Source organism: Streptomyces sp. GESEQ-4, assembly GCF_017948455.1.
Lineage (GTDB): Bacteria > Actinomycetota > Actinomycetes > Streptomycetales > Streptomycetaceae > Streptomyces.
This window is the reverse complement of the sequence record NZ_JAFFSU010000013.1, coordinates 171914-229584: the sequence shown is the minus strand read 5'-3', so window position 1 is coordinate 229584 and position 57671 is coordinate 171914. Positions and strand designations below refer to the sequence as shown.

Below are 57671 nucleotides of genomic sequence, written 5' to 3'. Positions count from 1 at the left end.
CGTCCACCCCGAACCGCTTCCGCGCCGCCTCCGCGTCCCGGCACACCAGCGCCACCGCACGCGAACCCATGTGCTTCTCCTCGCACACGACCCGCGCGACGCCGTCCTCCCGGTACTGCGCGAAGGCCTCCGCCGGGTGCTCCAGGTAGCCCTCGACGTGCGAGGTGGCCGTCGGTGCCATGGTCGGCGGCAGGTACGGCAGCAGCCGCGGGTCGACGGCGAAGCGGCTCATGACCTCCAGAGCCGCGGCCGCGTTCTCCTCGCGGACCGCGACACGGCCCTGGTGCCGGGTCTCGACCACCCTGCGCCCCTGCACGTCGGCAAGGTCGAGCGGCCGTCCGTCGTGTCCGCCGGGCGCCTCGGTCCGCAGCGGCTTGGCCGGCTCGTACCAGACCCGCTCGGCCGGTACGTCGACCAGCTCCCGCTCCGGCCAGCGCAGCGCGGTCAGCTTGCCGCCGAACACGGCGCCGGTGTCGAGGCAGATGGTGTTGTTGAGCCACGTGGCCTCGGGCACGGGAGTGTGGCCGTAGACCACCGCCGCCCGGCCCCGGTAGTCCTCGGCCCACGGGTAGCGCACCGGCAGCCCGAACTCGTCCGTCTCGCCGGTGGTGTCGCCATACAGCGCGTGCGAGCGCACCCGCCCGGAGGTGCGGCCGTGGTACTTCTCCGGCAGTCCGGCGTGGCAGACGACGAGCCGGCCGCCGTCGAGGACGTAGTGGCTGACGAGGCCGTCGATGAACTCCCTTACCTGGGCGAGGAATTCGTCCGACTGGTCCGCCATCTGCTCGATGGTCTCCGCCAGGCCGTGAGTGTGCTGGACCTTGCGGCCCTTGAGGTAGCGGCCGAACTTGTTCTCGTGGTTGCCCGGGACGCACAGCGCGTTCCCGGAGCCGACCATCGACATCACGCGGCGCAGCACTCCCGGGCTGTCCGGGCCGCGGTCGACGAGGTCGCCGACGAAGACGGCTGTGCGGCCGTCGGCGTGGACACCGTCGACATAGCCCAACTTGCCGAGCAGGGACTCCAGTTCGGCGGCGCAGCCGTGGATGTCGCCGATGATGTCGAAGGGGCCGGTGAGGTGGGTCAGGTCGTTGAACCGCTTCTCGGTGACGATCGACGCGGTCTCGACTTCCTCGGCGCCCCGGAGGATGTGCACCTTGCGGAAGCCCTCGCGCTCCAAGTGCCGTAGCGAGCGGCGGAGTTCGCGGGTGTGGCGCTGGATGACCCGGCGGGGCATGTCGGCGCGGTCGCTGCGGGTGGCGTTGCGCTCGGCGCACACGTCCTCGGGCACGTCGAGCACGATGGCTATGGGCAGCACGTCGTACTGCCGGGCCAGCTCGATCAGCTGGCGCCGGGAGTCCGACTGCACGCTGGTCGCGTCGACGACCGTACGGCGGCCCGCGGCGAGGCGCTTGCCCGCGATGTAGTGCAGGACGTCGAAGGCGTCGCGGGTGGCGGACTGGTCGTTCTCGTCGTCGGAGACCAGGCCGCGGCAGAAGTCGGAGGAGATGACCTCGGTGGGCTTGAAGTTCCTGCGGGCGAAGGTGGACTTGCCGGAGCCGGAGGCGCCGATGAGCACCACGAGGGAGAGGTCAGTGACGGGCAGGGTGCGTCCCGTGCGGGTCTCGGTCATGCGGCCTTCGCCTCCTTCTCGGTCACAGTCATGGTGAATACGGCCATCTGCGTGGGCGGTCCCACCTCGGGGTCGTCCGGCCCCACGGGCACGAACTCCACGCCGTACCCATGTCGTTCGGCGACGGCGTCGGCCCAGGTCCGGAACTCCTCGCGCGTCCACTCGAAGCGGTGGTCGCCGTGCCGGACGTGGCCGGCCGGGAGGGACTCCCAGCGGACGTTGTACTCGACGTTCGGCGTGGTCACGAGAACCGTCCGGGGACGGGCGGAGCCGAACACCGCGTACTCCAGGGCGGGCAGCCGGGGCAGGTCGAGGTGCTCGATGACCTCGCTGAGCACGGCGGCGTCGTAGCCCTTGAGGCGGTTGTCGGTGTAGGCGAGCGAGCCCTGGAAGAGCTTGACGCGGGAGGCCTGGCGCTCGCCCATGCGGTCCAGCTTGAGGCGGCGGGAGGCGATGGTGAGCGCCCGCATCGACACGTCGACGCCGACGATCTCGGTGAACCGCGGGTCCTTGAGCAGCGCCTGCACCAACTGGCCCTGCCCGCAGCCGAGATCGAGCACGCGAGCGGCGCCGGACGTGCCGAGCGCCGTGATGATGGCATCCCGGCGCTGCTCGGCGAGCGGGGTCGGCCGCTCCTCCGACTCGGTCTCCGCCTCCACCGCGTTGTCGATCTCCTCGACCTCGGTGTCGTCCGCCTCGGCCAACCGCACCAGCTCCAGCCGCTCCATCGCCTGTCGGGTCAGCGACCAGCGCCGCGACAGATACCGGCTGGTGATCAGCTTCTGCTCCGGGTGCGCGGGCAGCCAGCCCTCACCCGCCCGCAGCAGCTTGTCGACCTCGTCGGGGGAGACCCAGTAGTGCTTGGCGTCGTCGAGCACGGGCAGCAGGACGTACAGGTGGCGCAGGGCCTCGGCGAGGGTGAGGGCCGAGGACTCCAGCACGAGACGGACGTACCGCGAGTCGCCCCACTCGGGGAACTCCACGTCCAGCGCCACGGGTTCGACGGTGACCGTCCACCCGAGCGGCTCGAAGAGACCTCGTACAAGACCGGGGCCGCCGCGGGCGGGCAGCGCGGGCACCTCGATGCGCAACGGGCGGGCCTGCTGCGGGAGTTCGGGTCGTGCGGTGCAGGTGCCCTTCATCGCGCTGGAGAACACACCGCTCAGGGCCACCGCGAGCAGTGAGGAGGCCGCGTACGGGCGGTCGTTCACGTACTGCGCGAGCGCCGCGTCGGGCGCGCCGCCCCGTCCCTTGCCCTTGCCGCGCCGGACCAGCGCCACCGCGTCGACCTCCAGCAGCAGCGCCGCCGTGCAGCGCTCGGCGTCCGCCTCGGGGTAGAGGACGTGCGCCGTGCCGTAGGAGGTGGAGAACGCCTGCGCCTTCTCGGGATGCTTGTGCAGCAGGAAGCCGAGGTCGGTGGCGGGGCGTTCGTCGGTGCCGGTGGTGGTGATCGTCAGGAACACAGGGGCTCAGCCTTGGAATAGTGGTCTGAACTGCGGATACGCCCACCGTACAGAGGGGGCGTCGGCAGCACCCGGGGTTTTTCGCTAACCTCCCAGTCGCCCGGGCGTTCGAGTGGGGGACGACCGATCGCCCACCAGGTCCACAAGCGGAGGCATCACGTGACAGACGCCGGATTACGCGCGACCCCCATCGACACGAGCAAACCCCACTCGGCCCGCATGTACGACTACTTCCTCGGCGGGAAGGACAACTACCCCGTCGACGCGGAGGCGGGCGAACAGGTGATCTCCCTGTTCCCCGCCGTGCGGGAGATGGCGCGGACCAACCGCCGGTTCATGCACCGCGCGTCGCGGCTGCTGGCCGAGCGGGGTGTCCGCCAGTTCCTCGACATCGGGACCGGCATCCCGACCGAGCCGAACCTCCACCAGATCGTGCAGGGGATCGTTCCGGCCGCCCGTGTGGTGTACGCGGACAATGACCCGATCGTCCTGCGGCACGCCGAGGCGCTGCTGCACAGCACACCCGAGGGCAGGACCGCCTACGTCCACGGCGACGTACGGGAACCGGGAAGGATCCTCGCGGCGGCGCGCGAGACCCTCGACTTCACGGAGCCGATCGCGCTGTCCCTCGTGGCGCTGCTGCACCTGGTGGTGGACGAGGACGAACCCGGCCGGATCGTGCGCGAGTTGCTCGAACCGCTCGCGCCCGGAAGCTACTTGACGCTGTCGCACGCCACGGGGGACTTCGACCCGGAGACCTGGCAGCGTGTCGTCGAGGTCTACCGCAAGGGCGGCACTCCCGCGCAGGTGCGCTCACGCGACGAATTCGCCGCCTTCTTCACGGGCCTCGACCTGCCGGCCCCCGGCCTGACGCTCGCCGCGCACTGGCACCCCGAACTCGGCGAGGAACGCGGAGGCGAGGACATACCCCTGTACGTGGGGGTGGCCCGCAAGCCATGAGGCCTCGTCCGGCGGATCGCTCGCCACACGCTCTCCGATCCGCCGGACGACCGTCGCCCGGGACGTCCTACGACAGCTGCGCCTGGACCTCGGAGGAGATCAGGTCCAGGTGGTCCAGGTCGTTGAGGTCGAGGATCTGGAAGTAGAAGCGCCGGGCGCCGGTCTCGGCGTAGCGGCCGATCTTGTCGACGACCTCGGCGGGGGAACCGGCCAGGCCGTTCGTCTTCAGCTCGTCGACCTCGCGGCCGATCGCGGCGGCACGGCGGGCGACCTCCTGGTCGTCCTTGCCGACACAGGCGACGAGGACATTGGAGTAGATGATCTCGTCGGCCTTGCGCCCTGCCTGCTCGGCGGCGGCACGGACCCGGCCGAACTGGCGCTCGCTGTCCTCGACGGAGGCGAACGGAATGTTGAACTCATCGGCGTACCGCGCGGCGAGGCGGGGCGTGCGGGTGGCGCCGTGGCCGCCGATGAGCACGGGGATCTTCGGCTGGGCGGGCTTGGGGAGGGCGGGCGAGTCGGTGAGGTCGTAGTACTTCCCGTGGAAGTCGAAGGTCCGGCCCACCTCCGTGGCCCACAGCCCGGTGACGATCTCCAGCTGCTCTTCGAGGCGGCCGAACTTCTCCTTCGGGAACGGGATGCCGTACGCCTTGTGCTCCTCCTCGGCCCAGCCCGCACCCAGGCCCAGCTCGACCCGTCCACCCGACATCTGATCGACCTGCGCGACCTGGATCGCGAGAACACCGGGCAGCCGGAACGTGGCGGCGGTCATCAGCGTGCCGAGCCGGATTCGCCGTGTCTCCCGGGCCAGACCGGCGAGCGTGATCCAGGCGTCCGTGGGACCCGGGAGGCCATCCCCGGAGCCCATCTTGAGGTAATGGTCGGAACGGAAGAAGGCATCGAACCCAAGATCCTCCGTGGCCTTGGCAACGGCAAGGAGGGTGTCATAGGTGGCGCCCTGCTGGGGCTCGGTAAAAATACGCAGATCCATACACCCATCCTGCACGCTCCGACCCCGGTCAGCCTCAGCGCCCCGAAAGGGGCGCGGGGAACTGCGCGACCAGCCACAACGAACCCGCAGAGGACCGACGGCCGTAACAACACGTCCGCGGAGCTACCCCGCCTCCCTCTCCGGTAACGCCTGCTCCGTCTCCCTGTCCGCCAGTCTGCGGAGCATCTCCCGCACCCGGTCACGAGATTCGTCCGCCGCGTCGATCGCCTCCATGCACTGCCAGTACGTCGCTTCGTCGCCCGCCGAGGACGCGATGCCGACCAGCGCGATACCCACCTCGCCGAGCAGCCCGCCCAGATACATCAACGCCTGCCGGGCATCGCCCAGTTCGGTGAGCTGGGCGGCGCGCAGGTCGGTGTCGGGGACATCCGGGCGGTCCAGGACACCGCAGCCTCTGCCCGCGAGTTCGGTCAACCCCAGTGCCTCGCCCCGTAGTTCGGGTGGACCGGCGACCGCGAGGCGGCTGCCTATCGCCTGCGCGAGGGCCTGTGCCTGCCACGCTTCCGCCATGGTCTGTGGCGCCTCGCCGCTCCCCGCGAGCGCGCGCCTGCTCGTCACGATGAGCCGCACCGCGTCCATGCGCTGCCCCAGTCTGTCCCGACGCGCTCGTCGCGCGTTCGTCCGAACTCCGCTGTCCACTACCCAGAGTGAGGTCCAATGGGACAAAAAGCCAGAGGAAGACGGAAATCTTCGGACAACAAATCGGATTCGGGAGGGTTTTTAACTACGGAGAGTGAACATGGAGCCGCCAACTCCCCTCGCCTCTCCTACTCGTCCCGCTCCCCCGCCGCCGGAAACCTCCGCTCGTTCCGGTCGATCTTCGCGTCCAGCGCGGCCAGCGGGTCGATGCCGAGGACCTCGCAGAGCTGCAGCAGATAGGCGAGCACATCGGCGACCTCGTCGGTGACCCGGTGCGCTGTGCCGGGGTCGTCCATGACGCGGGACGACTCCTCGGGCGTCAACCACTGGAAGATCTCGACGAGTTCGGAGGCCTCCACGCTGAGCGCGGCGACGAGGTTCTTGGGGGTGTGGTACGGCTGCCAGTTCCGCGCCGCGGCGAACTCGGCCAGCCTGCGCTGCAGTTTCGCCAGGTCCAGGTCGTCAGTCACGCGTCAAGGTGTACCACCGTGACGCCGTCCGTCCCCGCGGCCCAGGACGCGTCGCTCACCGCGCCGACGAGGCGGATGTGCCCGCGCTCGCACATCCGCGTCGCCAGCCGCAGCAGTCCGTCGCGCTGCCGAGGGTCCAGGGAGCGGTCGAGCCCGTCGGCGAGGACGGTGAGCGTCTGCAGGGCGGCGGGCACCTCCCCGGCCGGGTCGACCTCGAGGACACCGGGCCCGGTGAGCAGGACCAGTGTCAGCGCGAAGTGCCTCAACTCGCCGTCGCCGAGCCGTTCGAGGGCGGTGCGCGGGCCGTCGCCCCGGTCGAGTACGGCGCGGACCGTGCCGTCGCCGAGAGGTTCGGCGAGGACGTCCGCGACGGGCCCGGCGCATCCGGCGCGCACCGCCGCGACGAGCTGCGCGTGCCGCCGGCCGCACTCGGTGCGGGTGCGCCACAGGACGTCGGCGAGGTTGTCGCAGCCGCCGAGGAGCCGGCCGGAGCCGAGCGGCACAGGCCCGCGCATACGGTCGGGCCGTGGGTCGCAGGCGAAGACGGAGCGCAGGGCGACGACCATCTGTTCGGCGGCGGCGAGGACGCGCCGCTGCCCGTCCGTCTTGCCGGCCACCCGCAGCGGCAGCAGCGCGGTCCCGAGCCGGTCGTCCGGCAGCGGGGCGCGGGTGACGGGCGCCGATCCGGCGGTGTGCCAGGCGGCCTGCACGGCACGGCGCCCGGGGTCGCGCAGGGCGGTCTCCAGGAGGACGAGTCCCTCGGCGCTCAACCGCTCGCCCACGATGCGCAGTTCGGGCTCGGCCTGGACGGCGACGTCGAGTCGGACCGGACCCTCGGGCCCGTCGGCGGTGCAGCCGATCCGGAAGCCGCGGCGGCGCTGCGCGTCGGGCCGGGCCCGCTCGGGAACGCAGGCGACCGGATCCGGGAACACTTCACCGAGCTCGGCCCCTCCACCGAGCCGCGCCAGCGCCTCGTACGCCCTGAGCGCACTGCTCTTCCCGCAGCCGCTCCGGCCGGCGAACAGGGTGAGCGGCCCGAGGGGAAACCCGGCCCGCCGATGCCCGGCGAACGCCGACAGCCGCAACTCGGTGACACAGGGCCGGTCGGGTCGGTTCCCGATGGAGGACATAGAGGACGCGGAGGACGCCGAAGACCTGGGAGTCCCCGGCGACGCGGATGACGCGGGCATATCCGGACCGTAGGGCTCCGTCCGTCAGCCGAACCGTTCCGCCCCGTCCTGCTTCCTACGATCGGGGGACCGGCGCGGCCTCAGGGGCCGGCCACGCCTTCCATCAGGCCGCTCACCTCGGTGCCCGGCGGCGTCAGCAGGAACACATTGCGGTCGACGCGATGCATCCCGCTCGCCAGGCCGAAGACGACGCCGGTGCTGAAGTCCAGGACGCGCTTGGCGACTTCGGTCTCCGCTCCGGTCAGGTCGAGCAGCACGGGGATGCCCGCCATCAGCGTCTCGGCGACCTCGCGGGCGTCGCCGAAGACACTCACCCTCAGGACGACGAACCGGCGCCGCGGTTCGGTGTCCGCGTCCGGAAGCGCACGGTGGTCCACCGCGGACGGCCAGGCATCGCGACCACGCAGCGGTACGACCTGGGCGAGCCCTTCCCACTGTTCGTCGGTGACGTCATGACCGTTCACCGGTTCCCCCCGAAGTGACTCGCCTTCAATGCCTGCACCAGCCAATTCTTACGCCACACCACCCGTTCGGCCCAACTGCGACACGGTCCCGACCCGGCACATGACAAGTGTCACTGTGGCTGACTGCGGGGGTGACCGCGCCGGCGTCGGAGTTCGCCGGCGCGGGAATGCCGCCGCGGATGCAGGTGACCTCGGTGCGGCGCTCCGCGGGCCGTCAGGCCGCCGTGCGGACGAAGCGGAGGGTGGCGGCGACCGTCGTGAGGCCGCGGATCATGCCGAGCTGGTTCCAGCCCATGCCGAACTGGCCGCGGTCCACGGAGAGTTCCGCGTCCAGGGTGAGCGAGTCGGCGTCCGAGCCGATCAGGCGGGCGGTGAAGGACTGGGGGCGGCTGATGCCGCGCACGGTCAGCTGACCGACGACGTGGACCTGGTCGCCGTCGCGGAGCTCGGCGCTGCGGACCGCGAAGGTGATCTCGGGGTGGTGGTCGGTGTCGAAGAAGTCGGCGGACCGCAGGTGCGTGTCGCGCTTGGCGTTGCCGGTGTCCAGGGTGGTGGCGTCCAGGGTCACGGTGCCGATGGCCGACCCGTCGGACCGCACCTCGCCCTGGCCGGTGACGGCGCCGAAGGTGCCCTTCACCGTGACCATGCCCCACATCGTCTTGTGCCGGAGGGCGACGGTGGAGGCGGTGGTGTCGAGCTGCCACAGTCCGGTTTCCACGGCGACGGTCATGATCGTTCCCTGCTTTCCTGATACCCGTTGGATGCTTCAAATTTGGATGACCTCACGCTAGTCGACTATCCAAATCTGAACAACCCCTCGTCCAAAAATGGACAACAGGTACACTCGAATCCATGGCCGACTCCGACGCACACCCCGCCGACCTGCCCGAATGCCCCTCCGCGCAGGGTGGCGGACTGCTGCCCTCGGAGCTGCGTGCCTGGATGGTGCTGCTGGCCGCGACGGGCGCCGTCGAGCAGCGGCTGCGGGCCGTGGTCAAGGAGCGGCTGGACGTCTCGCACGACGAGTTCCTGGTCCTGTGCCTGCTGGCCGAGCAGCCCGAGACGGGTCTGCGTATGACCCGGATCGCCGAACTCCTGGGCCGCCCCAAGACCCGGCTCACCTACCAGATCGCCTGCCTCCAGCACGCGGGGCTGGTCTCCCGCCGATCGGTCTGCGGCGACAAGCGCGGCATCGAGGTGACCCTCACGGAGAAGGCCCGCCGTCTGCTGTCGGAGGCCTCCGGCGGCCTCGCCGACACGGTCAAGGAGGCCCTCGCCCAGTTCATGGGGACCGACCAGCGGGAGGCCATGTGTGGTCTGGTGCCCGACCTCGTCGAGGAGCCGGAGGGGCGCTGACGCCCCGGTTGTCCCGAGGAGCCCGGGGTACCCGGCTGCCGACCGCAGCCGAAGGAGCGCTCCATGGCCGTGTCCGACCTGCCCGCACCCGTCACCCGCCGAGGCACCGCGCCGCCGGTCGACGGCGGTGGCCTGGAGGTGGCGCTGCGCGCACGCGTCGACGGGGAGGTGCGGTTCGACGCCGGGAGCCGGGCAGCGTACTCGACCGACGCCTCCAACTTCCGGCAGACCCCGATCGGCGTGGTCGTCCCCCGTACCCCCGAAGCGGCCGTGGAAGCGGTCGCCGTCGCGCGCGAGTACGACGCACCCGTGCTGTCCCGGGGCGGCGGGACGAGCCTCGCCGGGCAGTGCACCAACACGGCCGTAGTCATCGACTGGTCGAAGTACTGCAACCGCCTGGAGTCCGTGGACACCGACGCCCGCACCTGCGTCGTCCAGCCCGGCATCGTGCTCGACGACCTCAACCGGCAACTCGCGGACACCGGGCTGCGCTTCGGACCCGAACCCGCCACCCACATGAACTGCACGATCGGCGGCATGATCGGCAACAACTCCTGCGGCGCCACCGCCCAGGCCACCGGCAAGGTGGTCGACAACGTCGCTCGCCTGGAGGTGCTCCTCTACGACGGCACCCGCTTCTGGTGCGGCCCGACCGGCGACGAGGAGTACGCCGAGATCGAGCGGCACGGTGACCTCCGCTCGGCGGTCTACCGGCGGTTGCGCGCCCTGCGCGACACCTACGCCGACGAGATCCGTCACCGCTTCCCCGACATCCCGCGCCGCGTCTCCGGCTACAACCTCGACTCACTGCTGCCGGAGCACGGTTTCGACGTCGCCGGACTGCTGGTCGGCAGCGAGTCCACGCTCGTCACCGTGGTGCGGGCGGAACTGAAGCTGGTGCCCGTGGTGAAGGAACGGACGCTGGTCGTGCTCGGCTTCCCGAGCGTCGAGCGGGCCGCCGACTCGGTACCGGAGATCCTGCCGTACGAGCCGATGGCGCTGGAGGGCGTCGACTCGAAGCTCATCCGCGACGAGCAGCTCAAGCACCTCAATCCCCAGGCGATCTCCGAACTCCCCGAAGGCAAGGCCTACTTGATGGCCGAGTTCGGGGGCGACACGCTCGAGGAGTCGGACCGGCGGGCGCACCGCATGCTGGCCGCGCTGCACGAGAGCGAGCACGACCCCGAGGTCGCGTTCGTGGACGACCCGGACCGCGAGGAGGAGCTGTGGCAGGTCCGCGAGGCCGGGCTCGGCGCCACCGCGCACGTCCCGCACCGGCCCGACACCTTCGAGGGCTGGGAGGACTCCGCCGTACCGCCCGAACGGCTCGGTGACTATCTGCGCCGGCTGCAGGACCTGTTCGAGGAGTTCGGCTACCGCAGCGACACCGGGCCCAGCCTCTACGGCCACTTCGGGCAGGGCTGTGTGCACACCCGGATCCCCTTCGACCTGTACTCCGCCGACGGTGTGGCCGCCTACCGGCGCTTCATGGAACGGGCGGCCGATCTGGTCACCGAGTTCGGCGGGTCCTTCTCCGGTGAGCACGGGGACGGACAGAGCCGGGGCGAGCTGCTGGCGCGGATGTTCGGGGAGGAGCTGGTCGAGGCGTTCGGCCGGCTCAAGGCCGTCTTCGACCCGCGGGACCGGATGAACCCCGGCAAGGTCGTGGCGCCGTACGGGCTCGACGAGCATCTGCGCCTCGGCGGCGACTGGGCGCCGTACGACCCGCGCGATCTGCACTTCCGTTTCCCGGACGACGGCGGGTCGTTCGCCGAGGCCGCGAACCGGTGCGTGGGCGTCGGCAAGTGCCGCCAACTCACCAACAAGGGCGGCGCGGTGATGTGCCCCTCCTACCAAGTCACCCTGGAGGAGGAGCACTCCACGCGCGGCCGGGCCCGGCTGCTGTTCGAGATGCTCGACGGGCACGGCGACGGCGCGATCCGGGACCGCTGGCGGTCGGAGGCGGTGAAGGACGCCCTCGATCTGTGTCTGGCGTGCAAGGGGTGCAAGAGCGACTGCCCGGCCGACGTCGACATGGCCACGTACAAGGCGGAGTTCCTCGCCCACCACTACGCCCGCCGGCCCTGGCGCAGGCCACGCTCCGACCTGACCATGGGCTGGCTGCCGGTCGCCGCGCAGGCGGTGGGCCGCGCGCGGCTGGGGCCGCTGGTCAACGCCTTCACGCACCTGCCGCCGCTGTCGAAGGCGGCCGTGGCGCTCGCGGGGGTCGAGGAGCGGGAGCTGCCACGGTTCGCCGGCCGCACGCTGCGGCAGTGGTTCACCCGGCACAGGCCGTACGGCGACGGGGCGCGCGGGACGGTCCTGCTGTGGCCGGACACCTTCACCAACTTCTTCCACCCGCACGTCGGTCGGGCCGCCGTCCGGCTGCTGGAGCACGCCGGCTGGCGGGTCGAGCTGCCCGGCGAACCGATGTGCTGCGGGCTGACCTGGATCTCCACCGGGCAACTCGGCGTCGCCGAACGGGTACTCGCGCGGACCGTCCGCCGCCTCGCCGGGCATGTCCGCGACGGCGGTCTGGTCGTCGGTCTCGAACCGAGCTGCACGGCCGTGTTCCGCTCGGACGCGGCCGAGCTGTTCCCCGGTGACCGGGATGTACGGAGGCTGCGCGACCAGACCGTGACGCTGGCCGAACTGCTCACCGAGCACTCCCCCGGCTACGAGCCCCCGCGACTGCCCGGCCGGGAAGCACTGGTCCAGGTGCACTGCCATCAGCATGCGGTGCTGGGCTGGGACGCCGACCGGGACTTGCTCGGCCGGGCGGGGGTCGAGGCCGAGCGACTGGTGTCCGGGTGCTGCGGACTGGCCGGCAACTTCGGGTTCGAGCGGGGGCACTTGGAGGTGAGCAAGGCCTGCGCGGAACGGGTGTTGCTGCCGCGGTTGCGGGAGTCGGGTGCGGGTGTGGCTGTTCTGGCGGATGGGTTCAGTTGCCGTACGCAGATCCATGAGCTGGACAGTGGGGGGCATGAGGGGGTGCACCTGGCGGAGTTGCTGGCGTCGGGGCTGCCCCGTAGGTGACACGGCATCCCGCATGGCACCCCACATGGCACCCCTCTCAGGGGCTCTGCTCGAAGTGGCTCGGCCGGCCATCGCGCCGCACAAGGCGCCCCTCCCGCGCGGCGCGGGCGCGCGGCATGAGAGTCCATGTGCCATCGGCCCGGAGCAGCGCGGCCGAGTGCCAGGGCGTCGTCCATGCGTCCGGTGCGTCGAGCAGCCGGATGCCGAACTTGGCGGCACCGGTCGACTGGGGGTGGATGGACAGGCGTACGGCGCCGGGGTGGTGCTCGGCGATCAGATCGCCCCAGGCGCGGCTGCGTTGGATGACGCCGTAGGCACGCCGTCGGCATTCACGCTGGAGGGCGGAACGGGTACCGGAGAAGTCGGCCGTGTCCTCGACGAGGAACCGGGTGATGCCCCGGTAGAGGGACAGGGCGTGGTCGTCGGAACGGACCTCGGCGCGCAGGGCGTCCACCGTGGGGGCGTAGCGCTCGTGGACGTGGGCGCGTTTCGTGTCGTACGGCAGGTCGCCGAGGATGTCCCGGAGATCGAACACCGACAGTCTCTCCAGGCCCAACTGGGCTATCAGGCGGCGGAGTTCGTCGGCGTACGCGTCGATGTGCTCGTCCTGGACGCGGATCAGGTCGCCGAAGACATGGCCGTCGGAGCAGATGGTGACGCGGGCACCGGGTGGGTGGACGCGCTCCACCTCCTCGCAGAGTGCGTCCAGGAAGCGGAGGGAGAGGCGTTCGCCCTGGTCGGGGAGGTGGCCGAGGACCTTGGCGGGGTTGGGGGACTTGCAGGGGAAGCCGGGGAGGGTGAAGCGGACGGGTGCGCCGGCTCGTACGAAGGCGTCGATCCGGCGCAGTTGGTGGGGGAACGCCTCGGCGGGGGCGGTGCGGGTGGCGTCCGTGGTGCGGTGGTGCGGGAGCAGCAGGCGCAGAATCGACGCGCTCGTGGTGAGCGTGTCCGGCGCGGTCGTCGACGGCATGGGGTGGGGTCTCCTCGGGAGGTCGTCAGACGCGGCGGTCGTAGCCCACGGGCAGGTGGTTGGTGCCGCGGCCGAGGACCGCCGGGATCCACTCGATCTCGTCGTCCGGGACGGCGAGGCGCAGGCCCGGGAGCCGGGCGAGCAACGTGCCCAGGGCGACCTGGAGTTCGGTGCGGGCGAGGGCCGCGCCGGGGCAGAAGTGGATGCCGTGGCCGAAGGCCAGGTGCGGGTTGGGTGAGCGGTCCAGGTCGAGGGTGTCGGGGGCCTCGAAGCGGCGCGGGTCGCGGTTGGCGGCGCACAGGGAGACGATCACCGAGTCGCCGGCCGGGATGCGGGTGCCGTGCAGATCGCTGTCCTCGGCGAAGAAACGCCAGGTGGTCAGCTCGAAGGCGCTGTCGTACCGCAGAAGTTCCTCTACCGCGCGCGGGAGCAGGGCCGGGTCGTCGCGGAGGCGGGCCAGTTGAGCGGGGTGGCGGAACAGGGCGATCAGGGCCGTGGTGATCTGGTTCGTCACCGGTTCCTGACCCGCCACCAGCAGCTGGAAGATCATGGAGTCCAGCTCTTCCTGGGACAGTTCGCGGTGGTCGCGGGCCACGACCAGACGGCTGAGCAGATCGTCGTTCCCGTGCGCGCGCTTGTGGGCGACGATCTCGGCGATATAGCTCTGCAGCCCGTGCAGCCGGGCCTCGTACACCGGCCGCCCCGGATCTGCCGGACCGACCGGCTGGACGACCTTGCCCCAGTCGCGGTCGAAGCGTTCCGCCAGCTCGGCGGGGAGGCCGATGACCTCGGCGACGACCCGGAAGGGGAAGTGGGCGGCGAATCCGGCGACGAGGTCGGCGGGTCCGGTCTCCGGCAGCCGGTCGATCAGGGCGTCCGCCAACTCCTGGAAACGCGGGCGCAGTTGCTCGACACGGCGCGGGGTGAACGCGTCCGTGACATGGCGCCGCATATGGGTGTGCTTCGGTGGGTCCTGGTGCAGGAGGTGCACCTGGAGCTGGGAGTGCTGCGGCTCCGGCATGATCGAGGCGCGGGCACGCCAGCGGTCGTTGCCGCGGTCGTGGTTCTTGCCGAGCCGGTCGTCGTTGAGGGCGGCGTGTGCGGCGTCGTAACCGGTGACGAGCCAGGCCTGGACGCCGCTGGGGAAGAGCACCGGGTGCACCGGGCCGTCCTCGCGCAGACGCTCGTAGAGCGGATAAGGGTTGCTCTTGTAGGGGCAGCCCATGAGCGGGACGGGTTCGGAGAGCGGTTCCTGGACTGTCATCAGGTGGTTCCTCAAGGTCCTCAGAGGGCGAGTTCGGGGCGGTAGTGGTCCAGCCACAGGGCCAGGTCGACGACGCGTTCGAGACGGAGGCGGTGGCCCCACTCCAGGCGGTCGGGCGGGGTGTCGAGGCAGGGTTTGATACGGGTCTCGTCGGCCAGCTCGCGGACCGACGGCAGGACATCGCGGGCCATGTTCTGGAGGCCTCGGTTGTAGTCGGGGTGGTGGGTGGCCGGGTAGTGGTTCTTGGGCCGGAGGAGTACCGAGCCGGGCGCCAGGCCCTCCCCCGCGGCCCGCAGCAGGCTCTTCTCCCGGCCGTCGAAGCTCTTCAGCGCCCACGGGACGGAGTAGGCGTACTCGACGAGCCGGTGATCGCAGTACGGCACCCGCACCTCCAGCCCCTGCGCCATGCTCAACCGGTCCTTGCGGTGCAGGAGTTGGCGCAGCCAGCGGGTCAGGGACAGATGCTGCATCTCGCGCTGCCGGTGCTCGGTCTCCGTCTCGCCCTCGATGTGCGGTACGGCGGCGAGCGCGTCGCGGTAGGTGTCCGCGCGGAACTCGCGCACGTTCAAGGCGAGTTCGGGGTTGAGCGGCATCGCGGCCTCGTCGCCCGTGACCAGCAGCCAGGGGAAGGTGGACGCGGCCAGCGCCTTTGGGTTGTGGAACCACGGGTAGCCGCCGAACACCTCGTCCGCCGCCTCGCCGGACAGCGCGACGGTCGAGTGCCGCCGTATCTCCCCGAACAGCAGATACAGCGAGGTGTCCATGTCGCCCACCCCGATGGGCGAGTCCCTGGCCACGACGACCGCCTTCCGGTGCTCGGGATCGAGCAGGGCGTGCGGATCCAGGACGACGGTGGAGTGGTCGGTGCCGATGAAGGCGCCCGCCTCGGTGGCGTACGGGGTGTCGTGACCGGTTCTGAGCACATCGCCCGTGAACTGCTCGGCCTGGTCGCTGTAGTCGACGGCGTACGACCGGATCCGGGCGTCCTGACCTTCGCGCAGCCGGAGTTCGTCGGCGAGCAGGGCGGTCAGGACGGTGGAGTCGATACCGCCGGAGAGGAGCGAGCACAGGGGGACGTCGGCTTCGAGCTGGCCGCGCGCCGCAGTGCTCACCAGGTCGTGGACGCGGGCGACGGTCTCGTCCCGGCCTTGGGTGTGCCCTCGGGCCTCCAACTGCCAGTAGCGGCGCTCCCGTACGCCGTCCCGGTCCAGGACCAGCACCCCGCCGGGCTCGACCTCCCGGACGCCGGACCAGATGGTCGGCCCCGTGTTGAACAGCAGGCTGTACGCCTCCCGCAGCCCGTCCGCGTCCACCCGCGGGCGGATCTCCGGGTGCGCGAACAGCGCCTTGGGCTCGGAGGCGAAGGCCAGTCCGCCGTCGATGCGCGCCCAGAACAGCGGTTTGACGCCGAGCCGGTCGCGCACCAGCAGCAGCCGCTGCGCCCGTTCGTCCCAGACGGCGAAGGCGAACATGCCGTCCAGATGCTCGGCGACGTCCTCGCCCCATTCGGCGTAGGCACGCAGGACGACCTCGGTGTCGCTGCGGGTGCGGAACTCGTGGCCCAACGTCCGCAGCTGGCCCCGGAGTTCGTGGTGGTTGTAGACCTCGCCGCTGTAACTGAGCACGGATGTGGGCTCGTCGGCGCGGTCGGTCATCGGCTGACGGCCGCCTTCGATATCGATGACGGCGAGCCGGCGGTGGCCGATCGCCGCGCGCTCACCGAACCAGACGCCGCCCGCGTCCGGGCCGCGCGGGGCGAGGGTGGCGGTCATGGCTTCGATGACGGGGGCTCGGTTGCGGGCGTCGGTGTGGAAGGACGCCCAGCCGGTGATTCCGCACATGGGGGCTACTCCTGGGTGAGGGGTGTGGCGGCGGTCTGCCGCGGGGGTCGCGCGAGCAGGGGTACGGCGAGACAGGCGGCGGTCGCGGCGAGCGCGAGGCCCGCCCGGGCGCCGTCGCCTCCGGGTCCGGCGAATCCCCAGGCGGCCGTGGCCAGGGCCGGGCCGAGCGTGAAGCCGAGGCTGCGGGCGAGTTGCACGGCGGAACCGGCGGTGGACGCGCGGTCCGGCGGGGCGGCGCCCATGACGAGGGCCTGGGTCGGGCCGCCGTTCAGGCCCATGCCGATGCCCGCGAGCGCCAGCCGCCAGGCGAGGTCGGGCGGCGACCAGCCGTCGCCGAGCGGGACGAGCAGGAGGAGACCGGCGGCGGTCAGCGCGGCGCCGGCAACGGCAACCGGGCGTGCACCATGCCGGTCGGCGAGGCGTCCGCCGACGGGTCCGGCCAGACCCATGCCGAGTGGGAAGGCGAGTACGGTCAGGCCGGTCGTCGTGGCGCTGACGCCGTCCTCGCGTTGGAGGTGCAGGGCGACGACGTAGTGCATGGCGGCGAATCCGGCGGCGAGGGCGAGCACCGCGCTGTGGGCCCGGAGCAGTCCCGGGACGTGCAGTACGCCGGTGAGGGGACGGGCGCCCGGTCCGCGCAGCCACCGCCACAAGGGCGGTACGGCGGCGAGCGCGAGCCACCAGGTGCCGAGGGTCAGCGACAGCAGCAGGAGCGTGACCCCGCTCGCCACCAGCCCCGCATCCGCAAGCGACCGCCGGTCGGGTTTCGTGAGCCCGCCGTCCCGTGGCATCGCACGCCACGCCACCGCCAACGCCAGGACGCAGAACGGGACCTTGACCAGGAAGATCGCCTGCCAGCCCCAGTGATCGAGGAGCAGTCCGCCCACCGCCGGCCCCGTCACCGCACCGAGCGGGCCGAGGGTCGCGGGCACGCTCATTGCCCGTCCGCGCAGTTGCGGCCGTACAGATCGGATCGCCAGCACCGGCATCAGCACGAACAACACCGCGGCACACGCGCCCTGGACGACCCGGGCGGCGATGAGCCAGCCCGCTGAGGGCGCGGCGGCCGCGAAGGCGCTGCACAGGGCGAAGCCGGTGGTCGCGGTGAGCAGCGCGGGCCTCAGGCCCACGCCGTCCAGCCACCGTCCGACCGGCAACAGCAGTGCCACGACGGGCAGTTGATAGCCCAGTACGGCCCACTGCGCGGTCGCCGCCGACACGTCCAGACCGTCGGCGATGTCCACCAGCGCCACGTTGACGATGTTCATGTCGAGCATCGCCACGAAGGACAGGAGGCCCGCGACGGCGACCAGCGGCCACCGGTCCTCGCGTATGCGACCGGGCTGTGAGTCAGACACCGTCTTCCGTCCCTCGTCTCGTGGGCGGGCTGCCGTTCGGTTCGGCAGCCTCGTCCCACAAGTCGGGAGGAAACGGTGGTTAGTTCCCGTACGTGTCCAAAACTCTCGCCGCGCTGTCCTCGGACGCCCGATGGTCGAAGGCGATCAGCGGGTCGCCGGTGAGGGGGTGGTCGACCACCGCCGCCCGTACGCCGAACACCTCCGCCATGAGCGCGGGGGTGAGCACGTCGCGGGGCGGGCCGGAGGCGACCACTTCACCGGCGTGCAGGACGTGCAGGCGGTCGCAGACCGAGGCGGCGGCGTTGAGGTCGTGCAGGGACACCAGGGTCGTACGGCGGCGCTCGCGTAGGAGGGTGAGGAGTTCGACCTGGTGGCGGATGTCGAGGTGGTTGGTCGGCTCGTCCAGGACCAGGACGTCGGGGTTCTGCGCGAACGCGCGGGCGAGCAGGACGCGTTGGCGTTCGCCGCCGGAGAGGGCGGTGAACCGGCGCTCGGCGGCCTGCGCCATGCCGACGTCGGACAGCGCCTGCGCCACGATGTCCCGGTCGGTGGCGTCCTCACCCGCGAACGCCCGCTTGTACGGGGTACGGCCCATGGCGACGACCTCGCGGACCGTCAGCTCGAAGTCGCCGCCGCGTTCCTGTGGGAGGGCGGCGATATGTTGGGCCGACCCGATCGCGGTGAGCGTGCGCAGGTCGGTGCCGTCGAGCAGGACCCGGCCGGCGGTGGGCTTCAGATGCCGGTAGACCGTGCGCAGGAGCGTGGACTTGCCGCTGCCGTTCGGGCCGACGAGGCCGGTGATCTCGCCCTCGGCGGCGACGAGATGGGCGCCGGAGACCACCGTACGGCCCGCGTAGGCGACGTGCAGGTCTTCGATGTCGATCCTCAACTGCCGCTCCCCCGCTGACGATCCCTTGCGTTCGTTCTCAACTGCCGCTCTCCAGACGCCGGTCGAGCAGGTACAAGAGGGCCGGTGCGCCGAGCAGTGAGGTGACCACGCCGACCGGCAGCTCCTGTGTGTCCATCGCGACCCGGCACACGATGTCGACCACCACGAGGAGCAGCGCGCCGAACAGGGCGGAGACCGGGAGGAGCCGGCGGTGGTCGCCGCCGACGAGGAGGCGGCAGGCGTGCGGCACCATCAGGGCGACGAAGGCGATCGCGCCGGAGACGGCGACGAGGACGCCGGTGAGGACGCTGGTCACGGTGAACAGCTCGCGGCGCAGACGGGTGACGTCGACGCCGAGCCCGGCCGCCGTCTCGTCGCCCATCAGCAGCGCGTTCAGGCCACGGGCCCGCCCCTGAAGGCACACCAGGGCCACCGGCACCGCGATGGCGGGCACCGCCAGCAGCTGCCAACTCGCCCCGCTGAGGCTGCCCATGAGCCAGAACAGCACGCTGTGGGTCTGCTGCTCGTCCCCGGCCTGGAGGACGAGGTAGCTGGTGAAGCCGGACAGGAACTGCCCGACCGCCACCCCGGCCAGCACCAGCCGCAGCGGCGCGAATCCCCCGCCGCGCCGGGCCACCGTCCACACCAGGGCGAAGGTGGCAAGCGCGCCGACGAAGGCCGCGCCGGACAGCCCGAGTCCGAGCGCTCCGCCGGCGCTGACGCCGAGCACGATCGCGGCGACGGCTCCGAGCGAGGCTCCGTTGGAGATGCCCAGCAGATAGGGGTCGGCCAGTGGATTGCGTACGAGCGCCTGGACCGCCGTGCCGACGATGCCGAGCCCGGCACCGACGAGCGCGGCCAACAGGGCGCGCGGAACGCGCAGTTGCCACACGATCAGGTCGTCGGTGCCCGGGCGGGCTGCCTCGCCGGACAGCCGCCGCCCGACGACCGCCCACACTTCGGCGGGCGGGATGGAGGTCGAGCCCCAGGACACGGCCACCGTGAGCGCGAGGAGCAGGGTGACACCCAGCACGGCGGCCAGGGGCCCGGCCGGAACGCGGCCCCGTGTCCCGGGTTCCGCGGTCCGGCGCAACAGCGCGGACGACACGGCTAGTCGACCTTGCCGGGGTGGACGGCCCGGGCGATCCGCTCCACCGTGTCGGCGTTCTCCACCCCGGCGATGGTGGTCTGCTCGGAACCGATGCGCAGGAAGTGGTCTTCCTTGACGGCTGTCAGGCCCTTGGTGGCCGAGTTTGCCTTGAGCCACTTCTCGGCCTCGTCGAAAGCCTTCTCGTTGGCGGCGGCGCTGCCCCGGTCGCGGACCCCCAGCTGGATCCAGTCGGGGTTCTTCGCGATGACGTCCTCCCAGCCGACCTGCTTGAAGTCGCCGTCGCAGTCGCCGAAGGCGTTGCGGGCACCGGCGAGCGTGATCACCGCGTGGGCGACCTGGCGGTTGCAGACGACGAAGGGCTGCTTGGTGCCGGCGTCGTAGTCGAAGAAGAAGTACGTCGGCCGATCACTCTCGGGCGTATCACCGACCGCCTTCTGGACGGCGTCCACCTTGTCCTTCATCCCGGCGACGAGTTTCTTCGCCTCGGCGCTCGTGCCGGTGACCCGGCCGAGCGAGGTGATGTCGTCCTCGACGGCGGTCAGGTCCGTGACCGGGCCCTTGGCCTCGGCGGCGCAGGCGGTGGACTTCAGGTAGATGTGCTTGATCCCGGCCGCCTTGAACTCCTCCTCCGTCGGCGCGTCGCCCATACCGCCGCCCATGCCGTCCATGGAGGCGAAGGTGTCGATGTAGACGTCCGCGCCGGAGCCGAGCAGCTTCTCCTTCGGGATGACGGTGTCGCTGAGCACCGGCACCTGCTGCGCCCGCGTGTCGAGCGCGGCGGGCAGCGTGCCCTTGCCGGGCGGGAAACCGGTTCCGATCACTTTGTCGCCGGCGCCGAGCCGGAGCAGCAGCTCCAGGCTGGAGGCGTTGCTGGTGACGATCTTCTCCGGGGCGGCGGAGAACGTGGTCTTCGCGCCCATGCAGTCGGTGACGGTCACGGGCTGGGCACCCGCCCCGCTCCCGCCGGCCGAGTCCGTCTCCGCATCGCCGCAGCCTGCCAGGAGCAGGCCGCCGAGCACGGCGGCGGCCGTACCGCACCTCACACGAGAACGCATCGAACTTCTCCCCGATCCACGATCCACTTGCTACGGGGGCGACTGTCCGTCACCCGGTGCAGTAGTCGGGGTCAGGGGCGGATGAGTTCCCGGGGGTCGGTGGCGAGACCTCGCCACCGACCCCCGTTCCCGTGGCCTACGCCGCCACCAACGCGGCGTGCTCCGCCCGCGGCAACGGCTCCTCCGCCTCCGCCAGCAGATCCATCAGCGTCGCCCGCGCGCGAGCGACCCGCGAACGGACCGTCCCCACGGGACAGTCGCTCACCTCGGCCGCCTCCGCGTACGGCAGCCCGAGCAGCTGGGTGAGGATGAACGCCTCCCGGCGCTCGTCCGGCAGCCCCGCCAGCAGGTCGAGCAGCGCGATGCCGTCGTCGAACCCGGGCAGGTCCTGCGGCTGGGCCAGCTCGATCGCCAGCTGCCAGTCCGGTACGTCGGACAGGCGGGGCCGGGCGGCGGCGTACCGGTAGCGGTCGATCACCGCGCGCCGGGCGATGGACAGCAGCCAGGAGCGGGCCGACGAACGGCCCTCGAACCGGTGCAGGCTGCCGAGCGCCCGCAGGAACGTGTCCTGCGCCAGGTCGTCGACCGCCTGGGGATCGGCGCAGAGATGGGCGACATACCGCAGGACGTCGCGGTGCAGCGCGCGGACGAACTGCTCGACGGCGTCCGGGTCTCCGCCGCGGGCGGCGAGCGCCCAGGCGGTTATCGAGTCGTCGAGGGTTGCCTGGTCGATGACTTCCGTCTGACTAATTACTTCCCTTCTGCCGTTTTTGTCGCACTGGAGAGGCAGGGCAGGAGTGATCACCTGGTGTCCTTCTCGGTCATCCAGAATCGGACCGACGGCGCACGCGTGGGTGCGGCGGCCCGGTCAGTGGGGAGACGGCCGTACGACGCCTTTACGACGCCTCTTACGACGCCTTCATAGACGTACGACCGAAGCCCGAGGCGCGCATGGGCGGCCTCGGGTCACCGGCTGTCTTCAGATGACAGCGGTCCCCAGGGGTGGACCCCGAGAGGTGATCGCGTGGACGAGAAGGAGAAGCCGCGGGGCCCGCTCGGAACGCCGACGGCGCACGACGAGGCGTGGGCGGTGCGGCGGGGTCGGCAGGGCGAGCAGCAGCCGCAGGGGTGCGGCCAGCCGTCCGGCGACGGTGCGCAGGATGCCGAAGGCGGCCCGTTCGCCGTACGCCAGCCACAGTCCGCTCAGGAGCGCGGCGAGCAGGTGGGCGGCGAGCATGCCGAAAGACATGGAGAACACGGAGGACATGGAAGGCATGGAGGACATAGAGGGCATGGAGTGCGAAGCCGTATGCCCCATGTGATCCATGTGGCTCGAGTCCATGTGGGCCGCGCCCATGTCCATGTCCGAGGTCATGGAGGTCGAGCCGCTCACCGACTGCGCGTATGAGAACGCCTGGTGCAGTGCGGTCTGGGCGACGACCACGACCGTCACGACGAGGGCGAGCCCGCGTTCACGGCCCGCCAGGCCCCAGCCGACGACGCCGGTTCCTGCCACACCCGCGGCCAGCGTCCAGGCGGGCACATGGGCGCCGGACATCAGAACGTGGCCCAGGGCGGCGAGCAGCACACAGACGGCCGCGAACACCGCGGCCCGTACTGTGCGAGAACACCACCCTGCTGTCATGGCGCCTCATCCTCGCATCCTGACGTCCACCGTCACGTCTGGGTACGGATATGAACCGTTTCCCCACTCGCCCCAAGGCGTGTGATCCACGCCACGACAACTCCCGGGAACGTACCGGGTTTCGGGGCCGACGTCTGTAGGGCGGGCAGGTCACGAACCCGGCCGGACCACGACCGCGGGAACGTGCACCGGATCGCTGTGCCTGAAGTGCAGGGTGAACGCCACGAGGTCGCCGGTCCGCCAGTCGGCGCCCGCTCGCAGGGTCGCGTCGATGCTCTGCGGCGACATGGACAGCTCGCCGCCCGCGGGCACGGCGGCCGACTCCACGTCCTCGGCGTAGGCCGCCCCACTGCCGGTCATACGGTGGCGGCTGAGTGTGATCTCACCGCGGACGTCGGTCGAGGTGACCCGGACCAGCCGGTCGTCCGCGCCGCCCGAGTTGGAGATGTCGAAGAAGGCCGCGGTGTCCGTGGTGTCGCCGTACGGCAGGAACACGCGCGCGTCCGAGACGCCGACGCGGGGCGGGGCGCCCGCCTTTCCGGCACTCACCCAGACCGTCAGGCCGGCCAGCGCGACGCTGCATGCGGCGACCGGGACGAGGGCGGCGAGCAGGGTCTCGGTGAGGCGACGGCGGGTGGGGTGCCAGGGGTGGTGGGCCGAGGTCATCGCGTACGTTCTCCTGCTCGCGTCGGCTGCCAGGACCGCAGCCGCAGGCTATTCGCCACCACCAGCACCGAGCTGAGCGACATGGCCACGGCGGCGAACATCGGGTTGAGGAGGCCCACCATGGCGAGGGGCAGCGTCACCGCGTTGTAGCCGAAGGCCCAGACGAGGTTGGTGCGGATCGTGCCCAGGGTGCGGCGGGCCAGCCGGATCGCGTCGGCCAGGGCCTCGATGTCACCGCGCACGAGGGTCACGTCCGCCGCCCCGGCGGCCACGTCCGTGCCGCTGCCCATGGCGATGCCGAGGTCGGCTCCGGCGAGCGCGGCGGCGTCGTTCACACCGTCACCGACGACCGCGACGCGGTCACCGCGCGCCCTCAACTCCCGTACGAGATCGGCCTTGTCCTCGGGTGTGCAGCGCGCGTGCACCTCGTCGATGCCCAGGTCAGCGGCGACGGCACGAGCGGACGCCGCCCGGTCGCCGGTCGCCAGGACCGGACGTACGCCCAGACGCCGCAGCCGGTCGACGGCGCGGTAACTGCCGGGGCGCACGACATCCCCGAGTTCGATCAGCGCCTGGTCGACTCCGTCCACCCGCACCAGCACCGGCGTGTGCGCGGCGACCTCCGCAACCGACAGCGCGTCCGCCAGCGGGGTGGACAACTCCCCGTCCGGAGCAAGGACTTCGACGAGCCGCCCGTCGACCCGGCCCCGCACACCGGCCCCCGGCACCGCCCGGAACTCGCTCACCTCGGGCAACACCCCCTCCGGGGCCACATCCGCCCGCGACACGGACAACTCCCCGTCCGGCCCAAGGACTTCAACAAACCGCCCGCCGACCCGCCCCCGCACACCCACCCCCGACACCGCCCGGAACTCGCCCACCTCGGGCAACGCCCCCTCCGGCAGCGCCCTTCGCGCGTACGCGGCGATCGCCCGCCCCAGCGGATGTTCCGAGCCCTGCTCGACCGCGCCGGCCAGGCGCAGCGCGGTCTCGCGGCCGAGGCCGCCCGGCACGGCGGTGATGCGGGCGACGGTCATGTGGCCGGAGGTGAGGGTGCCGGTCTTGTCGAGGATGACGGTGTCGAGGTGCCGCAGCCCCTCCAGGGCCTGCGGTCCGCGGACCAGGACGCCGAGCTGGGCGCCCCGGCCGGTGGCGGCCATCAGTGCGGTCGGTGTCGCCAGGCCGAGGGCGCACGGGCAGGCCACGACGAGTACGGCCACACATGCGGTGACCGCGGCCTGCGGCTCGGCCCCGGCGCCCAGCCAGAAGCCGAGCGTCGTGACGGCGAGCGCGAGCACGACGGGGACGAAGACGCCCGCCACCGCATCCGCCAGCCGCTGCGCCCGCGCCTTGCCCGCCTGAGCCTCTGTCACTAGCCGGGCGATCCGGGCGAGTTGCGTGTCGGCGCCGACCGCGGTGGCCCGGACGAGCAGCAGCCCGCCCGCGTTGACGGCTCCGCCGACGACCGTCGCGCCCGGCACCACATCCTCCGGCTCGCTCTCCCCGGTGACCAGGGACAGGTCCACCGCGGAACCGCCCTCCACCACCTCACCGTCGGTGGCCACCCGCTCCCCGGGCCGCACCACGAAGACCTGGCCGACCCGCAACTCCCCCAGGGGAAGCCGACGTTCACTCCCGTCTTCCCGTACCGCCACGTCCTTGACCGTGAGCGCCGCCAGCGACCGCAGCGCCGCTCCCGTCCCGTGCCGCGCCCGCGCCTCCAGGAAGCGGCCGGCGAGCACGAACAGCGGTACACCGACGGCCGCTTCGAGGTAGACGTGCGCCACGCCGTCGGAGGCGGAGGGCAGCAGACTGAACGGCATCCGCATCCCCGGTTCGCCCGCGCCGCCGAGGAAGAGCGCATACGCCGACCAGGAGAACGATGCCACCACACCGAGCGACACCAGCGTGTCCATGGTCGCCGCCGAGTGCCGCAGCCCGCGTACCGCGCGCGCGTGGAACGGCCACGCACCCCAGACGGCGACCGGCGCGGCCAGCACGAAGCACAGCCACTGCCAGTTGCGGAACTGCAGCGAAGGCACCATCGACAGCACGAGCACCGGCGTCGCGAGCAGCGCGGTGATCACCAACTGCCGTACGTCATCCGGAAGTTCCGCCGCATCCCGAGCAACCCGGCGCTCCTTCGGAGGCTCGGGCAGCGCGGCCGTGTACCCGGCCTTCTCGACGGTCGCGACCAGTTCCTCGGGCCGCACGGACGCCGGATGGCTCACCCGGGCCCGGCCGGTGGCAAGGTTGACGGTCGCGGTGACGCCGTCGAGCTTGGCGAGTTTCTTCTCGACGCGGTTCACACAGGCCGCGCAGGTCATGCCGCCGACGGTCAGGTCGGTGGTCACCAGGGTCGCTTCAGCCACCGTGCCCGCCCCCGCCCCCGTGAGTCGTGCCGTCACCTTCGCCGTCATCGCCGTCGGAAACGGTTCCGGGGTCGTGCATGCCGGGTGCGACCGGCCCGGCGCCCGCGCCGACGGCGTACGACACGGTGAACAGCAGGGCGAGGAGCAGCAGGAAACCACAGAGCGCGGGCGGCGGCAGCTTGCGCAGTGCCGCGCCCGCACCCGCGCCGGTGGGGAGTCGTCGGGAGTCGTCCATCACCTTCAGCAGTCGGGCCCGGCGGGGTCCGAGTTCCCCGCCCGCCCTGTGGCCCGCGTCACTGCGCGCCGGCCGCCTCCCGCTCGATCTGCTCGAACTGCGCACCCATCGCCTCGGCCAGCGCGTTCGCGGCGGACAGCGGACGGACCATGACGGTGAACTCGTCGATGCGGCCGTCCTCGTCGAAGTGCAGGAAGTCGCAGCCCTGGAGCTGCTTTCCGGCCACGGTGGCGGTGAAGACGAACGCGTGATCGCGGCCGTCGGGGTTGGCGATCTCACGGACGTAGGTGAAGTCCTCGAAGACGCGGAGCACGCCGCGCAGGATCGCGGCGGTGATCGCCTTGCCCGGGTAGGGCTTGAAGACGACGGGGCTGGTGAACACGACGTCGTCGGCCAGCAGCGCCTCTACGGCCGCGATGTCACGGTTCTCGACGGCCTTGCGGAACGGGTGCACGAGCATCACCTCACTGTGGACTACTCAACAAGTTGAATAAGCGTATCGGGTAACGCGTATCGGGTACCGGTCCGTAGCTATTGGATTAGCTATGACACACATCGGATTCCTCATTGGATCCCTATGGCAGGCCCCCCTAGGGTGGACGCATGTCAAAAATCCTCTTCGTAGTAACCGGTGTCGACCACTGGACTCTCGCCGACGGCTCCCTGCACCCGACCGGCTTCTGGGCCGAGGAGGCCGTCGCCCCGTACGAGGCGTTCAAGGCCGCCGGTCACGAGATCGTGGTCGCCACGCCCGGCGGCGTCGTGCCGACCGTGGACCGCGCCAGCCTGGCGCCGGAGTTCAACGGCGGTCAGGAGGGCGCCGACCGGGTCGCGGCCGCGCTCGCCTCGATCACCGAGCTTCAGCAGCCGGTCAAGCTGGAGGACGTCCGGCTCGACGATTACGACGCCGTCTTCTACCCGGGCGGTCACGGCCCGATGGAGGACCTCTCCGTCGACGCCACCTCCGGCAAGCTGCTCACCGACACCCTGGACTCCGGCAAGCCGCTCGGCGTCGTCTGCCACGGTCCGGCCGCGCTGCTGGCCGCTGTCCGGGCCGGCGGCGACAACGCCTTCGCGGGTTACCGGGTCGCGGCCTTCACCAACGCCGAGGAGACGCAGTCCGGTTTCGCCGACAAGGCGAAGTGGCTGCTGGAGACGCGTCTTGTGGAGGCCGGCGTGGACGTCCAGGTCGGCGAGCCGTGGGCGCCGTACGTGGTCGTCGACCGCAACCTGGTCACCGGCCAGAACCCGGCCTCCGCCGCCCCGGCCGCCACCGAGCTGCTGAAGAAGCTGGCCTGACCGGGCAGGCCGCGAGCCATAGCGGAGAGCTAGGCTCATCGCCATGAGGCATCAGGATTCCAATGGCTCCCATGAGTCCCATGAGACCCATGGGGCCTATGGGTCCCGCGAACCCCGGGGCCCGGACGGGGCGCCGCACTCCCCCGCGCCGCACTCCCCGCCCCCGCCCCTGGACCTGAACCTCGTCCGCACCTTCCTCGCCGTCTACCGCTCCGGCTCCTTCACCGCCGCCGCCCAGCTGCTCGGTATTTCGCAGCCCACGGTGACCACGCAGGTCAGGGCCCTGGAACGGCAGTCGCGGCGCGAGCTGTTCGCCCGGCTGCCGCGCGGGGTCACGCCGACGCCGTACGCCCATGACCTGGCGACCCGTATCGCGGGCCCGCTCGACGCGCTCCTGGCCGCCGCCGGACACGACCCGGCTCAGACGCCGGCCACCGCTCCGGTCCATCTGGCCGGTCCCGCCGAACTCCTCTGCGTCCGGGTGCTGCCCGCGCTGGCGCCGCTCGTCGCGGACGGCGTGCAGCTGCGGATCACGCCGGGCCTGACCGACCCGCTCCTCGACGAACTGCGGTCCGGCCGCCACGACCTGGTCATCGCGACCACGCGCCCGCGGGGCCGGACGCTGGCCGCGATGCCGCTGCTGGACGAGGAGTTCGTCCTCGTCGCCGCGCCGAGGTGGGCCGAGCATCTCGCCGGCCGCCTCACCAGGGAGGGACCCGGCGTCCTGCACACTGTCCCGCTGATCACGTACGCGGAGGACCTGCCCATCGTCCGCCGCTACTGGCGTCACGTCTTCGAGCAGCGCCTCAACTGCCGTGCCGCCGTGACCATGCCCGACCTGCGCGGTGTCCTGGCGGCGGTCACGGCGGGCGCGGGCTTCACGGTCCTGCCCCGCTACCTCTGCACCGCCGAACTCGCCGACGGCGCACTGGTCCTGCTGCACGAGACGGACGATCCGCCGATCAACACCGGCTATCTCGTCCAGCGCCCGGGGACACCGGAGAATCCGGACGTCGTACGGGTACGGGAGCGGTTGCTGGCGCTGGGGCCCACGTGGTGACTCCCGTCCGGCGTCACCGCAGCGCGCTGGTCACCCGGTAACCGCCGGACGGAATCCGGTAGTCGGCCGCCCCGTCCACGTAACCCAGGTACTTCACCCCGGGCACACGAGCCAGCGGTGTCCGTCCCTCCCGCACCGACTCCGGATCGGCCGTCGGGACGCGCAAGGTCGCCGTCGTGTTGGGCGGGACCACGCAGCGGTGGGTGAACGTCGTCCCCGTGACGGTCCACTCGCTGACGATCTCGCCGTACGGGGAGACGTAAGAGCCCGCCACTCGCGTGACCTTCCCGGTGGGGTCGATGTGCGGCCGCAGGAAGAAGTGGCGGAAGCCGGGGTGGGCCGGGTCCTTGGCGATGCCGGCCATGTCCTCGTACATCCACTCCGCGATGGCGCCGTAGGCGTAGTGGTTGAACGAGTTCATCTCGACCGGGCCGAAGCCGTCCTCCTCGGAGTAGGAGTTCCAGCGCTCCCACACGGTGGTGGCGCCGTTCTTCACCGAGTACAGCCAGGACGGCATGGCGTCCTGGTGGAGCAGTGCGTACGCCAGGTCCGCGCGGCCCGCGGCGGTGAGCACGGGGGCGAGGACGTTGACGCCCAGGAAACCCACGGACAGCGTGTTCTCGGCGTAGTCCACCCGGGCGCTGTCCGGGTGGGCCTGCTTGTACTCCTCCGAGTTGCCGATGTTCTCGGCGAGCAGGGCCACCAGTTCGCGGCGCTGCACGTCCGTGTCGTACAGGCCGAGCTTGAGCGCCCACACCAGCGCGGTCTGGGAGTTGTCCTCCGCCGGGGCCGGTTCGCCCCAGTCCTGCGGCTTGCCGAGGCTGGAGCGGAGCACGAGCCTGCCGGAGGCGTCGGTGGCGAGATACTTCGCGGTGAACGCCTTCTTGATCCGCGCAGACAGCTCGTCGTAGGCGGACGCTTCGGCCGTACGGCCGGTGGCGCGACCCATGTCCGCCAGCAGCCGGGTGGAGTACGCGAAGTAGGCGTCGCTCATCAGCTGGGCGCTGGTGTTCTGGAACGACAGCCAGTCGCCGAAGATCGCGCCCTGACCGGCGTACGCGTCACCGGACTTGGCGCGGATCCAGTCGACGTACTTGGTCATGGCCGCCCAGCTGCGGTCGATCACCGTGGTGTCGCCGGACATCTGCCAGACGGTCCACGGCACGATGACACCCGCGTCGGCCCAGCCGCTCGCGGGGGCCGGGAAGGCGTACCGGGAGCCGGGGGCGATACAGGGGAACTGGGCGCCGTCGAGGCCGTAGGCGGTCTGCGAGGCGATGAGGGTGTCCTGGAAGTGGCTGAGGAAGTTCACCGCGTCGCCGTTGTAGAGGGCGGTGTTGCAGAACACCTGGGTGTCGCCGGTCCAGCCCTGGCGCTCGTCGCGCTGCGGGCAGTCGGTGGGGACCCAGAGGTAGTTGCCGCGCTGGCCCCAACGGACGTTGCTGAACAGCTGGTTGACGAGGTCGTTGTCGGTGGTGACGGTGCCGGTGTCGCGGACGGCGGAGGTGGCGACCTTGCCGGTGACGCCGGAGACGGTGACGGTGGTGCCGGGGGTGGCGACGCGCACCTGGACGTAGCGGAAGCCGTAGAAGGTGAGCGAGTCCTCGTGGGTCTCGCCGGCCTCGGCGCCCTTCAGGACGTAGGTGCTGGTCGCCTTGGCGGAGCGCAGGTTGGCCAGATAGACCGAGCCCTCGGGACCGTCGGCGCCCGCGCTGTCGTCGTTGAGCATCTCGCCGAAACGGAACACGACTTCGGCGCCGGCCGGGCCCTCGAGGGTGTAGCGGGGGACGCCGACCAGGTTCTGGCCCAGGTCGAAGACGGCGGTGTCCCCGGTGCCGAGGGTGACCCGGGCGCGCGCGGCCTCGGCCGGGTCGGTGGTCGAGCGGTCCGGGTCGACGACGATACGGCCCTTGCCGTTGGGGCTGTCGGAGGCGCCGGTGACCTTGTCGTAGACGGTCACCGACTGCGGCCGGCGGTCCCACTGCGGCATCAGGCGCGCCGTCTCGCCGGGGTAGGCGATCAGCTTCGAGTCGGGGAACTTCGCGGCGAAACCGTGTACGTCGACGTCCGCCCAGGTGCTGTCGTCGAAACCGTTCGCCGTCCAGCCGTCCAGTTCCCTGCGGGCGTCGTAGGTCTGCCCGTCGTAGATGTCGTCCGCGCGGTACGGGCCGGTGTCGGTGGCCTTCCAGCCGGTGCCGGGCGCGGTGACCACCGTCTGGGTCGTGCCGTCGGTGTACCGGATCAGCAGCTTCGCCTTCAGGGCGAGCGGATTGCCGTCCTTGCTGTAGTACTTGCTCGCGGGCGCGCCGTCGACCGCTTCGCTGACGCGCGAGTTGTACCAGCCGTTGCCGAGGACCGCGGCGAGCGTGACGCGCCGCCCGCCCGCGAGCAGGTCGGTCACGTCGTACGTCATGTAGTTGACGCTGGTGTCGTAGTTGGTCCAGCCCGGCGTGAGCAGCTCGTACGTGCGCCCGCCGTCCTGCGGGACGGAGACGCGGCGGCCGTTGAGGTGGGCCTCGTAGACGCCGAGAGCCGAGATGTAGAGGCGGGCCTGTGCGACGCGGGCCTTGCGGAGGGCGGTTTCATGGCGGAGCAGCGGCGCTCCGGCGGTGTTCGGACGCTTGTCCGCCATGCTGATCCACTGGGCGCCGTTCCAGCCGGTCACGCCGTCCGTGCTGAGGAGACCGGTTTCGAAGGCGGCGGTGGGGCCGGAGACCTTGCGGCCGTGCTCGTCCCAGACCCGGACGGTCCAGAAGTAGCGGGTGGAGGGCCGGAGTTCGGGGCCCGCGTACCGCACGGCCACGGAGTCCGCCGAGTCAACACGGCCGCTGTTCCACACGTCCGTGCGTCCGGGCCTGGTCCCGACCAGGATCTGGTACGCCGTCTGGCGCCGGCCCCGGACCGGCGAGCGCAGGTGCCAGCCGAAGCGGGGGGTGGGTTCGTCCACGCCCAGAGGGTCCGTCCGGTGCTCCACGGTCAGGTGCTCCACGGTCAGGTGCTTCCCGGCCAGGGCGGAGACGGAGGTCTCCCCTGCGGCGGACGGCGCGGCATACGCCGCACCTCCCCCCGTCGTCACCGCCGCCGCGACCGCCGTACCCACGCTCACGGCGAGCACGGTTCTGCGGGGCACCCCGTTCCGTTCGCTGTCGATTCCGTTGTCCACGCCGTTGTCCACGCCGTCATCCCTTCGGCTTTCGACTCACGGGTTGTATCGATTCACTGCGATCGGCCGGGAACCTAGTGGCGTCTGGGATGGCTGTCCATGGATTCGACCGAAGAAGTCGCAGCGAAAATTGAACGGCTTTTGAAACTTTTCAAAACCGGAATGTCAGCCCCTCGACCGGTCGCCGTAGGGGCGCCGTACGCAGGACGCGACGACCACGAAGGGCCACAGGGCCTGCATCGCCGTCACCAGACGCTCGGCGGCCCCGATGGCACCCTCGTCCTGCTGCATCTCGATGAGAAACCAGAGTGCGGCGAGACCCATCAGCGCGCTCGCCGCGAGGGAGGGCCCCGGCCGCAGGGCCCAGGGTGCGGACGCGCCGCGCACGGCGGCCAGCACCGGCCACACCGCCAGGAGCATGAAGCCGACCGCGGCGACCGAACCGTGCCGCAGCGAACCCCCGCTGCTCGGCGGCGGCACCAGCGCCACCACCAACGCCACGAATCCGCCCCCGCCCAGCGCCACCCGCCCGGCGAACGCGGCCGGCCGCAGACCCCAGGCGGTGAGCAGATGGCAGACGCCCAGCACGAACAGGGCCGGGGTCATCACCCAGTACCCCGACGCCCCGTAGGCCGCCAGCACACTGATCGTCTGGGTGGCGGGGTCATAGGCGGGCCCCTCGATCAGCGCCGCGACCGACCAGCCGCCGATCAGCACGAGAGGCGCGCACGCCGATGAAAGGAGGGTCCACCACGGCACAAGTCGCATCAGAGCACCGTAAAACGCCTCATTCTTCCCCCGTCGCATACACGCAGACGACGACGGCGGCGGTCTCCTGCGCCAGGGGCTGCGTCGGCCGGTCAGGATTCGAGAAGCGCCGGGCACTGAGCCGCGCCTAGCGTGAGTGCCATGACCTCCATCGATTGCGTCACCCTCGAGGTGGCCGACCCCACGGCCGCCGAGCGCTTCTACGCCGATGCCTTCGGCCTGGGCAAACAGGTACGTGTGCGGGCCTCGGAGGAGCCGACGTCCGGCTTCCGCGGGTTCACAGTGTCGCTCGTGGTCTCCCAGCCGTCGATCGTCAACGGCCTGTTCGGCGCCGCCCTGGCCGCCGGCGCCACCGAGCTGAAGCCCGCCAAGAAGTCGTTCTGGGGCTACGGCGGTGTCGTACGGGCCCCCGACGGGACGATCTGGCAGCTCGCGAGCTCGTCGAAGAAGGACACCGGACCGGACAGCCGGGAGATCGATGAGATCGTTCTCCTCCTCGGCGTCTCGGACATGGCCGCGACCAAGCGGTTCTACGTCGACCGCGGCTTCAAGGTCGCGAAGAGCTTCGGCAGCAAGTACGTCGAGTTCGACGCCTCGTCGAGTCCCGTCAAACTGTCGCTGTACGGACGTCGCGGCCTGGTCAAGGTCGCCGGAGTCCCGCCGGAGGGCAGCGGGTCCCACCGGCTCACGATCGGCGGCGACGCCGGGACCTTCACCGACCCGGACGGGTTCGTGTGGGAGCCGGCGGTGTGAGGTTCCGAAGGGGCTGGAGGCCGACCCGCCGCCCTACTCGCAGATGATCTCGTTGCGCGGCGTGTAGTGGGTGCGGAACGGCTCCCGCTTCACCTCTTCACCACCGTCGCGGAAGACCCGCTCCACGGTGACGTCGAAGCCCTCCAGCGGAGTCTGCGGCACGCACTCCTTGTCGGTGCTGACCTTCTTCTCCGGCTGCTTCACCTTCGTACGCGGACCCGTGACCGACTCGATCTCGTCGTACTTCTTGGTGCCGAGGAAGGTGACGGTCACCGAGGTGTCGGTGGACTCGGCCTGGATGTAGATGGCGTTGCCGGAGTCGTTGGCGAACCTCAGGTCCAGGCTGCCCCAGGCGACCGTGGCCTCGCGGCCCTCCGGGTAGCGCTCTATGTAGAAGGAGTGGGCGCCGTACTCCACGGGGTCGACCCCGGCGAAGAACATCGCGTTGAACATGGTCGTGGCCACGGCGGAGACCCCGCCGCCGGGCGCCTTGGTGAACTGGTCGTCGAGGATCATGACGCCCTCGACGAAGCCGTTGGCCTCGGTGCGCTCGCCGACGGTCCGGTTGAAGCTCCAGGTCTCGTCCGGCATGACGACGGAGCCGTTGATCAGTTCCACGGCCCGGCCGATGTTCTTCGTGCGGTAAGGCGCCGGTTCGAAGTTGACGGTGAAGGAGGACATCTTCTCCGTCAGCCCCAGCCGTGCGGCGTTCTCGCGGGTCACCTGCGGCTGGGTCTCCCGCGTGGCCACCTTGCCGGTCCGTGCGGTGCCCGACTTGGTGAGCAGCGGCAGTACGGCCTTGCTCAGCGCCTTGTCGGTGACCTCCTGGCCGGGGCGGGCGTCCTCGGCCACCGCGACCTTGTCGCCGTCGAGGCGCAGCACGGCGTTCTCGGCCTCGGCGGGCAGGTCGGCGAGGGACCGGGCCACCGCGGGGGCGGCGCGCAGGCCCTTGCCGTCCAGCTTCGGGGTCAGGCTGCCGGTCTTGTCAGGCCACATCGTCAGGTGTGCGCCCAGGACGGATGGGTCGATCGTGAACCGCTTGTCGCCCGCGGTGAGCGTGACGGGCGCCGACATGGCCGGCCGCGCGAACTCGCGCACCGCCCGCCGCACCTCCTCCGCCGTGACCTGCGGCTTCGTCTCGCGGGTGGGCAGCGCGGTGGTGGCGCCGGCCTCGCCGCGCAGGAAGGCGGTGCGCAGGGGGTCGACCGCGGCGTCCACCTCCAGCGCGTGACCGCCCCGCGCGGCGACCTGCCGGACCTGGCCGTCCGCGAAGGTGACGGCACCGTTCCGGCCCTTTTGGTCGAGGGACTTCGCCAGCTTTCCGAGCGCGGAGTGGGCCTTGTCCTCGTCGACCCGTACGACGGGCTCGACGGCACCGCCGGAGCGGAAGAGACCGCCGATCACGCTGAACGGATCGGCATCACCGGTGCGCGTCGCCCGGTCGACGGTCTCCTGGATGTCGAAGGTGATTCCGGCCCCCTGCGGATCGACCGTGCCCCTGCGGTCACCGACCGTCACGGCCAGGTCCTGCGACGCGGCCTCCCCCAGGCGCTCCTTCAGCTTCTGGCTGGCCTCCTCGCGGGTCAGGCCCCCGATGTCCACACCGCGCACCGTCGTACCGGCGTCGATGTCCCCGCCCGCGAGCAGCAGCCCGGCGAGATAGAGGCCGCCCACACCGACGGTCAGAGCGCCGCCGGCCAGGGCGAGGGGTGGAACGGAGGGTATTCGGGGGCGCATGGGTCTCCTGGACGATGGATGGGGGACGGTGCACCGGAGGACGCGGCACTGCGCACAGGGCAAGCGTCCCAAGGTAGCCACAATCCGACCGAAAACGTATATGTCCCACGTCACGCGAGGTTCCGGAGCAGCCGCACCGTGCCGCCGCCACGTGTGGTCTCACGGTCGGCCGGCCGTGCTGGTTCAATCCGCGCGTACGGAGATCGAGTCGGCCTCGGAGCCCGGGATCGATCCGGCCCGGACGGGACCGGCGGCACGAAGAACAGGCCGTGTCCGAGCCGCCGGTATGCTGAGGCGGCTGCGGCACCCCCCACCAACACCCGTTCCCACGTGGTGAGTTACGGCCTGCGGCGACCACGACGTCTCACGGCAAAAGGATGACAACAGGTGCTGATGGCGGGCCGCTACCGGCTGAGCGAGTCGATCGGACGCGGTGGCATGGGGGAGGTCTGGCGGGCGTACGACGAGACCCTCGCCCGGCAGGTGGCCGTCAAGCTCCTGCTGCCCCAGGACGCCGACCCCACCGCCACCTCCCGTTTCCGGCTGGAGGCGCAGACCGCGGCCCGGATCGACCACCGGAACGTGGTCGGCGTCCTGGATTTCGGCGAGTACGACAACCGGCTCTTCCTGGTGATGGAACTCGTCGAGGGCGCCAGCCTCGCCCAGGCACTGGCCCGGTCCGGGGCGCTGCCCGCCGACCGCGTGGCCTCGATCGCCGCGCAGGCCGCCGCCGGGCTCGCCGCCGCGCACCGGCAGGGCATCGTCCACCGGGACATCAAGCCCGGCAACCTGCTCCTGGATGCCGACGGCACCCTCAAGATCGGCGACTTCGGCATCGCCCGCTTCCTCGACGACCCCGGCGCCGCGCTGACGGCCACCGGGCAGATCGTCGGCACGAGTCTCTATCTCGCCCCCGAGCGCGCCCTCGGACAGCCGGCGGGCCCGGCTTCCGACGTCTACGCGCTGGGCTGTGTGCTCTACCAACTCCTCACCGGCCGCCCGCCGTTCCAGGCCGACAGCGCCATCGCCATCCTGCACCAACACCTGGACGCCGCCCCCGTCCCACCGCGCGAACTGGGCATCCCCAGTCTCCCGCCCGCCTTCGAGAACTACCTCCTCGGCCTGCTCGCCAAGGCCCCGGAGCACCGGCCCACCGCCCAGCAGGCCGCGGAATGGTTCGCCGACGGCGCCTGGCTCGGACGCCCCGAACCGCTCCCCGACGCGACACCGACCGCCCGGCCGAGGTCACGGCAACTGGGCGAGACCAGCACCCCGACCACGTACGCACTGCCCTCCGTCTCAGGCAGCGCCGCCGCCGGCCGGTCCCGGGCACGCCGTCCGGAACGGCCGGCGCTCCTCACCCGCCTCGCCCGCCGGCCGCGCGTGGCGGCCACGGCAGCCGCCGCCGTGCTCTTCGTGGCCGCGATGCTCCTCGGCGTGCTGTGGTTCGCCCCCGACAACACCGCGGCGAAGGGCACGGACTCCGAGCCGTCGCCCCGTACCAGCGCTCCCGCCTCCGCCTCTCCCCTGGCATCGAGCCCGGCCTCCAGCGCCGCCCCGAGCCCGACGGCGGAGCCGAGCGGCAGCCGGGAACAGCGTGACGAGGAGAAGCCGGAGCGGGAGAAGCGGCACGACGGGCGTCAGGACGAGGAGGGGGACGAGGACGACTGACGGCGGCCCGATCGGCGGCACGGGTGGTACGGGTGGTACGGCCACGAATGGCTGTCGGCATGTTGCCGACGACGATCGCCGCTGGGCATATTGAGACCCCGCCCTCCCGGGTGATCTCCCCTAAGTTTCTCTTTTGGTCGCCGCGGATTTGAGTGATGAAGAATCCCTAAGGTGCTCCACGGGGCGATTTTCAGCTCGTGCGGATAAGGAGAAATCCATGCAGAGTGCGCGGTTCAATGCTTCCGGCAATGCGGCGGCGAAAGTTTCCTATACGGCCCGCCGCCTTGTCGAGCTGGGCCACGGACCCACCGGCACACTGGGGCTGAGCAGGCAGGACGCCCGTCCGCAGGCAGGCGACCTGGTGCTGTGCCGGGTGACCGAAATCGGCCAGCACAAATCCCTCGGGCAAGCACACGGAAAGCGTAATCGGCTGTTCGTCGGCGACACGATAGTGGTCGCCTATGGCGCACGCTACGCCCCTGACCAATTCGAGGCAGAAGTGCCGGGCGACCTCGGCCCCTGTGACCTGGCCGCCGGAGGCGGCATAGCCGGGCGGGTCGTCTCCTCCCACTCCAGAATGAACCCTCCCACCCGGCTGCAGCCCCTTGGTCTGGTTACCGACGAGCACGGCGCGGTCATCAACCTCGCCCGCCTGGCCCGGCCCGTCGTGCCGGCCCTCGCACCGCGCCCACGCACCATCGCCGTACTCGGCACCTCGATGAACGCGGGCAAGACGACCGTGGCCGCCGCCCTCATACGCGGCCTCAGCCTGGCCGGCCGCCGGGTCGGCGCGGCAAAGGTGACCGGCACCGGTGCGCCCGGGGACCCGACGCTGATGGCCGACGCGGGCGCGTCGCGGGTCATCGACTTCACCGACCTGGGTTTCCCCACCACGTACCAGCTGCCGATGCCGCAGGTGATCCGCATTCTGCGCAGCGCGATCACGGATCTGACGAGCCACCAGGCGGATGCCATAGTGCTGGAAGTCGCGGACGGGATCCTGCAGCGGGAGACGGCGGCGCTGATGCGCACGCCGGAATTCCGCGCCGACGTGGACGGCATCGTGTTCGCGGCCGGTGACTCGGTCAGCGCGGTCGCGGGGGTGCGGCTGCTGCATGAGGAGGGGCTTCCCGTCATGGCCCTGAGCGGGGTACTGACGGCCTCTCCGCTGGCCATGGCCGAAGCGGTGGCCGGCGTGGACATCCCCGTGTTCGAACCGGCTGCCCTGTCCGATCCCTCCGTCGCCGGCCAGATCCTCGCGGGCGCCGTCGCGGGCGGGAGCCCCGTCAGGGACGAGAGCGGCCAGCAGGAGGACGGCACCCGGCTGACGGACCGCACGGACTACACGGACTGCACCGCACTGTCGCAGGACCACAGTCGGCTGGCGGACCGCAGCGGCCCTCTGACGGCCGAATCAGTGGCTTGACCACGGCGGGCCGGCAGCGCGTCCGGATGCCGCACACGCTCGGCGGTGTACGGCGCCGGCTGATGCTCCTCTTGGTCCTCGCGGGATTCGGGCAGGCGGTCTGCGTGGTCGCCTTCGCCCTCCTGGTGCATGGCGCGGCCTACCGCATCACGCACGGCGGGCAGATCGCGTCCGGCCAAGACCGCAGCGCCATCTACACCCACGTCGCCGGTTACGCGCCCGGCACACTCGCCGCCGGACTCCTCACCTCGGCCTGCGCGACCGTACTCCTCAGGGCGGCAGGCGAACCGCTCGCGGAACGGCTGGCCCAGAGCTACGTACACAGCGTCAGAATGCGCCTCTTCGACCACGTCGCCGGAAGCGAGGCATGGGGCCCGGACCGGCGCACGGTCGGCGTCACCGTGCTCCGGTTCACCGGCGACGCGTCCGCCCTCCGGCTGTGGATCAGCAAGGGCGTGGCACCGCTGCTGGTGGACGGGGTGTTCCTGGCGTGCGCGCTCGTCGCCCTGGCCGTCATCGCGCCGACGATCGGCGCGCTCTCGGCGGCGGTGATCCTCCTCTCCGGGGCCACGGTCGCGCTGTTCGGGCGGCGGCTCAACGAACGCGTACGCGAGACCAGACGGCACAACGGCCGGCTCGCCGCCTTCGTGAACGAACGCGTCACGCACACGGCCGTCATACAGTCCCTCGGACGGATCGAGCAGGAACGCCGGGTGATGCGGCGGCGCAGCCGTGAGTACGGTCGCGCCATGGTGCGCCAGGCCCGGCTCACCGGAGTGATGTCGGCGACGGCCGAGGCGTGCGGCATCGGGATCCTGCTGATCGTGGTCACCGCGGGCCTGGTCACGGGCACCAGCTGGGAGGTCCTCGCCTCGCTGCTGACGGTGGCGAACTTCCTCGGCGGGCCCCTGGCCTCGCTGGTCCGTGTGCAGGAGCACTGGCAGCAGTCGCGCGTCGCACGCCGTCGCATAGCCGAGGTCCTCGCGGCACCGGCGCCACTGCGCAGGCGCCGCCAGGCCGAGCCGCTCGCGGAAGGGCCCGGGCGCCTGGAACTCGTAGGGCTGCGCGTGTACGGCGTCCTGGACGCGTCGGCCGTCGCGACGCCGGGGCAGCGGATCGTACTGCAGGGCCCTCCGGGCGCGGGAAAGTCGCTGCTGCTTCGCCTCATCGCGCGACTGCAGGAGCCGGACGCCGGGACGGTACTCCTCGACGGCCAGGACCTCGCCCGGCACGATCCCGAATCCGTACGGCGGATGATCAGGCTGACCAGCCCCGAACTCCCGTTGCTCCGCGGCAGCGTGGGCAAGAACCTGCGGCACGGCGCATCACCCGACGCGGCCACGGAGCCGGACGAGGACCACATCGAGGCCCTCGCCGAGTTGCTCCCCGACGGCCTGCGCACCCGCGTGGGTGAAGGCGGACACGGCCTTTCCACGACCGCGCGCTACCAGGTGGCGATGGTACGGGCCCTGCGCAGCGGCCCCCGCATCCTGCTGCTGGACGAGGCCAAGCCGCACAAGGCGCTCGGTTCCGACCTGCTGGAACGCCTGCTCGACCGATACCCGGGCACCGTCATCTACGTCACCGACGAACCCGAACTCGCCGCCCGCGCGGACGCCCTCTGGCGCATCGACGACGGCAGGCTCACGGTCCATGAGCCGCCCGTGTGGCTCCACCGATGACTTCTTGTGAGCTGCGGAGTCAGTAGTGGCATGACCGAGGACTCCCCGCCAACGTTTCCCAACGGAGAAGGGCCGGCGAGCATGGCGAACAGCGCGCTTCTGGTGATGGACGTCCAACGGGACGTCGTGGCCATCGCCGACGACGGTTCCGGATATCTACGGCGCCTGCGCAGGGCGATCGACGGCGCCCGGGCTGCCGGCATCCCCGTGATCTACGTCGTGATCGGATTACGGCCGGGCGATCCGGAAGTCAGCCCTCGCAACAAGGTGATGACCAACGCCGTGCGGGCCGGCCTGTTCACCGAGGGTGCCCCTGGCACCGAGATCCATCCCGACATCACGCCCCAGCAGGGCGACGTCGTGGTGACCAAGAGGCGAGGGAGCGCGTTCTCGGGCAGCGACCTCGACCTGGTGCTCAGGGCTCACGACATCGACAGCCTTGTTCTCACCGGCATCGCCACCAGCGCCGTAGTGCTGTCCACCCTGTGGCACGCCATCGACCTGGACTTCGGCCTCACCGTCCTGGCGGATGCCTGCCTCGACACCGACCCCGAGGTGCACACGATGCTCACCGAAAAGCTGTTCCCGCAGTGGGCAGATGTCCTCACCGTCGAGGACTGGCTCAAAGCCGTCGCACCGCACTAGCGAGAGGCCGCAACGGGCGGTATCGCCTCGACCGCGCCGGGAACAGCCGGGCGGGCCCGCAGGTTGCCTCGACGAAGACTCATTTACCAAGACCTATTTCTGCAGGAGGACTGTTTCATGGCTGACCGGCCCTTGACGCTCATGGCAGTACACGCCCACCCCGACGACGAGGCCACCGGAACCGGAGGGGTCCTCGCAAGGTATGCGGCGGAAGGCATCCGCACCGTCCTCGTGACCTGTACCGACGGCGGTTGCGGTGACGGACCGGGAGGTGTCAAGCCGGGCGACCCCGGGCATGATCCGGCGTCCGTCGCCTTGATGCGCCGTCAAGAACTCAAGGCGAGCTGTGACGCCCTGAAGATCAGCGATCTGGAGATGCTGGACTATGCCGACTCCGGAATGATGGGCTGGCCGACCAACGACGCCCCCGGATCCTTCTGGCAGACCCCCGTGCAGGAAGGCGCCGCCCGACTCGCGGAACTCATGCGGCACTACCGACCCGATGTGGTCGTCACCTACGACGAGAACGGCTTCTACGGCCACCCCGACCACATCCAGGCCCACCGCATCACGATGGCGGCGCTGGAGATGACCGCGCTGGCACCGAAGGTGTACTGGACGACGATGCCCCACTCGATGATGCGGCGCTTCGGCGAGATCATGCGCGAGTTCAATGAGGACATGCCGGAGCCGGATCCCGCCGAGGCCGCCGCGCTGGCCGAGATCGGCCTCCCCGACGACGAGATCTCCACGTGGGTGGACACCACCGCCTTCAGCGACCAGAAGTTCGACGCGCTGGCCGCGCACGCCAGTCAGGGCGAGAACATCTTCTTCCTCAAGATGGGCAAGGAGAGGTTCGGCGAGTTGATGGGCATGGAGACCTTCGTACGCGTCAAGGACACCACCGGCGCGGCCACCCCCGAGAACGATCTCTTCGCCGGCCTGCGCTGATCGTCACGACCCCGGCGGTCTGCTCCGATCAGGACAGACCGCCGGGGAACGACACGAAGGCTGAGTGAGGAGGCCCGGGTTGACTGCACCCTGCGGGCCCGATCAGTTGTCGTGATGCCCGTTGTCGTGGTAGCCGCTGTCATGGAAGCCATCCGGGCCACTACTGTCAGCCACACCCCCATGTGAAACCGGGTTCCTGTGCGAGTCCCACGGCATGGGAGCGGCCAAGGCACCCGGACCGAGGACGCTGCACGCCGCTGTGACCAGGAATACGGTGACGACTGAACGCTTACGCAAGCGCATCTTCACTCCTTCATGTCCCGACAGGATCGAGAAGGCCGGTGCTCCCTCGGTGTCACGGGCCCCTTGTCCCTACGGTGCGGCGCGCACGTGGGCAGGAACCTTGCGTAAACCTTGCTTCACTGGTCAGCGGGCTCAAGAACGGCAGCCCCTACATGCCTGCATACAGACGAGCTCGGTGCACAGCCTCGTGAGTGCCCTGAGGTCATTCCCGAGTTGAGCGCGCGGTCGCTCGGGACATCAGGGTGCGGTAGCAGACCTTCCCGCCGGGGCCGAGGGGCATCTCGTCCACCACCAGGAGACGTTCGGGGTGTTTGCGGCGGGCCAGGCCACGACCCTCCAAGTGGGTCGTCAGGTCGGACAGTGTGGGAACGGGTGTGCCCGGGGCCGGGCGGACGCAGGCGCACAGTCGTTCCCCGAGGTCCGGATCGGGCACCGGGACGCAGACCGCCTCGGCCACCGCCGGATGGGTGCCCAGTTCGCGTTCGACCTCGGCGAGACTGATGTTGAGACCGCCGCGCAGGGCGATGCGTTTGAGCCGACCCAGGACGTGCAGCCTTCCCCGCTCGTCCAGCCGACCGAGGTCGCCCGAGCGCACCCAGCCGTCGGAAGTACGGTAACGGGCGTCCAGTTCGGGCGCGTTGACGTAGCACAGGGGCGTCATGGGGCCCAGGGCCTCGATCTGACCGGTCCGCCCGGTGGTGAGCGGCGCGCCGTCGGGTCCGGTGATCCGGATGCGGGCCACCGCGGGGTCCGGAGTGCCGGCGCTGTCGCCCGGCGGGTGGCGTTCTCCGGCCGTGTGGCAGTTCACGCCGTCCGACGAGCCGTACACGGTCACCACCGGACGGCCGAACCGTTCACGGCATGCCTGGGCGGTGGCCGCCGGCAGAGGGGCGCCGCTGGAGACGACGGCACGCAACGACGATGTGTCCTCGTCCGGCCGCTCCGGCAGGTCGGCGATGCGCCGGAGCATCGTGGGCACCGCGAAGAGGTGGGTCGGACGATGCTCGGCGACCGTCCGCAACGCTCCGGCCGGGTCGAAGGCCGACTGCACGATGAGGGTGCCGCCGAGGGCGGCGAGGGTGACCGGTGTGCCCAAAGATCCGAAGGACGAGGCCAGCGGGACGAGGACCAGGTGGCGGGGTGGCAGCGTGGTGTCGGGGTGCAGGCTCCGGACGTACCGCGCACGGCCGCCGGCCAGGGCGTGATGGCTGTAGGCGACCATCTTCGGCTCGGCTTCGGAACCGGACGACACCAGGATGCGGGCGGGCCCGTACGGGTCGGCCTGCCGTGGCCGCCAGGGATGCCGGGCCGGGGTGGGCGGGGAGTTCAGCCCGTGCGTCCGTCCGTCGCCCGAGCCGGAGGTGAACACGGTGCGCAGGTGCGGAAGATCCGCGACGGCCTGGGCCTGGCACGCCGATGCGAGGACGGCGCCCCGGGCCCGCGAGCGGGCGAGCAGCGCCCGGACGTCCCGGTCGTCACCGCCCGCGGGGATCGGGAGGGCCACCGAGCCGATCGCGTAGACGGCGAGTTCCGCGGCCACGGCGTCGCGTCCGTTGGGCAGCAGGAGCGCGACCACGTCGCCGTCTCCCAGGTCCTCCTGGGCGAACAGGGCGGCGATCCGGCGGACTTCGGCGTCCAGCGCCGCATAGGACAGCGCTCCGGCGTCGTCCACCAGCGCCTGGCGGTCCGGGTGTTCGCGGACCCGGCCGGTGAACAGTGCGTAGAGGTCGATGTCCGGGCACAGGCCCGCCGTCACCCAGGCGCGTCGTCGGGCGCGGGGCACCAGATCCGGGAAGGGCACTCCGGCGCGTGAGGTCCACACCGGTTGCCCGTCTCGGGTCTCGGGTGGGGCGGTACAGTGCCGGGTCGCGGGGGCGGCCGTCATGCGAACTCCCAGGGAGCGTAAGGGCGTGCGTGTCCGGTGACCGGGTCGGGCGGTGCCACGGCTGCCCGGAAGGCCGGGTCGCGGGCCAGAGCCGTCAGGTCGGTGCGTACGGGGGTCGCGGTCAGGCCTGCCTCGGCCAGCCGTGCCGTCCACTCCTCGGTGGTGCGGCGGGCGAAGCGGGCCGCGAGGTCCTCGGCGGCCATGGGGCCGGCACCGTACAGCAGGCGGAGCACCGCCTCGGGGTGCTCCCGTGCCTCGGGACCGAGATACAGATGGCCGTCCGCTGTGCGCAGCGGCCGGTCCAGCGCCGTCCAGCGGACCCGGTGCGCGGGACGGGGGACGAGAGCGGCCGCCGAGACCAAGGAGGAGTCGACGCGGCTGCCCCGCCCGGTCGCCTCCCGAGCGGCCAGCGCGGCCAGCACCCCCTGGGCGCACACCAGTCCGCCGAGCACGTCGGTGAGGGTCATCAGGGAGGGGGCCGGGGGCTGGTCCGCCGGCCGCACCGCCGCGGCGAGGCCGCTGTGCACCTGGGCGAGGTAGTCGGTGCCCAGGGGCGGTGGCCGGTCGCCGAAGGCGTCCCCGAAGCCGGACGCCCAGGCGTATACGACGGCTGGGTGTCCGGGCAGCAGGTCGGACGCGTCCAGTCCGAGCTCCGCGGCTTTCCCGGGGGCCCAGTTGTGCAGGAATACGTCGGCCTCGGCGGCCAGCGCACGGACCGTGTCCCGGCCCTGCCCGGTGGTGAGGTCGGCCTCGACCACCCGCTTGCCCGCGTTGAGAGCCGAGAACCGGGCCGAGCAGTCTCCCGCCAGCGGAAGGAGCCAGCGCATCGGGTCACCGCCGGGCGGTTCGATCCGGACCACCTCGGCGCCCAGCATCCGCAGGACGTGCCCGGCGAGCGGACCCTGCACCCTGCGGGTGGACTCCACCACCCGCAGACCCGTCAGCGGCAGGACGGCACCGGAGACCGGGGCCGCCGGGCGTGGGCCGGGCCCGGCGGTCTCCGGGTGCACCCGCGCCTTGGGGAACGGTGCCGGACCCGGAGTGAGGCACCAAGGTGCCGGGCGGACGGCGGGAGCCGGATCGGATCCTACGGTGAGGAGGCTGACGCCGGTTTGGTGCGCGGCGGCCCGCAGCTCCGCCAGCGTGCGGCGGCGGGCGGCCCGGCGCAACTCGTCAGGCAACGGGCAGACGGCGGTGGCGAACCGCTGCTGGAACGGCAGCCAGCCACGGCCGGCGAGCGCGGGAACCACGCCGAGCCGGACCCAGAACTCCCGCCACGCCAGGGGGTCGAGGGTCTCGACCTCTACTCGGGCGTCGTCGGACGTCTCCAGGGTCGCCAGACCGCCCGTCGGCGCGTGTGACGAATCCGGCTCGGGCGAGCGGGAGTTGTCGCGGGCCGTCGCGGCGGCGAGGTACTGGCCGACCGCCAGCAGCGCACCCTGCGCCACCGAGGTCCGCACCTCGCACAGGCCCAGGCCGCGGGCCCGCGCGACCCGGAGAGCGGTGGCGCCCTGGGCGGCGAGCACCCCCGCCACCACCGAGGCGTAGTCGACGGCCAGTGGGAGCGGCCCGCCCGTCGCCCGGCCGTGGACCTGCATGAGCCCGCAGGCGGCCTGTACGGCGCGCTCGTCCGGCAGGTCAGCGTCGACCGGACCGGCCCAGTCGACGCTGTACCGCACCGCGTTCCGGCCTGGGCCGGTCGCATCCCTCGGGCCCGGCGCGGCGTGCCGCAGCAGCCGGTCGGCGATCGTGGCGGCGACGTCCGGCCGGGCCGCGGCGCGCAGGCGCGGTGTCACGATCGCCCCCGGCCGGGCCGGCGGCCCTGCACCGAGTACAGGACGCTGGATGCGGCGCGGAAGTCCGGGTCCCGCATCAGCCGTCCCACCCGGTCCAGGTCCTCCTGCGTCATGCCCTGTTCCGTCAGCCGGTCCCGGAGGTTGCGGGTGTGGTTCAACTGGAGTCCGAGGCCGGGGTCCTGGGCGTGCCGTACGTCGATGTGGAGGTGGACGTCGATGGCGGTCAGCCCCGCGGCCCGTAGGGCAGCCGGCACTTTCCGCCCCCAGCTCGGATCGCCGCCCGCGGCGCGCATCGCGGCCGTCTTGGCCCGCAGGAATCGGACGTAGAGCGCCTCCGCCTCAGCGTCCGGGGTCAGCAGCGGCGGCTCGTAGGAGGCGTCGAGCTCGTCGATCTGCAGCAGGCCGCCGGGCTTGAGAGCACGTACCAGCTTGTGCAGGACGGCGTCGCGGGTGGGCACGTGCTGGAGGACCAAGCGGGCCACCACCAGGTCGTAGGCCGCCTCCGGCAGCGGGTCACGGGCCACATCGAGGGCGGCCACCTCCAGGCCCGGGCCGGGTGCCAGGTCGCGCGGGTCGAGGTCGGTGGCGAGCACCGAGCCGCCCGGCGCCACCCGGCCCGCCAGCCAGCGCGCGATGCTGCCGCCGCCTGCGCCGACCTCCAGGCAGCGCCAGCCCGGGCCGACACCGACGGCGGCCAGGCGCGGCAGCGTCACCGGGTCGTAGGCGGCGGCCAGGCAGCGGTGCTGGTCGCGGCTGTGCGCGGTGCCGTTGCCGAAGACCGCGTGGGTGCCCTCCCGGGCGGGAGCGGGCTGGGACACGGTGTGGCTCCTCTCGTGGGAACGCTGCCTGGTCGGGCCCGGCGTCGTCGTGTACGGCCCGGGCGGGCCTGACGGCGGCGGACGGGCTCGATGCCATCGCCATGCACCTTGCGGGGTGGGCGCGCACCAGGGCGGAAGGTCGCCGTGCCACGGTGGGCCTCCTCTCGCCGGGGAGTGGTCCGGACAGGCCGGCGTCGCCGAACGGTGGCCTGTCCGGGACTGCCTCGTCGAACGGCGCCCCGTTCACGTCCACCGGCCGGTGCCGGCAGATGCGGCGCCGGTGAGCTGCCGGGCCAGGGCCGCGCGGCGTACCTTGCCGGTCCCGGTGCGGGGCACCTCGTCCCAGTTGAGGACGGTCGGGTCGCGCAGCGGGGGCAGTCCCTGCGTGGCCTGCTTCCAGGCATCCGGGTCCAGTCGCCCGTCGGCGGTGACCACGACGGGCAGCGGATCGCCGTCCGGCGCGCCGAGGATCACGCATTCCAGGGCTTGCGGCAGTCGCTGCTCCAGTACGTCCTCGGTGCGCAGGCAGCTCATACCGGGCAGGGTGTCGGCGGCGCGGTCCAGGATGCTGACGCTGCCGTCGCGGTGGTGGACGCCCATGTCGCCCGTGGACCACCAGTCGCCGACGCGTTTGGCGTTCCAGCGGTCCTCTTCGCCGACGTAGCCCAGGGCGAGGGCGGGGGTGCGGACGAGGAGCAGACCGGGACGCCCACGCGGCACCGGGCGCAGCGTGTCCGGGTCCACCGCGCGCAGCCGGGTCCGGCCCGGCACGGGACGGCCGAGCCGGCGCGCCGTGGTCTCCGCGTCCGGGGCCAGCTCGGAGCGCCGCGTGTGGAAGCGGAAGGTCAGCGGTCCGGTCTCGGTCTGGCCCCAGCCCTGCATCCACAGCGGGCGGGCGCGGCGGCTGGCGGTCAGGTACGCGCGCAGGGCCGGCGGGTGCACGGCGTCGTAGGTGCTGATGTAGAGGCGGACGCGCCGGAAGGGGTTGTCCAGCCGGGTGGTGAGCGGCCGCAGCCGGATGTAGGAGGCGGGCAGGGCCTCGACCACGGTGGGCGGGTGGGCCCGTAGCAGCGGGTCGGCTGCCTCCGGGTCGTCGCCGGTGAGGATCACGATCCCGGCGGGCGCGAGCGACACGACGACGGCCGTCCAGCAGAAGGTGCGTCCGTGTCCGTATGCGCTGGCGTTGGCCAGGACGTCGTCCGGGCGGAGGCCGATGCCCGGGTAGCGCACCGCTTCGAAGCGGGCCAGCTTGTGCACGAGTGTGCGCGTGGAGTGGACCACCAGCTTGGGCACGCCGGTCGTCCCCGAGGTGTGATGGACGACCAGGGGTTCGTCGTCGTGGCGCCGCACCGGTGCGCAGGGGCGGGACGCGTCCAGCGCGGCCAGGTGGACCGTGCCGGGCGCGGCGGAGTCGACGGTGATGACGGTCGGGGCCGGTTCGCCGGCGGCGGTGTCCCGGCAACGGGCCAGCACCGCGGCGGTGGTGATCAGCGCGGCGGGCCGCAGCCGCTCCAGCAGGGTGACGAGGTTCGCGGTGTCGAGGCGGGCGGACAGCAGCGCGGGTACGGCGCCGAGGCGGACCGCGGCGCAGGCGAGCAGGTCGTAGTCCCAGTGGTTGTCCTTCACGATCGCCACGCGGTCCCCGGGCCGCACTCCGGCGTCGGCGAGGCGGGCCGCGGTGGCGCGGACCAGGCCGGCGAGTTCGGTGACGGTCCACCGGGTGCCTGCGTGCGGGGCGATGTCGAAGGGCCGGTCCAGGTGGACCACGGTCCGGGCGCCGCCTGCCGCCGCCTCGTCGAACAGGGTGCCCATGTCATGCGGTCGCAACGGTCTCCTCCGATCGGTCGGGGTCGGCCGGGGTGTTCCGTCCGAGCCTGCTCATGACGCGGGACGCGGCCAGCGCGCCCGCCCGCACGGCGCCTTCGGAGGCGGGCCGCAGCATGAGCCAGTCGCCGGCGTACTCCACGGCGCGCGCCGGACGGGACAGGAAGCCGGCGCGTTCGCGCAGGGCCTGGGGTGTGGCTTCCGGCAGGCCGTGGCGGAAGGCGTGCACGAGACGGTGGCGGCAAGCGCCGGCGATACCCGGGACATAGCGTTCCGCCGCGCGGACGAGGAGGTCGGCGGCCTCGTCGGGAGGGGCGTCCAGCAGCTCGGGGACCCGGCGCGGACCGGCCACGAGGGTGACCAGGCCCCGGCCCGCGGGTGCCCGGCCGGGGTCCTTGGCGTGATCGACGACGACGCCGGAGAGTACGTCCTCCTCGGCGGCCGGGGTGAGCAGGATGTGCACCGGCCGCCGGGCGGCCGGTGCGAGGGGGCGGTCCAGCAGGCAGCTGACCTTCAGCATGGGCGTGAAGGTGCAGGAGGTGAGGAAGGGCTGCTCGTCGGCGGGGGCGTCCGGGCGGAGGGCCGCCGCGACGGGTGCCGGTACGGCGAGCACGGCGGCCCGCGCGGTGACCTGCCCGTCGTCGAACCGCAGTACGGCGTGCCCGCCCGCGTCGGTGACCTCGCGTACGGTCCGGTCGGTGACGACTTCGGCACCGGCGGCCAGGCGGCGGGCCAGGAAGTCCATGCCGTCGCGGTAGGTGCGCCAGGCGGCGGGTGAACCGGCCTCCAGCAGCAGGCTGACCATGGGGGCGGCCGTGGACCGGGCGGTGTCCCAGCCGAAGAAGCAGCCGGCGACCGGCTGGAAGAGGTAGTCGTGCAGGTCGCGGTGGTAGCGGGCGGCCGTCTCCCGCACGGTGGCGGCGCCCAGCGGGCTGCTTTCGGGACGGTCACCGTCGAATCCGGCGCGGCGGCGGCCGGTCCAGGCGGAGAAGGCGGCCAGGTCGAGCCGCGCCCGGGGGGACAGGCCCGCTCCGGTGATCGCGGCCGTGCTCTCGCCGACGCCCAGGTGGGCGCGTCCGTCGCGCCAGACGGCCACCCCGCCGCCGACCCGGGGCACGTCCGCGGGAGTGACGCGCAGCCGGCGCAGCAGCTCCCAGGTCGCGCGGTAGCCGCGGGAGGCGACCTGTTCGGCGCCCGTGTCCACCGTCCAGCCCTCCTGGCGGATGCTGCGCATCCGGCCGCCGACGTCCGGCAGTTGCTCGTACACCCGGACGGCCAGCCCGGCGCGGCGCAGTTCGTGGGCGGCGGTCAGGCCGGCGATGCCCGCGCCGACGACGGCGACGTCGAGTTCGGGCTTCATACGGCGGCTCCCGTGCCGACGACGACGTTGGCCACGGTCATCAGCACCACGCTCAGCCGGTGCACCGCGAAGCCCGTCCGGCGGGCGGTCATGATGTCGCCGCGGACGAACCCGGTCAGGTACTGACGGGCCCGCAGCGCGGTCGCCGGCAGCATCACCAGCACGAACCACCAGGGGGCCACCCCGGTGGCCGAGGCGACCGCGCCGATGAGGAACTCGGCGACCGACAGGGCTCCGATGAAGACGGCGTTGCCCCGCTCGGAGACCAGGGCGGCCACGGTCGGACGGCCCACGGCCCGGTCGCCGGCCACGTCGTTGGTGTTGGAGTAGACGCCGAACATCAGCGGCCCGAACCCGAACAGCACCGCCTGCACCATCAGGAAACCGGAGAAGCCCCCCGTCACCAGGCCGTACGGAACGATCACCAGCACGGCGCCGAGGACGACCAGGAACACCTCCTGGAATCCGTGGTAACTGATCTTCAGGCCGTACGAGTACTGCAGCGACACCGCGAACAGCGCGCCCGCCGTCACGAGCGCCCACAGCGGGTGGTGCGGCGCGAGCGCGGCGGCGCCCGCCCAGAGCACGGCCCCGGCCGCCGCGCAGGCCCAGGCGAAGCGAAGTGCCTGGGGCACCGTCAGCGCCCCGGCGACCAGGGGTTTGCGTGCCTTGCTGCGCAGCGGGTTGTCAGGGCCGTAGTTGGTGAGGTCGCTGCCGTCCCGGAACCCGGTGACGTCGTCCAGGGCGACCATCGCCATGAGGACCGCGACTTCGCCGGCCAGGAACAGCGCCAGCACCAGTGCCTGCCGGGCGGTGAAGGCGCCGGCCGGGAACAGCGCGGCGGTCAGGGCGAGGAAGATGCCGAGGTAGTAGTCGTACACGTCCAGCTTGCCGAGCCGCGCGTACGCGCGCAGCCGGCTGTGGCCGTGGGCGGTCGCGGCGGGACGGCCGGCCGCGATGCTTTCCGTCATGGGTGACCTCTTGGGGTGTCGGCGTCCGAAGGGGGGTGCCGCTCGCCCGGACAGCGGGATGGGCGAGGCGGGCGGTCGCGGGTCGACGGTGTTCGAGGCGGGCGGTCGCGGGTCAGCCGCGCTCGGTGGCGAAGGCGCACACGAGGTCGGCGACGTGCTCGACCTGTGCGTCGGTCAGCAGGTGGTGCACCGGAAGGGCGAGATGGCGGCGGGCGGCCTGTTCGGCGCGCGGCCAGCGGGCACCGGGCGGCGCGTAGGGGGCGAAGGCACGGTGGGCGGGCAGGGGCTGCGGATAGTAGACGTGCGTGGCCACCCCCGACTCGGCCAGGTGGGCGCCGAGAGCGTCCCGGTCCTCGGCGAGGACCGTGTACACGTAGAAGCACCGGCCGTCCGGGCCGGGCGGCGGCGGTGCCACACCGTGGCCGGCCAGCGGCGTGAAGCGTTCGGTGTAGTACGCGGCGATCTCCGCCCGCCGCGCCAGCCGCGCCGGGAAACCGGGGTAGCGGTACGTCTGGAAGGCGGCCTGGATCTCGTCGAAGCGGCTGTTGAGCCCGATGGCGTGGTGGACGAACCGGCGGCCGGCGTACTGGCCGTGGTTGCGCAGCATCCGCACTTTCTCGCCCAGTGCCGGGTCCCGGGTGACGACCACGCCGCCCTCTCCGGGCATGCCGCAGGTCTTGACCTGCACGAAGGAGTAGAGCCCCGCCTCGCCCCACAGCCCGGCCGGGACGCCCCGCAGTACGCCGCCCTGGGCGACCGCCGAGTCCTCCAGCAGGCGCAGTCCGTGCCGCCGGGCCAGTTCGGCGAAGCGTGGCATGTCGGCCATGACGGAGAACATGTGGGCCGGCAGCACCGCCTTGGTCCGCTCGGTGACGAGCCGCTCCGCCTCGTCCGGGTCCATGGTCATGGTGTCCGGCCGGATGTCGGCGAAGACCGGTGTGGCCCCGACATCGACCACCGAGGCGGCCAGGGGCGCGCAGCCGAACGCCGGCACGATCACCTCGTCACCGGGAGCCACGTCCATGGCCCGCAGCACCAGCGAGAGCGCCGACGTGCCACTGGAGCAGGCGACCACGTCGGCGGCCCCCAGGTCCTCGCGCAGCAGGTCCTCGAAGGCGGCGGTGCGCCTGCCCAGGATGAACCGCTGCTCCGGGTCGAGGCCCACCTCGCGGACCAGCCCGATCAGTGCGGGGCGGTCGGCTGCGAAGAGGGCGGGAGGGAAGAACGGGACGGCGGGAGGGAGCGATGCGGTCATGCGGTCGTCCTCGTTCCGGCGAGGAAGGAGCGGATGGTGTCGCAGACGCGGTCCAGGTCGTCGGCTCCGAGATCGGGGTGGAAGGGCAGGGCGACGGCGTGCCGGGCCGCCGCTTCGGCGTGGGGGAACTCGCCCTGTCGGTGGCCCAGGTGCGCGAGGGCGGGCTGGTGGGGCAGCGGCACCGGGTAGTAGACCTCGGTGCCGATGCCGTGCCGGTCAAGGTGGTCGACGAGGGCGTCCCGGTGCTCGGTCTCGATCAGGTAGACGTAGTGCACGTCGCGGTCGTCCGGTGTTCCCGCGGTGGTCCGCGGCAGGCGGATGATCCCCGGCGCGTCCCGCAGACGGGCGGTGTACGCGTCCGCCAGTTCGGCCCGGCGCGCGATGTGCTCCTCGAGGAGGGTCAGCTTGGCGAGCAGGACGGCCGCCTGGATGTCGTCCATCTTGCTGTTCGCGCCGGGCAGGACGCTTTCGGTGGAGATGGCCGGGAAGTTGTTCAGCGTGCGGCCCGTCCTGCCGTGGTGGCGCAGCGCCGCGACGGTGGCCGCGACCTCCGGCTCGTCGGTGAGCACGGCTCCCGCGTCGCCGAGCGCGCCGAGTGTCTTGGAGGGGAAGAACGACAGGACGCCGCCGACCCCGTGCCGGCCGGCGTGCACTCCGCGTCGGCGCATGCCGATCGCCTCGGCGCTGTCCTCGACGACTGTCAGGCCGTGCTGCCGGGCGACGGCGGTGACGGCCGCCATGTCCGCCATCGTGTGGAACAGATGCACCGGCATCACGAACCGGCTCCGCGGAGTGACGGCCGCCTTCAGCGCCGCGGGGTCCATCGCGTACGTCTTCGGATCGATGTCGACGAACTGCGGTGTCCCGCCTGCCAGTACGACGGCCGAAGCGGTGGCGAAGAACGAGTACGCCGGCACCAGGACACCGTCGCCGGGGCGCAGTCCGCAGGCGCGCAGCAGCAACACCAGCGCGTCCGTGCCGCTGTTGACGCCGATCACATGCCGGGCGCCGGTGTAGTCCGCGAGCGCCGCCTCGAGCTGCCCGACCTGTTTTCCGTGGGAGAACTTGCCGCTGTGGAAAACGTCATCCAAGGCCTTTTCGATGGATGGCCACAGTCGTTCGAAAGTCGCGGCCTGAGAGAAGAAGGGAATTCGACCGGCCGTTCCCGGCGCGGTCGGTAATACATCCCCGGTGCGCGCCGGAATCTGTCCACTGGAAGGCAATCTCTCACCTGTCTCCGTCGTGTCAGTGGAATGCCCACGCTAATCGGACTTCCAGTCGACGGAGAAAGGGAAAGGATCATCTTCACACGTTCTGGGGAATGACGTTCCGGACGTCTTGACCATTTCCGCACGGTGCCTCAACAGTGGTGCGACCCACCGGAGTTGTGCGCGGCGCAGCGAATTGCCCGCGCCCGTTTCCTTCCCGTTCCCCTCTCAGGAGGCCCTGTGCTGCAGCCCCTCGTGGTCGGGCTCGGCCGGTCCGGATCAGGACTGCATCTGAAGACGCTCGGCAGTCTGGCCCGGCGGACCGCGGCCACGGGAGATCCGCTCGTCGCCCTGCCCGCGGTCGGCTGCGACCCGCGCGCCGACAGTCTGCGGCTCCCGGGCACGCCCGGCGAGGTCACGGCCGTCACCACACTGGAACAGGCCCTGCGGTACGTGGACCCCGCCACCGCGGTGGTCCACGTGTGCACACCGCCCCGGCTGCGCCACGACCTCCTCGCGGAGCTGGCCGGACACGGCTTCCGCCGGATGATCGTGGAGAAACCCCTAGCCACGTCCATGGACGAACTCGACGCCCTGATCCGGCTGCGTCAGGAGGCCGGGCTCGATCTCGTGACCGTCGCCCACTGGATCACCTCCCGGCTCGCCGGCCGGTTACGCCGGCTGGTGAGTGGCGGACGGCTCGGCTCCCTGCGTCGTATCACCGTCGACCAGCACAAGCCCCGCTTCCTGCGCTCCCTGGCGACCGACGGGCATCCGTCCGCCCTGGACGTGGAGATCCCCCACTCCCTGGCGCTCGCGCTCGATCTGGCCGGACCGGCCGAGCTCCGGGCCGCGCGCTGCTGGGACCTGCGCTGCGAGGACCGCGGACTGCCCGGCCTCGGCGGCGCGCACGTCGAACTGGAGCACCGTTCGGGCGTGGTGACGCTGCTGCGCTCCGACCTCGGCGCACCGGTCCGCCAGCGCAGCGTCGTCTGCGAGTTCGACGGCGGGACGGCCACGGCCCACTTCCCCCTCAGCGAGGACGACGACCACGCGCAGTTGGTCGTCGACCCCTTCGACCGCGGTACGGCTGCCCCGCCGTCCGGAGTCCTCGACGCGGACGGAGGGCCCGGGATCGGACACCACGTCTTCCGGGACGACGCCCTGACCGACTTCCTGGACGTCGCCTACCGCGGCTTCTCCTCCGACGCCGGGAGCGTCGGGAACTTCCCGCTCGCCTGCGCGACCGCCCGGCTGCTGTGCGCGGCCCGGGAACACTGCGCCGTCACACCGCGCGCCGGCGCCGGGAGCCGCTGACATGTCCCGGCACTGCGCCGCCGGATCCGGCGTCCGGGGGTTCGGGCCGCTCACCGGCATCGGCGACGAGGCGGCGCCCGGCACCGACGGGCAACTGGCAGCGCTGCGAAGGCTCGGCTGGAACGCCATCGAACTGCGCACGGTCGACGGCACGGCTCTCGCCGACCTCTCCGCGGCCGCCTTCGGCACGCTGGCCCGGCGGCTCGCGGACCAAGGCGTCGCCGTGACAGCCGTCGCCTCCCGGATCGGCAACTGGTCCCGTCCCATCACCGGCGACCTCGGCCAGGACCTGGCGGAACTCGACGTCCTCGCCGAGCGCTGCGCCACCCTCGGCTGCCGTCTGGTGCGGATCATGTCGTACCCCAACGACGGTCTGACGGAGACCGAGTGGGCCGACCGCGTCCTGACCCGCACGGCCGTCCTGGCGGACCGCGCCCAGCGTGCGGGCCTGGTGCTGATGCACGAGAACTGCGCGGGCTGGGCCGGTGACCGGGCCGACCGCGCGCTACGACTCCTGCGCGCCGTGGACAGCCCCGCCCTGCGGCTGCTGTTCGACACCGGCAACGGCGTCCCGTACGGCTACCGCGCCCCGGACATGCTCCGCGACCTCGCCCCGTACGTCATCCACGTCCACATCAAGGACGCCGTCCGCACCCCGGACGGCCGCACCGCCTACACCCTGCCCGGCGAGGGTGCGGCCGGGGTGGTGGAATGCCTGGAGCTGCTGGCCGCCCACGGGTACACCGGAGCACTGTCCCTCGAACCCCATCTCGCGGTTCGCCCCCACGAAGGGCCGGCCCGGGCCGGTGAGGACGCCGCCGACCTGTTCGTCCGGGCCGGACAGGCGCTCGCCGGGCTGCTGGGCGCCGGACAGCCGGTTACCGGCCCGCTGGACGGCCCGGAGTGAGCGACCTCTTCACCGGCCGGCACCGGGAGTTGCTCCTGGACCTGCTGCGCCTGCCGAGCGTCAACCCCCTGGATGCCGGCCCGGACGATCCGCCGTCCCGGCTGCCGGAGATCCTCCAGCGGTACGCGACAACCGCCGCCGAGGCGGGATTCCGCACCGTGCGTCTTGGTAGTCCGCCCGCCGCCTGCCTGGACCGCCCGGGTGTGCCGTCCACGGTCCGCCGCGCCGCCGCCCGCGATCCGCGTTTCCTCGCGGACCAGCCCAGTCTGCTGCTGCGGCTGGGACCCGAACGTCCCCCTGCGCACACCGTGATGTTCAACGTCCACCTGGACACCGTCGCCGGGTACACCCCACCCGCCTTCGACGGCGCGCGGTTCACCGGCCGTGGCGCGGTCGATGCCAAGGGACCCGCCGTGGCCCTGCTCGCCGGACTGCGGGCCGCCGCGTCCCACCCCCCCGTCGGACGGGACGTCACCGTGCTGCTCCAGGCCGTCGCCGGGGAGGAGGGCGGCGCCCTGGGCACCTACGGCACCCGCCCGCTGCTGGAGGCCGGGCACCACGGCCGCCTCAACGTGTTCTGCGAGCCGACCGGACTGCGCGCGCTGCCCCGGGCCACCGCCGCGATGACCGCGCGGATCACCGTCGCGGGCGAGGACGCGGTGGACGACCATCCGGACGCCGGACACAACGCCACCGTGCTGCTGGGCTTCCTGTCCCAGCACCTCGCCGCCCGCCTTGACGGGGCCGTACCCGGTACGCGGGTGTGCGTCGCCGGACTGCACACCGGCCGTACGCACAACCGCGTCCACGGCACCGGCACGCTGCTGATGAACCTGTCGTACCGCCGCACCGCCGACGGCGACCGCCTGAAGACCGAGGTCACCCAGCACGTCGCCGACGGCCTGCGCCGCTTCACCGAACTCTTCGCCCACACCCGCGAGTTCACGCGCACGGCGCGGGACGCGGCACGGATCACCCGGCTCGGCTGGGACAAGCACAGCCTGCCCGCGCTGGACGACGCCGACCCGTGGGCCGAGGAACTCCTGGCCCGCGCGGGAGCCCGGCCGGCGGCCGGCGACCCCGGCTTCACGTGCGACGCCATCTGGGCGGCCGGCCTGGACGACGCCTTCACCACCGTCCTGGGACCCGGCTGTCTCGCCGCCAACCGCGCCCATGCGCCCGGTGAGTTCGTCGACCTCGCCGACCTGGAGGAGTTCGCCGGCGTGGTCCGCCGACTCGTCACGTTCTTCGCCGAAGCGGTGCCTACGGCGCCGGCGCAGCGACCTCCGTAGCGCACCCCACCCCCGACGGAACGACCTACAAAGACAACGGCCCGCCCCGTAAGGAATCCCGTATGACGGCACCCACCGCCCCGCGAGCGGCGGCCGAGCACACAACCGTCCTCGTCGACCACGCTGAGCTGCATGCCTCGCTCACCGGCCTCTTCACCGGCCACGGCATCCCGGACGCGCGGGCCCGGCTCGCCGCGGACGCGCTGTGTCACGGCGACCTGACCGGGCTCGACTCGCACGGCGTGTTCAACCTCACCCGGCTCTACCTGCCGTTGCTGGAGTCCGGCCGTTGCGACCCCCGCGCCGAACCAGAGGCCCTCAACGACCTGGGCGCCTGCGTGGTCGTCGACGCTCGACGCGCCCTGGGCCTGTGGGCCGCGGCCGAGGCCATGGACGACGCCGTGGCACGGGCCGGACGGCACGGGGTCGGGCTGGTGTCGGTGCGCGGGGCGACCCACTTCGGGTGCGCCGGCTTCCACGCCGTGCGCGCCGCGCACGCCGGGATGATCGGCGTGGTCGCGAGCAACTGCGGCGGCCAGCGCATCGCACGCCCCCCGGGCGGCGCGGTGGCGATGCTCGGCACCAACCCGCTGAGTGTCGCCGCGCCGGCCCTCGACGGACACCCGTTCCTGCTGGACATGAGCACCACCGTCGCGCCCACCGGGCGGGTCCGCGTCGCCGCCCGCCGCGGCACCCCGGTGCCCGCCGGCTGGCTGGAGGACGCGGCGGGAGCCCCGGTGACCGACCCGGCGGCCTTCGACCGCGGCGAGGCCTTCCTGCGCTGGCTGGGCGGCACGGCCGAGACCGGCGTCCACAAGGGCTACGGGCTCGGCATCGCCGTGGAACTGCTGGCCGCCCTCGTGTCCGGCGCGGCCGTCGGCCCCGCGCCCGCCGCGCTGGAAGGCGACGGCCGGCCGCACGGCAGCGACGACGGCATCGGCTTCTTCCTCCTCGCGATCGCCCCGGAGGTGCTGCGCCCCGGCGCGGACGTGGCCGCCGCGACCCGGTCCCTGTTCGGCGCACTCGTCGACTGCCCACCGGTACCCGGCGGCGAGCCGGTGCGCTATGCGGGCTGGCGGGAGGCGGAACTCGCCACCGAGCGCCGCCGCCACGGCATCCCCCTGCCCCCGCACCTCCACGCGGAACTGACCGCCCTCGGTCTCCTCGGCGGTCCCGGGAGTCCGCGATGACCGGACCCTTGCGGCTCGGCGTCGTAGGTCTCGGCGCCATCTCCCCCTACTACCTGGCCGCCGCGGAACGGCTGCCCGAGTGGCGGCTGACCGCCGTGTGCGACACCCGCGCCCAGACCCTGGAGCAGTTCCCTGGCCCGGTGGCACGCTTCAGCGACCACCGCACGCTGCTGGACCGGGCACGACCGGACGCCCTCGTCGTGGCCGTGCCCAACGACGTTCACCTGCCCCTGTGCCGGGACGCCCTGGCCGCCGGCGTCCCGGTCTGCGTCGAGAAGCCCCTCGCCCTGACCGCGGCCGAGGGGTCCGTGCTGGTGGATCTGGCACGGCGCTACGAAGTCCCGCTGCTGACGGCGTTCCACCGCCGCTACAACGACGCCGTCCGCGCACTGGCACGCCGGACGACGGGCCGGGAGATCCGCTCCGTCCGCGTGCGCTATCTGGAGCGCATCGAGGAGCACCTCGGCGGCGAGGACTGGTATTTGGACCCGGCCCGCTGCGGCGGCGGCTGTGTGGCGGACAACGGCCCCAACGCCCTCGACCTGGTGCGGCTCCTGCTCGGTGAACTCGCCGTCACCGGCTGCGAGATCCACCGCGACGGTTCCGGCGTCGACCGTCAGGCGGTGATCCGCCTGCGTGGCCGTACGGGAACCACGGCCTCGGTCGAGCTGGACTGGTCGTACCCGGGAGAACGCAAGGACATCGAGGTGGAGCTGGCCGGCGGAGAGGTGCTGCACGCCGACATGCTGGCCGGACACGCC

The 57671-nt window shown here is 72.0% G+C and carries 48 protein-coding genes (2 of these 48 running past the window's edge); 16 read left to right on the top strand and 32 right to left on the bottom strand.

Annotation, left to right across the window (positions count from 1 at the left end; translation table 11 throughout):
- Together KCH48_RS25100 and KCH48_RS25095 are read right to left on the bottom strand one after the other, a co-directional pair.
- On the bottom strand, nt 1-1633 hold the 5' portion of the coding sequence (locus tag KCH48_RS25100) for a polynucleotide kinase-phosphatase (RefSeq protein WP_210576969.1). It extends 908 nt beyond the left edge of the window; 1633 of the gene's 2541 nt are visible here — the first part of the coding sequence; the start codon lies at nt 1631-1633; the stop codon falls past the left edge of the window.
- Nucleotides 1630-3096 carry a 3' terminal RNA ribose 2'-O-methyltransferase Hen1 gene (locus KCH48_RS25095; protein ID WP_210576968.1) on the bottom strand — a complete coding sequence of 489 codons (1467 nt, stop codon included), beginning with the start codon at nt 3094-3096 and terminating at the stop codon, nt 1630-1632. The genes KCH48_RS25100 and KCH48_RS25095 overlap by 4 nt, the downstream gene beginning before the upstream one ends.
- A 159-nt stretch (nt 3097-3255) precedes the next feature.
- Between KCH48_RS25095 and KCH48_RS25090 the strand changes: the two genes are divergently transcribed.
- Complete coding sequence (locus KCH48_RS25090) at nt 3256-4056, top strand: SAM-dependent methyltransferase (RefSeq protein WP_210576967.1); 801 nt, start codon at nt 3256-3258, stop codon at nt 4054-4056.
- A gap of 67 nt (nt 4057-4123) precedes the next feature.
- Here KCH48_RS25090 and KCH48_RS25085 read toward each other — a convergent pair whose 3' ends face one another.
- The 6 genes from KCH48_RS25085 to KCH48_RS25060 form a co-directional block, all read right to left on the bottom strand.
- Nucleotides 4124-5047: an LLM class F420-dependent oxidoreductase gene (locus tag KCH48_RS25085; RefSeq protein ID WP_210576966.1), complete on the bottom strand. Its 924-nt coding sequence runs from the start codon at nt 5045-5047 to the stop codon at nt 4124-4126.
- A gap of 123 nt (nt 5048-5170) precedes the next feature.
- On the bottom strand, nt 5171-5647 hold the full coding sequence (locus KCH48_RS25080; protein ID WP_210576965.1) for a DUF6099 family protein: 477 nt from the start codon (nt 5645-5647) through the stop codon (nt 5171-5173).
- A 188-nt stretch (nt 5648-5835) separates the two neighbouring features.
- Nucleotides 5836-6177 (bottom strand): nucleotide pyrophosphohydrolase, encoded by a 342-nt coding sequence (locus KCH48_RS25075; protein WP_210576964.1) that lies wholly within the window; start codon nt 6175-6177, stop codon nt 5836-5838.
- Entirely contained in the window at nt 6174-7307 is a 1134-nt protein-coding gene (locus KCH48_RS25070; protein WP_246885808.1) for an ATP-binding protein, read from the bottom strand. The genes KCH48_RS25075 and KCH48_RS25070 overlap by 4 nt, the downstream gene beginning before the upstream one ends.
- 140 nt (nt 7308-7447) lie before the next feature.
- Nucleotides 7448-7831 (bottom strand): cell division protein SepF, encoded by a 384-nt coding sequence (locus tag KCH48_RS25065; RefSeq protein ID WP_210576962.1) that lies wholly within the window; start codon nt 7829-7831, stop codon nt 7448-7450.
- Between the two features lie 214 nt (nt 7832-8045).
- Nucleotides 8046-8561 carry a YceI family protein gene (locus KCH48_RS25060; protein WP_210576961.1) on the bottom strand — a complete coding sequence of 172 codons (516 nt, stop codon included), beginning with the start codon at nt 8559-8561 and terminating at the stop codon, nt 8046-8048.
- 122 nt (nt 8562-8683) lie between these two features.
- On the opposite strand from KCH48_RS25060, the gene KCH48_RS25055 reads away from it, so the two are divergent.
- Together KCH48_RS25055 and KCH48_RS25050 are read left to right on the top strand one after the other, a co-directional pair.
- Nucleotides 8684-9187, top strand: a complete 504-nt coding sequence (locus KCH48_RS25055; protein WP_210576960.1) for a MarR family winged helix-turn-helix transcriptional regulator — start codon at nt 8684-8686, stop codon at nt 9185-9187.
- 63 nt (nt 9188-9250) lie between these two features.
- The gene (locus KCH48_RS25050; RefSeq protein ID WP_210576959.1) at nt 9251-12223 is read left to right on the top strand and encodes an FAD-binding and (Fe-S)-binding domain-containing protein; all 2973 of its coding nucleotides are present in this window, start codon (nt 9251-9253) and stop codon (nt 12221-12223) included.
- 37 nt (nt 12224-12260) lie between these two features.
- On the opposite strand, the gene KCH48_RS25045 is transcribed toward KCH48_RS25050, so the two are convergent.
- The 13 genes from KCH48_RS25045 to KCH48_RS24985 form a co-directional block, all read right to left on the bottom strand.
- The gene (locus tag KCH48_RS25045) at nt 12261-13193 is read right to left on the bottom strand and encodes an L-tyrosine/L-tryptophan isonitrile synthase family protein (protein WP_210576958.1); all 933 of its coding nucleotides are present in this window, start codon (nt 13191-13193) and stop codon (nt 12261-12263) included.
- 25 nt (nt 13194-13218) lie between these two features.
- Nucleotides 13219-14457: a cytochrome P450 gene (locus KCH48_RS25040; protein WP_210576957.1), complete on the bottom strand. Its 1239-nt coding sequence runs from the start codon at nt 14455-14457 to the stop codon at nt 13219-13221.
- A 20-nt stretch (nt 14458-14477) separates the two neighbouring features.
- Nucleotides 14478-16298 carry an asparagine synthase (glutamine-hydrolyzing) gene (asnB, locus tag KCH48_RS25035; protein WP_210576956.1) on the bottom strand — a complete coding sequence of 607 codons (1821 nt, stop codon included), beginning with the start codon at nt 16296-16298 and terminating at the stop codon, nt 14478-14480.
- 5 nt (nt 16299-16303) lie between these two features.
- Complete coding sequence (locus KCH48_RS25030; protein ID WP_307840939.1) at nt 16304-17656, bottom strand: MFS transporter; 1353 nt, start codon at nt 17654-17656, stop codon at nt 16304-16306.
- Between the two features lie 79 nt (nt 17657-17735).
- Nucleotides 17736-18545 carry an ABC transporter ATP-binding protein gene (locus KCH48_RS25025; RefSeq protein ID WP_210576955.1) on the bottom strand — a complete coding sequence of 270 codons (810 nt, stop codon included), beginning with the start codon at nt 18543-18545 and terminating at the stop codon, nt 17736-17738.
- Between the two features lie 37 nt (nt 18546-18582).
- Nucleotides 18583-19653: a FecCD family ABC transporter permease gene (locus tag KCH48_RS25020; protein ID WP_374104707.1), complete on the bottom strand. Its 1071-nt coding sequence runs from the start codon at nt 19651-19653 to the stop codon at nt 18583-18585.
- A gap of 2 nt (nt 19654-19655) precedes the next feature.
- The gene (locus KCH48_RS25015; protein WP_210576954.1) at nt 19656-20711 is read right to left on the bottom strand and encodes an ABC transporter substrate-binding protein; all 1056 of its coding nucleotides are present in this window, start codon (nt 20709-20711) and stop codon (nt 19656-19658) included.
- Nucleotides 20712-20847: 136 nt separating this feature from the next.
- Nucleotides 20848-21462 (bottom strand): sigma-70 family RNA polymerase sigma factor, encoded by a 615-nt coding sequence (locus KCH48_RS25010; RefSeq protein ID WP_210577015.1) that lies wholly within the window; start codon nt 21460-21462, stop codon nt 20848-20850.
- A gap of 228 nt (nt 21463-21690) precedes the next feature.
- Complete coding sequence (locus KCH48_RS25005; protein ID WP_210576953.1) at nt 21691-22356, bottom strand: hypothetical protein; 666 nt, start codon at nt 22354-22356, stop codon at nt 21691-21693.
- 150 nt (nt 22357-22506) lie between these two features.
- The gene (locus KCH48_RS25000) at nt 22507-23022 is read right to left on the bottom strand and encodes a copper chaperone PCu(A)C (RefSeq protein ID WP_210576952.1); all 516 of its coding nucleotides are present in this window, start codon (nt 23020-23022) and stop codon (nt 22507-22509) included.
- Nucleotides 23019-25349: a cation-translocating P-type ATPase gene (locus tag KCH48_RS24995; RefSeq protein WP_246885846.1), complete on the bottom strand. Its 2331-nt coding sequence runs from the start codon at nt 25347-25349 to the stop codon at nt 23019-23021. The genes KCH48_RS25000 and KCH48_RS24995 overlap by 4 nt, the downstream gene beginning before the upstream one ends.
- Nucleotides 25350-25386: 37 nt before the next feature.
- The gene (locus tag KCH48_RS24990; protein ID WP_210576950.1) at nt 25387-25629 is read right to left on the bottom strand and encodes a hypothetical protein; all 243 of its coding nucleotides are present in this window, start codon (nt 25627-25629) and stop codon (nt 25387-25389) included.
- A 58-nt stretch (nt 25630-25687) separates the two neighbouring features.
- Nucleotides 25688-26083 carry a nuclear transport factor 2 family protein gene (locus KCH48_RS24985; RefSeq protein ID WP_210577014.1) on the bottom strand — a complete coding sequence of 132 codons (396 nt, stop codon included), beginning with the start codon at nt 26081-26083 and terminating at the stop codon, nt 25688-25690.
- A 149-nt stretch (nt 26084-26232) separates the two neighbouring features.
- Between KCH48_RS24985 and KCH48_RS24980 the strand changes: the two genes are divergently transcribed.
- Complete coding sequence (locus tag KCH48_RS24980) at nt 26233-26928, top strand: type 1 glutamine amidotransferase domain-containing protein (RefSeq protein ID WP_210576949.1); 696 nt, start codon at nt 26233-26235, stop codon at nt 26926-26928.
- Between the two features lie 43 nt (nt 26929-26971).
- Nucleotides 26972-27988, top strand: coding sequence for a LysR family transcriptional regulator (locus tag KCH48_RS24975; RefSeq protein WP_210576948.1), 1017 nt, complete (start codon nt 26972-26974; stop codon nt 27986-27988).
- Nucleotides 27989-28001: 13 nt separating this feature from the next.
- Here KCH48_RS24975 and KCH48_RS24970 read toward each other — a convergent pair whose 3' ends face one another.
- Both KCH48_RS24970 and KCH48_RS24965 read right to left on the bottom strand, forming a co-directional pair.
- Nucleotides 28002-31163 carry a family 78 glycoside hydrolase catalytic domain gene (locus KCH48_RS24970; RefSeq protein WP_307840938.1) on the bottom strand — a complete coding sequence of 1054 codons (3162 nt, stop codon included), beginning with the start codon at nt 31161-31163 and terminating at the stop codon, nt 28002-28004.
- 153 nt (nt 31164-31316) lie between these two features.
- Entirely contained in the window at nt 31317-31919 is a 603-nt protein-coding gene (locus KCH48_RS24965; protein ID WP_210576947.1) for a DUF998 domain-containing protein, read from the bottom strand.
- A 141-nt stretch (nt 31920-32060) separates the two neighbouring features.
- Here KCH48_RS24965 and KCH48_RS24960 point away from each other — a divergent pair, with 141 nt between their 5' ends.
- Nucleotides 32061-32672: a glyoxalase gene (locus KCH48_RS24960; RefSeq protein ID WP_210576946.1), complete on the top strand. Its 612-nt coding sequence runs from the start codon at nt 32061-32063 to the stop codon at nt 32670-32672.
- Nucleotides 32673-32705: 33 nt separating this feature from the next.
- Here KCH48_RS24960 and KCH48_RS24955 read toward each other — a convergent pair whose 3' ends face one another.
- Entirely contained in the window at nt 32706-34409 is a 1704-nt protein-coding gene (locus KCH48_RS24955; protein ID WP_210576945.1) for a VanW family protein, read from the bottom strand.
- 387 nt (nt 34410-34796) lie between these two features.
- Here KCH48_RS24955 and KCH48_RS24950 point away from each other — a divergent pair, with 387 nt between their 5' ends.
- The 5 genes from KCH48_RS24950 (at nt 34797) to KCH48_RS24930 (ending at nt 40784) form a co-directional block, all read left to right on the top strand.
- Entirely contained in the window at nt 34797-36080 is a 1284-nt protein-coding gene (locus tag KCH48_RS24950) for a serine/threonine-protein kinase (protein WP_210576944.1), read from the top strand.
- Between the two features lie 217 nt (nt 36081-36297).
- The gene (locus KCH48_RS24945) at nt 36298-37506 is read left to right on the top strand and encodes a DUF1611 domain-containing protein (protein ID WP_246885805.1); all 1209 of its coding nucleotides are present in this window, start codon (nt 36298-36300) and stop codon (nt 37504-37506) included.
- Complete coding sequence (locus KCH48_RS24940) at nt 37503-39188, top strand: ABC transporter ATP-binding protein (RefSeq protein ID WP_210576943.1); 1686 nt, start codon at nt 37503-37505, stop codon at nt 39186-39188. Before KCH48_RS24945 ends, KCH48_RS24940 begins: the two co-directional genes overlap by 4 nt.
- 81 nt (nt 39189-39269) lie before the next feature.
- Nucleotides 39270-39833 carry a cysteine hydrolase family protein gene (locus tag KCH48_RS24935; RefSeq protein WP_210576942.1) on the top strand — a complete coding sequence of 188 codons (564 nt, stop codon included), beginning with the start codon at nt 39270-39272 and terminating at the stop codon, nt 39831-39833.
- Between the two features lie 117 nt (nt 39834-39950).
- The gene (locus tag KCH48_RS24930; RefSeq protein WP_210576941.1) at nt 39951-40784 is read left to right on the top strand and encodes a PIG-L family deacetylase; all 834 of its coding nucleotides are present in this window, start codon (nt 39951-39953) and stop codon (nt 40782-40784) included.
- A gap of 505 nt (nt 40785-41289) precedes the next feature.
- On the opposite strand, the gene KCH48_RS24925 is transcribed toward KCH48_RS24930, so the two are convergent.
- From KCH48_RS24925 to KCH48_RS24890, 8 genes are all read right to left on the bottom strand, one after another.
- Nucleotides 41290-42972, bottom strand: coding sequence for a class I adenylate-forming enzyme family protein (locus KCH48_RS24925; protein WP_210576940.1), 1683 nt, complete (start codon nt 42970-42972; stop codon nt 41290-41292).
- On the bottom strand, nt 42969-44768 hold the full coding sequence (locus tag KCH48_RS24920) for a CoA transferase (RefSeq protein ID WP_307840937.1): 1800 nt from the start codon (nt 44766-44768) through the stop codon (nt 42969-42971). Before KCH48_RS24920 ends, KCH48_RS24925 begins: the two co-directional genes overlap by 4 nt.
- Nucleotides 44765-45586, bottom strand: coding sequence for a methyltransferase domain-containing protein (locus KCH48_RS24915; RefSeq protein ID WP_210576939.1), 822 nt, complete (start codon nt 45584-45586; stop codon nt 44765-44767). Before KCH48_RS24915 ends, KCH48_RS24920 begins: the two co-directional genes overlap by 4 nt.
- A gap of 243 nt (nt 45587-45829) precedes the next feature.
- A complete protein-coding gene (locus KCH48_RS24910) occupies nt 45830-47413 on the bottom strand; it encodes a class I adenylate-forming enzyme family protein (RefSeq protein WP_307840936.1) in 1584 nt (527 codons plus the stop codon).
- The gene (locus KCH48_RS24905) at nt 47400-48770 is read right to left on the bottom strand and encodes an NAD(P)/FAD-dependent oxidoreductase (protein WP_210576938.1); all 1371 of its coding nucleotides are present in this window, start codon (nt 48768-48770) and stop codon (nt 47400-47402) included. The genes KCH48_RS24910 and KCH48_RS24905 overlap by 14 nt, the downstream gene beginning before the upstream one ends.
- A complete protein-coding gene (locus KCH48_RS24900; RefSeq protein ID WP_210576937.1) occupies nt 48767-49741 on the bottom strand; it encodes a UbiA family prenyltransferase in 975 nt (324 codons plus the stop codon). Before KCH48_RS24900 ends, KCH48_RS24905 begins: the two co-directional genes overlap by 4 nt.
- A 112-nt stretch (nt 49742-49853) precedes the next feature.
- Nucleotides 49854-50996, bottom strand: a complete 1143-nt coding sequence (locus tag KCH48_RS24895; RefSeq protein WP_210576936.1) for a DegT/DnrJ/EryC1/StrS aminotransferase family protein — start codon at nt 50994-50996, stop codon at nt 49854-49856.
- Nucleotides 50993-52087 (bottom strand): DegT/DnrJ/EryC1/StrS aminotransferase family protein, encoded by a 1095-nt coding sequence (locus tag KCH48_RS24890; RefSeq protein WP_246885804.1) that lies wholly within the window; start codon nt 52085-52087, stop codon nt 50993-50995. Before KCH48_RS24890 ends, KCH48_RS24895 begins: the two co-directional genes overlap by 4 nt.
- A 357-nt stretch (nt 52088-52444) precedes the next feature.
- Between KCH48_RS24890 and KCH48_RS24885 the strand changes: the two genes are divergently transcribed.
- The 5 genes from KCH48_RS24885 to KCH48_RS24865 form a co-directional block, all read left to right on the top strand.
- On the top strand, nt 52445-53521 hold the full coding sequence (locus tag KCH48_RS24885) for a Gfo/Idh/MocA family protein (protein ID WP_210576935.1): 1077 nt from the start codon (nt 52445-52447) through the stop codon (nt 53519-53521).
- Nucleotide 53522: 1 nt separating this feature from the next.
- Nucleotides 53523-54428, top strand: coding sequence for a sugar phosphate isomerase/epimerase (locus KCH48_RS24880; RefSeq protein ID WP_210576934.1), 906 nt, complete (start codon nt 53523-53525; stop codon nt 54426-54428).
- Complete coding sequence (locus KCH48_RS24875) at nt 54425-55720, top strand: M20/M25/M40 family metallo-hydrolase (protein ID WP_210576933.1); 1296 nt, start codon at nt 54425-54427, stop codon at nt 55718-55720. Before KCH48_RS24880 ends, KCH48_RS24875 begins: the two co-directional genes overlap by 4 nt.
- A gap of 62 nt (nt 55721-55782) precedes the next feature.
- On the top strand, nt 55783-56910 hold the full coding sequence (locus KCH48_RS24870; RefSeq protein ID WP_210576932.1) for an Ldh family oxidoreductase: 1128 nt from the start codon (nt 55783-55785) through the stop codon (nt 56908-56910).
- Nucleotides 56907-57671: the 5' portion of a Gfo/Idh/MocA family protein gene (locus tag KCH48_RS24865; protein ID WP_210576931.1), read on the top strand. 186 nt of this gene lie beyond the right edge of the window; the window shows 765 of its 951 coding nt (coding positions 1-765); the start codon lies at nt 56907-56909; the stop codon falls past the right edge of the window. The genes KCH48_RS24870 and KCH48_RS24865 overlap by 4 nt, the downstream gene beginning before the upstream one ends.

Bases quoted from the DNA above. Each gene is read 5' to 3' on its own strand.
- KCH48_RS25085 (WP_210576966.1), bottom strand. From the start codon at position 5,047: ATGGATCTGCGTATTTTTACCGAGCCCCAGCAGGGCGCCACCTATGAC.
- KCH48_RS25080 (WP_210576965.1), bottom strand. From the start codon at position 5,647: ATGGACGCGGTGCGGCTCATCGTGACGAGCAGGCGCGCGCTCGCGGGG.
- KCH48_RS25070 (WP_246885808.1), bottom strand. From the start codon at position 7,307: ATGTCCTCCATCGGGAACCGACCCGACCGGCCCTGTGTCACCGAGTTG.
- KCH48_RS25060 (WP_210576961.1), bottom strand. From the start codon at position 8,561: ATGACCGTCGCCGTGGAAACCGGACTGTGGCAGCTCGACACCACCGCC.
- KCH48_RS25055 (WP_210576960.1), top strand. From the start codon at position 8,684: ATGGCCGACTCCGACGCACACCCCGCCGACCTGCCCGAATGCCCCTCC.
- KCH48_RS25050 (WP_210576959.1), top strand. From the start codon at position 9,251: ATGGCCGTGTCCGACCTGCCCGCACCCGTCACCCGCCGAGGCACCGCG.
- KCH48_RS25045 (WP_210576958.1), bottom strand. From the start codon at position 13,193: ATGCCGTCGACGACCGCGCCGGACACGCTCACCACGAGCGCGTCGATT.
- KCH48_RS25040 (WP_210576957.1), bottom strand. From the start codon at position 14,457: ATGACAGTCCAGGAACCGCTCTCCGAACCCGTCCCGCTCATGGGCTGC.
- asnB (WP_210576956.1), bottom strand. From the start codon at position 16,298: ATGTGCGGAATCACCGGCTGGGCGTCCTTCCACACCGACGCCCGCAAC.
- KCH48_RS25015 (WP_210576954.1), bottom strand. From the start codon at position 20,711: ATGCGTTCTCGTGTGAGGTGCGGTACGGCCGCCGCCGTGCTCGGCGGC.
- KCH48_RS25005 (WP_210576953.1), bottom strand. From the start codon at position 22,356: ATGACAGCAGGGTGGTGTTCTCGCACAGTACGGGCCGCGGTGTTCGCG.
- KCH48_RS25000 (WP_210576952.1), bottom strand. From the start codon at position 23,022: ATGACCTCGGCCCACCACCCCTGGCACCCCACCCGCCGTCGCCTCACC.
- KCH48_RS24995 (WP_246885846.1), bottom strand. From the start codon at position 25,349: ATGACCTGCGCGGCCTGTGTGAACCGCGTCGAGAAGAAACTCGCCAAG.
- KCH48_RS24990 (WP_210576950.1), bottom strand. From the start codon at position 25,629: ATGGACGACTCCCGACGACTCCCCACCGGCGCGGGTGCGGGCGCGGCA.
- KCH48_RS24980 (WP_210576949.1), top strand. From the start codon at position 26,233: ATGTCAAAAATCCTCTTCGTAGTAACCGGTGTCGACCACTGGACTCTC.
- KCH48_RS24975 (WP_210576948.1), top strand. From the start codon at position 26,972: ATGAGGCATCAGGATTCCAATGGCTCCCATGAGTCCCATGAGACCCAT.
- KCH48_RS24965 (WP_210576947.1), bottom strand. From the start codon at position 31,919: ATGCGACTTGTGCCGTGGTGGACCCTCCTTTCATCGGCGTGCGCGCCT.
- KCH48_RS24960 (WP_210576946.1), top strand. From the start codon at position 32,061: ATGACCTCCATCGATTGCGTCACCCTCGAGGTGGCCGACCCCACGGCC.
- KCH48_RS24955 (WP_210576945.1), bottom strand. From the start codon at position 34,409: ATGCGCCCCCGAATACCCTCCGTTCCACCCCTCGCCCTGGCCGGCGGC.
- KCH48_RS24945 (WP_246885805.1), top strand. From the start codon at position 36,298: ATGCAGAGTGCGCGGTTCAATGCTTCCGGCAATGCGGCGGCGAAAGTT.
- KCH48_RS24935 (WP_210576942.1), top strand. From the start codon at position 39,270: ATGGCGAACAGCGCGCTTCTGGTGATGGACGTCCAACGGGACGTCGTG.
- KCH48_RS24930 (WP_210576941.1), top strand. From the start codon at position 39,951: ATGGCTGACCGGCCCTTGACGCTCATGGCAGTACACGCCCACCCCGAC.
- KCH48_RS24925 (WP_210576940.1), bottom strand. From the start codon at position 42,972: ATGACGGCCGCCCCCGCGACCCGGCACTGTACCGCCCCACCCGAGACC.
- KCH48_RS24905 (WP_210576938.1), bottom strand. From the start codon at position 48,770: ATGAAGCCCGAACTCGACGTCGCCGTCGTCGGCGCGGGCATCGCCGGC.
- KCH48_RS24900 (WP_210576937.1), bottom strand. From the start codon at position 49,741: ATGACGGAAAGCATCGCGGCCGGCCGTCCCGCCGCGACCGCCCACGGC.
- KCH48_RS24895 (WP_210576936.1), bottom strand. From the start codon at position 50,996: ATGACCGCATCGCTCCCTCCCGCCGTCCCGTTCTTCCCTCCCGCCCTC.
- KCH48_RS24880 (WP_210576934.1), top strand. From the start codon at position 53,523: ATGTCCCGGCACTGCGCCGCCGGATCCGGCGTCCGGGGGTTCGGGCCG.
- KCH48_RS24870 (WP_210576932.1), top strand. From the start codon at position 55,783: ATGACGGCACCCACCGCCCCGCGAGCGGCGGCCGAGCACACAACCGTC.